The sequence below is a fragment of the Natronorubrum daqingense genome (assembly GCF_001971705.1).
In the GTDB taxonomy this organism is placed as follows: Archaea; Halobacteriota; Halobacteria; order Halobacteriales; family Natrialbaceae; genus Natronorubrum; species Natronorubrum daqingense.
This window is the reverse complement of record NZ_CP019328.1, coordinates 115,344-173,014: the sequence shown is the minus strand read 5'-3', so window position 1 is coordinate 173,014 and position 57,671 is coordinate 115,344. Positions and strand designations below refer to the sequence as shown.

48 protein-coding genes (1 of these 48 only partly in view) are annotated in these 57,671 nt (G+C 61.9%); 25 read left to right on the top strand and 23 right to left on the bottom strand.

The genetic code is table 11. The features are described 5' to 3' along the window. The 3 genes from BB347_RS17235 to BB347_RS17225 all read left to right on the top strand — a co-directional run. On the top strand, positions 1 to 805 hold the 3' portion of the coding sequence (locus BB347_RS17235) for a DegT/DnrJ/EryC1/StrS family aminotransferase (protein WP_076583643.1). The gene continues 326 nt to the left of window position 1, outside the view; only the last 805 of its 1,131 coding nucleotides appear in the window; its start codon lies off the left edge, out of view; it ends in the stop codon at positions 803 to 805. Between the two features lie 223 nt (positions 806 to 1,028). Then, positions 1,029 to 2,492, top strand: coding sequence for an NAD-dependent epimerase/dehydratase family protein (locus BB347_RS17230; protein WP_076583441.1), 1,464 nt, complete (start codon positions 1,029 to 1,031; stop codon positions 2,490 to 2,492). A 187-nt stretch (positions 2,493 to 2,679) separates the two neighbouring features. After that, positions 2,680 to 6,969, top strand: coding sequence for an Eco57I restriction-modification methylase domain-containing protein (locus BB347_RS17225; RefSeq protein ID WP_076583440.1), 4,290 nt, complete (start codon positions 2,680 to 2,682; stop codon positions 6,967 to 6,969). A gap of 81 nt (positions 6,970 to 7,050) precedes the next feature. Here the strand turns inward: BB347_RS17225 and BB347_RS17220 are convergent, their stop codons facing one another. Continuing rightward, positions 7,051 to 8,046: an arsenic resistance protein gene (locus BB347_RS17220; protein ID WP_076583438.1), complete on the bottom strand. Its 996-nt coding sequence runs from the start codon at positions 8,044 to 8,046 to the stop codon at positions 7,051 to 7,053. A 151-nt stretch (positions 8,047 to 8,197) separates the two neighbouring features. Between BB347_RS17220 and BB347_RS17215 the strand changes: the two genes are divergently transcribed. Then, a complete protein-coding gene (locus tag BB347_RS17215) occupies positions 8,198 to 8,575 on the top strand; it encodes a twitching motility protein PilT (RefSeq protein ID WP_076583437.1) in 378 nt (125 codons plus the stop codon). A gap of 18 nt (positions 8,576 to 8,593) precedes the next feature. Here BB347_RS17215 and BB347_RS17210 read toward each other — a convergent pair whose 3' ends face one another. Together BB347_RS17210 and BB347_RS17205 are read right to left on the bottom strand one after the other, a co-directional pair. Then, a complete protein-coding gene (locus BB347_RS17210) occupies positions 8,594 to 8,920 on the bottom strand; it encodes a chorismate mutase (protein ID WP_076583435.1) in 327 nt (108 codons plus the stop codon). Beyond that, positions 8,917 to 9,789: a shikimate kinase gene (locus BB347_RS17205; protein WP_076583433.1), complete on the bottom strand. Its 873-nt coding sequence runs from the start codon at positions 9,787 to 9,789 to the stop codon at positions 8,917 to 8,919. The genes BB347_RS17210 and BB347_RS17205 overlap by 4 nt, the downstream gene beginning before the upstream one ends. A 173-nt stretch (positions 9,790 to 9,962) precedes the next feature. Between BB347_RS17205 and BB347_RS17200 the strand changes: the two genes are divergently transcribed. Continuing rightward, the gene (locus BB347_RS17200; protein WP_076583431.1) at positions 9,963 to 10,475 is read left to right on the top strand and encodes a DUF5796 family protein; all 513 of its coding nucleotides are present in this window, start codon (positions 9,963 to 9,965) and stop codon (positions 10,473 to 10,475) included. Positions 10,476 to 10,478: 3 nt separating this feature from the next. Next, positions 10,479 to 10,724, top strand: coding sequence for a DUF7508 domain-containing protein (locus BB347_RS17195; RefSeq protein WP_076583430.1), 246 nt, complete (start codon positions 10,479 to 10,481; stop codon positions 10,722 to 10,724). A 23-nt stretch (positions 10,725 to 10,747) separates the two neighbouring features. Here the strand turns inward: BB347_RS17195 and BB347_RS19835 are convergent, their stop codons facing one another. From BB347_RS19835 to BB347_RS17185, 3 genes are all read right to left on the bottom strand, one after another. Then, complete coding sequence (locus BB347_RS19835; RefSeq protein ID WP_257787645.1) at positions 10,748 to 10,882, bottom strand: DUF7128 family protein; 135 nt, start codon at positions 10,880 to 10,882, stop codon at positions 10,748 to 10,750. Between the two features lie 88 nt (positions 10,883 to 10,970). Further along, positions 10,971 to 12,152, bottom strand: coding sequence for a Fic family protein (locus BB347_RS17190; protein WP_076583428.1), 1,182 nt, complete (start codon positions 12,150 to 12,152; stop codon positions 10,971 to 10,973). Positions 12,153 to 12,370: 218 nt separating this feature from the next. Then, positions 12,371 to 13,273 carry a ribonucleotide-diphosphate reductase subunit beta gene (locus tag BB347_RS17185; protein WP_076583427.1) on the bottom strand — a complete coding sequence of 301 codons (903 nt, stop codon included), beginning with the start codon at positions 13,271 to 13,273 and terminating at the stop codon, positions 12,371 to 12,373. 83 nt (positions 13,274 to 13,356) lie between these two features. Here BB347_RS17185 and BB347_RS17180 point away from each other — a divergent pair, with 83 nt between their 5' ends. From BB347_RS17180 to BB347_RS17170, 3 genes are all read left to right on the top strand, one after another. Further along, the gene (locus BB347_RS17180) at positions 13,357 to 13,992 is read left to right on the top strand and encodes a helix-turn-helix domain-containing protein (RefSeq protein WP_076583426.1); all 636 of its coding nucleotides are present in this window, start codon (positions 13,357 to 13,359) and stop codon (positions 13,990 to 13,992) included. Between the two features lie 94 nt (positions 13,993 to 14,086). Further along, a complete protein-coding gene (locus BB347_RS17175) occupies positions 14,087 to 16,312 on the top strand; it encodes an AAA family ATPase (protein WP_076583424.1) in 2,226 nt (741 codons plus the stop codon). A gap of 44 nt (positions 16,313 to 16,356) precedes the next feature. Beyond that, complete coding sequence (locus BB347_RS17170; protein ID WP_076583422.1) at positions 16,357 to 18,276, top strand: DEAD/DEAH box helicase; 1,920 nt, start codon at positions 16,357 to 16,359, stop codon at positions 18,274 to 18,276. A gap of 38 nt (positions 18,277 to 18,314) precedes the next feature. Here the strand turns inward: BB347_RS17170 and BB347_RS17165 are convergent, their stop codons facing one another. Then, positions 18,315 to 18,779 (bottom strand): hypothetical protein, encoded by a 465-nt coding sequence (locus BB347_RS17165; RefSeq protein ID WP_076583420.1) that lies wholly within the window; start codon positions 18,777 to 18,779, stop codon positions 18,315 to 18,317. Beyond that, positions 18,772 to 19,602, bottom strand: coding sequence for a ParA family protein (locus BB347_RS17160; protein ID WP_076583641.1), 831 nt, complete (start codon positions 19,600 to 19,602; stop codon positions 18,772 to 18,774). Before BB347_RS17160 ends, BB347_RS17165 begins: the two co-directional genes overlap by 8 nt. 1,243 nt (positions 19,603 to 20,845) lie before the next feature. On the opposite strand from BB347_RS17160, the gene BB347_RS17155 reads away from it, so the two are divergent. After that, a complete protein-coding gene (locus BB347_RS17155) occupies positions 20,846 to 22,549 on the top strand; it encodes an ATP-binding protein (protein WP_170872021.1) in 1,704 nt (567 codons plus the stop codon). A 17-nt stretch (positions 22,550 to 22,566) separates the two neighbouring features. Here BB347_RS17155 and BB347_RS17150 read toward each other — a convergent pair whose 3' ends face one another. Beyond that, complete coding sequence (locus BB347_RS17150) at positions 22,567 to 23,676, bottom strand: DegT/DnrJ/EryC1/StrS family aminotransferase (RefSeq protein WP_076583417.1); 1,110 nt, start codon at positions 23,674 to 23,676, stop codon at positions 22,567 to 22,569. Positions 23,677 to 23,903: 227 nt separating this feature from the next. On the opposite strand from BB347_RS17150, the gene BB347_RS17145 reads away from it, so the two are divergent. Both BB347_RS17145 and BB347_RS17140 read left to right on the top strand, forming a co-directional pair. Next, a complete protein-coding gene (locus tag BB347_RS17145; RefSeq protein WP_076583416.1) occupies positions 23,904 to 25,529 on the top strand; it encodes an alkaline phosphatase family protein in 1,626 nt (541 codons plus the stop codon). 2 nt (positions 25,530 to 25,531) lie between these two features. Beyond that, the gene (locus BB347_RS17140) at positions 25,532 to 26,545 is read left to right on the top strand and encodes a lipid II:glycine glycyltransferase FemX (protein WP_076583414.1); all 1,014 of its coding nucleotides are present in this window, start codon (positions 25,532 to 25,534) and stop codon (positions 26,543 to 26,545) included. 48 nt (positions 26,546 to 26,593) lie between these two features. Here the strand turns inward: BB347_RS17140 and BB347_RS17135 are convergent, their stop codons facing one another. The 5 genes from BB347_RS17135 to glmS all read right to left on the bottom strand — a co-directional run bounded on the left by BB347_RS17135 (position 26,594) and on the right by glmS (position 31,313). Continuing rightward, complete coding sequence (locus BB347_RS17135; RefSeq protein WP_076583413.1) at positions 26,594 to 27,022, bottom strand: hypothetical protein; 429 nt, start codon at positions 27,020 to 27,022, stop codon at positions 26,594 to 26,596. A 185-nt stretch (positions 27,023 to 27,207) separates the two neighbouring features. Then, positions 27,208 to 27,492, bottom strand: a complete 285-nt coding sequence (locus BB347_RS17130) for an ATP-binding protein (protein WP_076583411.1) — start codon at positions 27,490 to 27,492, stop codon at positions 27,208 to 27,210. Positions 27,493 to 27,781: 289 nt separating this feature from the next. Then, positions 27,782 to 28,033: a hypothetical protein gene (locus BB347_RS17125; RefSeq protein WP_076583409.1), complete on the bottom strand. Its 252-nt coding sequence runs from the start codon at positions 28,031 to 28,033 to the stop codon at positions 27,782 to 27,784. Between the two features lie 652 nt (positions 28,034 to 28,685). Next, positions 28,686 to 28,895 (bottom strand): DUF7563 family protein, encoded by a 210-nt coding sequence (locus tag BB347_RS19675; protein ID WP_076583640.1) that lies wholly within the window; start codon positions 28,893 to 28,895, stop codon positions 28,686 to 28,688. A 603-nt stretch (positions 28,896 to 29,498) separates the two neighbouring features. Then, a complete protein-coding gene (gene glmS, locus BB347_RS17115; RefSeq protein ID WP_076583407.1) occupies positions 29,499 to 31,313 on the bottom strand; it encodes a glutamine--fructose-6-phosphate transaminase (isomerizing) in 1,815 nt (604 codons plus the stop codon). 831 nt (positions 31,314 to 32,144) lie between these two features. Between glmS and BB347_RS17110 the strand changes: the two genes are divergently transcribed. The 4 genes from BB347_RS17110 to BB347_RS19670 all read left to right on the top strand — a co-directional run bounded on the left by BB347_RS17110 (position 32,145) and on the right by BB347_RS19670 (position 35,965). Next, positions 32,145 to 34,205, top strand: a complete 2,061-nt coding sequence (locus tag BB347_RS17110) for a cation:proton antiporter (protein ID WP_076583405.1) — start codon at positions 32,145 to 32,147, stop codon at positions 34,203 to 34,205. 301 nt (positions 34,206 to 34,506) lie between these two features. Continuing rightward, positions 34,507 to 34,689 carry a DUF5786 family protein gene (locus BB347_RS17105; RefSeq protein ID WP_076583403.1) on the top strand — a complete coding sequence of 61 codons (183 nt, stop codon included), beginning with the start codon at positions 34,507 to 34,509 and terminating at the stop codon, positions 34,687 to 34,689. A gap of 323 nt (positions 34,690 to 35,012) precedes the next feature. Continuing rightward, positions 35,013 to 35,531, top strand: coding sequence for a DUF7342 family protein (locus BB347_RS17100; protein WP_076583402.1), 519 nt, complete (start codon positions 35,013 to 35,015; stop codon positions 35,529 to 35,531). Positions 35,532 to 35,620: 89 nt separating this feature from the next. After that, the gene (locus BB347_RS19670; protein WP_338141542.1) at positions 35,621 to 35,965 is read left to right on the top strand and encodes a hypothetical protein; all 345 of its coding nucleotides are present in this window, start codon (positions 35,621 to 35,623) and stop codon (positions 35,963 to 35,965) included. Positions 35,966 to 36,067: 102 nt separating this feature from the next. On the opposite strand, the gene BB347_RS17090 is transcribed toward BB347_RS19670, so the two are convergent. From BB347_RS17090 to BB347_RS17080, 3 genes are all read right to left on the bottom strand, one after another. Beyond that, positions 36,068 to 36,772, bottom strand: coding sequence for a helix-turn-helix domain-containing protein (locus BB347_RS17090; RefSeq protein ID WP_076583398.1), 705 nt, complete (start codon positions 36,770 to 36,772; stop codon positions 36,068 to 36,070). 320 nt (positions 36,773 to 37,092) lie between these two features. Beyond that, entirely contained in the window at positions 37,093 to 40,422 is a 3,330-nt protein-coding gene (locus BB347_RS17085) for a bacterio-opsin activator domain-containing protein (RefSeq protein ID WP_076583396.1), read from the bottom strand. Between the two features lie 92 nt (positions 40,423 to 40,514). Next, a complete protein-coding gene (locus BB347_RS17080) occupies positions 40,515 to 40,937 on the bottom strand; it encodes a universal stress protein (protein WP_076583395.1) in 423 nt (140 codons plus the stop codon). Between the two features lie 233 nt (positions 40,938 to 41,170). On the opposite strand from BB347_RS17080, the gene BB347_RS17075 reads away from it, so the two are divergent. Further along, on the top strand, positions 41,171 to 41,614 hold the full coding sequence (locus BB347_RS17075) for a DUF4870 domain-containing protein (RefSeq protein WP_076583393.1): 444 nt from the start codon (positions 41,171 to 41,173) through the stop codon (positions 41,612 to 41,614). A 245-nt stretch (positions 41,615 to 41,859) separates the two neighbouring features. Here the strand turns inward: BB347_RS17075 and BB347_RS17070 are convergent, their stop codons facing one another. Beyond that, entirely contained in the window at positions 41,860 to 42,963 is a 1,104-nt protein-coding gene (locus BB347_RS17070) for a DUF354 domain-containing protein (protein WP_076583392.1), read from the bottom strand. A gap of 150 nt (positions 42,964 to 43,113) precedes the next feature. Here BB347_RS17070 and BB347_RS19070 point away from each other — a divergent pair, with 150 nt between their 5' ends. From BB347_RS19070 to BB347_RS17055, 4 genes are all read left to right on the top strand, one after another. After that, the gene (locus tag BB347_RS19070) at positions 43,114 to 43,266 is read left to right on the top strand and encodes a hypothetical protein (protein ID WP_157525010.1); all 153 of its coding nucleotides are present in this window, start codon (positions 43,114 to 43,116) and stop codon (positions 43,264 to 43,266) included. 150 nt (positions 43,267 to 43,416) lie between these two features. Next, complete coding sequence (locus BB347_RS17065; RefSeq protein WP_076583390.1) at positions 43,417 to 44,379, top strand: glycosyltransferase; 963 nt, start codon at positions 43,417 to 43,419, stop codon at positions 44,377 to 44,379. Positions 44,380 to 44,451: 72 nt separating this feature from the next. Next, positions 44,452 to 45,045: a DUF7342 family protein gene (locus BB347_RS17060; RefSeq protein ID WP_083687806.1), complete on the top strand. Its 594-nt coding sequence runs from the start codon at positions 44,452 to 44,454 to the stop codon at positions 45,043 to 45,045. Positions 45,046 to 45,136: 91 nt separating this feature from the next. Further along, entirely contained in the window at positions 45,137 to 45,475 is a 339-nt protein-coding gene (locus BB347_RS17055; protein ID WP_236996012.1) for a hypothetical protein, read from the top strand. Positions 45,476 to 45,530: 55 nt separating this feature from the next. Here the strand turns inward: BB347_RS17055 and BB347_RS17050 are convergent, their stop codons facing one another. The 4 genes from BB347_RS17050 to BB347_RS17035 form a co-directional block, all read right to left on the bottom strand. Further along, positions 45,531 to 46,499 carry an NAD-dependent epimerase/dehydratase family protein gene (locus tag BB347_RS17050; protein ID WP_076583387.1) on the bottom strand — a complete coding sequence of 323 codons (969 nt, stop codon included), beginning with the start codon at positions 46,497 to 46,499 and terminating at the stop codon, positions 45,531 to 45,533. Next, positions 46,496 to 47,434, bottom strand: coding sequence for a DUF362 domain-containing protein (locus BB347_RS17045; protein WP_076583385.1), 939 nt, complete (start codon positions 47,432 to 47,434; stop codon positions 46,496 to 46,498). The genes BB347_RS17050 and BB347_RS17045 overlap by 4 nt, the downstream gene beginning before the upstream one ends. Further along, positions 47,431 to 48,534, bottom strand: coding sequence for a Gfo/Idh/MocA family protein (locus BB347_RS17040; protein ID WP_076583383.1), 1,104 nt, complete (start codon positions 48,532 to 48,534; stop codon positions 47,431 to 47,433). Before BB347_RS17040 ends, BB347_RS17045 begins: the two co-directional genes overlap by 4 nt. A 126-nt stretch (positions 48,535 to 48,660) precedes the next feature. Next, positions 48,661 to 49,641 carry a polysaccharide deacetylase family protein gene (locus tag BB347_RS17035; RefSeq protein ID WP_076583382.1) on the bottom strand — a complete coding sequence of 327 codons (981 nt, stop codon included), beginning with the start codon at positions 49,639 to 49,641 and terminating at the stop codon, positions 48,661 to 48,663. A 287-nt stretch (positions 49,642 to 49,928) separates the two neighbouring features. On the opposite strand from BB347_RS17035, the gene BB347_RS17030 reads away from it, so the two are divergent. From BB347_RS17030 to BB347_RS17015, 3 genes are all read left to right on the top strand, one after another. Then, positions 49,929 to 51,518 carry an alkaline phosphatase family protein gene (locus BB347_RS17030; protein WP_076583380.1) on the top strand — a complete coding sequence of 530 codons (1,590 nt, stop codon included), beginning with the start codon at positions 49,929 to 49,931 and terminating at the stop codon, positions 51,516 to 51,518. A gap of 462 nt (positions 51,519 to 51,980) precedes the next feature. Beyond that, the gene (locus BB347_RS17020) at positions 51,981 to 53,186 is read left to right on the top strand and encodes a carboxylate--amine ligase (protein WP_076583377.1); all 1,206 of its coding nucleotides are present in this window, start codon (positions 51,981 to 51,983) and stop codon (positions 53,184 to 53,186) included. A gap of 140 nt (positions 53,187 to 53,326) precedes the next feature. After that, the gene (locus BB347_RS17015) at positions 53,327 to 53,650 is read left to right on the top strand and encodes a hypothetical protein (protein WP_076583376.1); all 324 of its coding nucleotides are present in this window, start codon (positions 53,327 to 53,329) and stop codon (positions 53,648 to 53,650) included. Positions 53,651 to 53,875: 225 nt separating this feature from the next. Here the strand turns inward: BB347_RS17015 and BB347_RS17010 are convergent, their stop codons facing one another. Further along, the gene (locus BB347_RS17010) at positions 53,876 to 55,180 is read right to left on the bottom strand and encodes a hypothetical protein (RefSeq protein ID WP_076583374.1); all 1,305 of its coding nucleotides are present in this window, start codon (positions 55,178 to 55,180) and stop codon (positions 53,876 to 53,878) included. Positions 55,181 to 55,645: 465 nt separating this feature from the next. Between BB347_RS17010 and BB347_RS17005 the strand changes: the two genes are divergently transcribed. After that, positions 55,646 to 57,436, top strand: coding sequence for a hypothetical protein (locus BB347_RS17005; protein WP_076583373.1), 1,791 nt, complete (start codon positions 55,646 to 55,648; stop codon positions 57,434 to 57,436). Positions 57,437 to 57,671: the final 235 nt, after the last annotated feature.

Here is a 57,671-nt window from a genome sequence, read left to right as displayed (position 1 = left end):
GCTCGATCCCGAGCACGTCGAGACGCAGGTAACGGACGACACGGCGGCGCTCTTACCGATTCATCCCTTCGGTGCAGCCTGCGACGTCGATCCGTTAGCGGACATTGCAGCGGGGCTCGAGGTTCCGTTGATCGAGGACGCTGCCGAGGCGTTCGGTGGCGACTATCACGGACGAACGCTGGGAACGATCGGCGACGCTGGGGCGTTTAGCTTCTGTCAGAACAAGGTGTTACCCACGGGTGAAGGCGGTGCCGTCGTTACCGACGACGATGCCGTCGCACGACGCCTCGAGCAGTTTCGGTCGCACGGTCGGTCGTCGTCGGATTACTTCGACTCGGCCAGCAGCGGCGAGTACACGGCGCTCGGGACGAACATCCGAATGTCCGATCTCGTCGCGAGTATCGGCTGTTCCCAACTCGAGCGAGTCGAGACGCACATTTCGAATCGGCGCACCGTCGCGACGCAACTCTCCGAACAGCTACGCGCGCTCGAGGGCGTCGAGCCACACACTGCCGACGGATACGGTCGGCACGTCTATCAGCTGTACACGGTGACACTCGATCCGGAAATCGACCGGAAATCCGTTATCGACGCCCTAGACCGTCGGGGAATCGCATCGAAGGTGTACTGGGATCCCGGCGTCCACCTCACCGAAACCTACCGCGAGGAATACGGGTCCGAGGTGGGAGCACTCCCGGTAACGGAGGAGATTACGAGTCGAGTACTCTCGCTTCCGATGCACCCGAACCTGAAGCCCCAGGAGATCGATCGCATCGTCGAGGGTGTCACGGACGGCCTCGAGTAAGCGCCGTACGAGAACCGAGTAGACACTGTCATCGGATTGATTTTCGCCGTCGTCAGTATGTGTACCACGTGTTCACCGCTGTCTCGAGCGTGTTCGGTCAGTGACCTTCCTCGAGTCGCCCAATCGATTCATAACAAAGGGGTGTCCGCCGGTTTGAGTGGGTAAGCCGCCCGTCGTCGGCTTCGGGTCGACGATACGGGGCAGTTGGAGCCGATTTGTAATCATGAAATGGCCAGTCACAGCCGATTCGAGTCTATCGATCCGTGAGGCGATCGGACGGATCGAACGATCTGAATCAGGGGGTATCGTACTCGTCGACGACGAACACCGACTCGTCGGGACCGCGACAGCGACCCGACTGAGACGGCAGTTGTTCGAGGGCGTTTCGCCAGACACCGGGGTGTCGACCGTCGTGGATACGTCTCCGGTCGTCGTCGAGTCGGACGGAACGACACGCCCGTACGGAGACGCCGACGACACCGACGAACGTGCGTATCAGACCCCCCCGACTGTCGCTCCCGTCATCGACGACGACGATCGAGTGGTCGACGTCACGACCGTTGGCGAGGCGAAGAATCGATCACAGCCGGTCGAACACGAATCCAACGGGGTCGAAACGGTACTCGTCGTCGGTGGCGCGGGCTACCTCGGCTCGGTTCTGTGCCGTCAACTTCTCGCGAACGGATTCCACGTCCGGATCCTCGATCCGATGATGTACGGCGACGCTGGCATCGTCGATCTCGTCGACTCCGAACAGTGTTCGGTCGTTCGAGACGATGCGCGATCGGTCGAGACGGTACTCTCGGCGATCGACGGCGTCGACGCCGTCGTACATCTCGGCGGAATCGTCGGCGATCCGGCCTCAGAAATTTCGCCGAAGAAGACCCTCGAGTACAACCTCCACTCGACACAACTGCTCGCGTCGCTGTGTAAGTACCACGGCATCGATCGATTCGTCTTCGCGTCGACGTGTAGCGTCTACGGACGCGCCGGCGCTGCCACGGGACGGTTGTCCGAGGAGTCAGCGCTGAACCCCGTCTCGTTGTACGCGCGCCTGAAGATCCAATCCGAACGCGTGCTCCGCGACCTCGCCGACGAGCACTTTTCGCCGACGATCCTCCGAATGGCCACGGTCTACGGACAGTCGCCGCGGATGCGATTCGACCTCGTCGGAAACATTCTGCCAGCAAAGGCCCACACCACGGAGACGATACCCGTCTTCGGCGGCGAGCAGTACCGCCCGAACGTCCACGTCGAAGACGCCGCTCGAGCGTACGTGACGTGCCTGAACGCTCCGCTCGACGCCGTGGCCGACACGGTGTACAACGTCGGCTCGAACCAGCAAAATTACCGCATCGACGAACTTGCGACCATCGTGGCCGACTGTTTCCCCGACGCGTCGATCGAGTACCACGACAACCACACCGACGAGCGAAGTTACCGCGTCGAGTTCGAGAAGATTCGGACCGAACTCGGCTTCGAACCCGAGCGCTCGATTCGCGATCACTGTCTCGAGTTGCGGCGATCGTTCGAGGCTGGTGCCTACGACGAGTACACGAGCACCCGGTACAGCAACTACGAAACGCTTGCTCGAGCGCCGAGCTACGAGGAGACGGCGGCCGTCCTCGAGCCCCCGTCCTCCGGACCCAGCCGTCCGGCCGAAGAGCTCCCGTCGAACGAGATCTGAGCGAAAGCGAGCGTAGGGCAGGGAATGTACGAAAGAGCCCCGTGAACGGAGAGTAGACGAGTCGTCGCGTCGGACGCGACGAAAGTAAGAGTCAACATTGCTATTCTGCGATGTGTGACGGTCTGGAGACGAGAAAGACTATGTGGGTACGTTGGCTTGACCGTGACAGTCCACCGTCTTGCGTAATATGCAGCCAACACGTCCCTACCGAACGAATCGTGATCTATTTTCGAATCACTACCTCGACGAGCAACTCCCCAAAACCGACGCGTGGCGTGACGTCGACGACGGCGAGTTGCGAGCGGCCTTCGACGCCGTCTCCGAGCTGTGGGAACGCGAGCAAGAGACGGCCCCGAAACGCAACGAATCGCAACTCGAGGAGACGTTCATCCGGCCGATCTTTCGAATGCTGGGGATTCCATTCGAGGTCGAAGCGACGACGGATCGGACCCGGAGACGACCCGATTACGCGTTCTTCGACGCCGCGGAAACCGCTCGAGATGCGTACGATCGACGTGGGGAGGGAGGCGAGTTCTACGCGAACGCGCTCGCGGTCGCGGACGCCAAACGCTGGGGTCGGCCACTCGACACCCGCGGCAGCGGCGAACACCGGCGCGACTTCGAGAATCCGAGCTACCAGATCCACGTCTACTTACAGGAGACGCCGGCCGAGTGGGCCGTCCTCACCGACGGGAAACGCTGGCGACTCTACTACGGGCCGACGAGCCACCGACTCGACTCCTACTACGAAATCGACCTCCCGGCGCTCCTCGAAGGCGGCGATCTTTCGGACTTCAAGTACTTCTACCTCTTCTTCCGTCACGAGGCGTTCCTCGCGGACGGCCGCGGCGAACGGTTTCTCGACGACGTCTACGCCGAGTCGAGCGTCTTCGCGCAGGAACTCGGCGCGGATCTTCAGGCCAACATCTACGAAGCGATCACGGTCCTCGCGGAGGGCTACCTCGAGTATCCCGAAAACGACCTCGGCGAGGCGGACCTCGAGCTCGTCCACGACAGTTCGCTCATCTACCTGTACCGCCTGATATTCGTCCTCTACGCGGAGAGCGACGGCCGCGACCTGCTCGATACGTCCAACGAGATCTACGAGCGATCGTACAGCCTCCACTCGCTCAAACAGACCGTTGCCGACGAACTCGACGGGCCGACGAACGCGTATCACGGCTGGCAAAATACGCTCGAGTCGCGGGTAGCCGACCTGTTCGCGCTCATCGATCAGGGGAGCGAATCCCTGGGAATTCCCCCTGAGAAACTCTCCGTGCCGGCGTACAACGGTGGCCTGTTTCGCACCGATCCGGACGAGACCGATAGTCCGGAAGCCCGATTCCTCGCGACGCACTCCATCGGCGACGAGCATCTCGCGACCGTCATCGACCTGCTCACGCGAAGCGAGGCGATCGAGGGCGACGGCAAGACCTTCGTCGACTACTCCTCGCTCGACGTCCGCCATCTCGGCAGCATCTACGAGGGGTTACTCGAGTACCAGCTTTCGATCGCCGACGAGCCGATGGCCCTCGAGGACGGCGAATACGTCGTCGTCGAGGAGGGCGAAGCGGGCGACGATATCGCGGTTGCGGACGGCGACGTCTACCTCTCGACCGACAGCGGCAAGCGCAAAGCGACGGGGTCGTACTACACCCCCGAACCGGTCGTCGAGTACATCGTCGAGGAGACGCTCGAGCCCCTCGTCGCGGAGATTCGCCAAGACCTCGTCGGCCAGAGCGCACACGGGACAGATCGAGGCTTTGCCGACGAGTTCGCCGAGCAAGTGTTCGAACTGAACGTCCTCGACCCCGCGATGGGCAGCGGGCACTTCCTGACGAACGCCGTCGACTACCTCGCGCGAGAGATCGTCGACGCCCAGGAGCGCCAGGCGGCCCAGGACGGCCTCGAGTCGGTCGACGACGACCACGACATCAACTGGGCGCGCCGGCAGGTCGCCCAGCGGTGTATCTACGGCGTCGATCTCAACCCGCTCGCCGTCGAGTTGGCGAAGGTGTCGCTGTGGCTCCGAACGCTCGCCGCGGAGCAGCCGCTTGCGTTTCTCGACCACCACCTGAAGGCGGGGAACTCGCTGGTCGGAAGCGACATCGAGTCGATCGAGGGACTGGAGTCCGCGGGCGCAAGTGGCGGTCAAAACGCCACGTTAGCCGACTTCGGCATCGCACGAAAGGGGACGATCGAACAGTTACTTCACATCTATCAGGACTTCATCGCCATCGAGAACCGCGACCTCGCCGACGTCAAGCAGATGGAAGCCAAGTACGACGAGTTCGAGCGGAACAAACTTCGCCGGCGACTCGAAGCGATGGCGCACGTCCAGACAGCGGCTGACGTCGGCCTGTCGGTCCCGGACGGGGCGTACGAGCGGATGGCCTGGTCGCTCGAGGACGACTCCCGGTGGGCCGACCTGGAGCAAACGGAGTGGTTCCGGACGGCACGGGAGTGGGCCGCTCGCGACCGGTACTTCCACTGGCGACTCGAGTACCCGGAGGTGTTCTACACGGACTCGGGAGCCGAACGCGAGTCCGGCGGCTTCGACGCCGTCATCGGTAATCCGCCGTGGGTCAGGAGCATCACCCTCAAGCGGGCCGACGCCGACCTCTGGAACTACTACGGGACGCAGTACGAGGCCGCCTCGAGCGGGGAGTTCGACAGCTACCTCTGCTTTATCGAACACGGACTCGAGTTGCTCGCCGACGACGGCGAGTTCGGGTACATCGTCCCGAACAAGTGGCTCACGTCTCAGGCGGGCGAATCCCTCCGATCGTACCTCGGCGAACGGGGCGACCTCGAGCGACTCGTCGACTTCGGCCCCCACCAGTTGTTCGACGGCATCACGACCTACTCCTGCGTGCTCTTAGCGAACGGGGACGAAACCCAAGACGTCGACATCTGGCAGTTAGTGGAGCCAGCGTCCGAGGGGGAGACGCCGCTCCCTGACGACGACAGCGAGTGGCGCAACGGCACGGTCGACCGCGAAACGCTCGGCGAATCCCCGTGGTCGTTCGATATCGGGCCCCTCGGCGAACTCTTCGACCGACTATCCGAGAACCCGACGCTCGGCGATATCGCGAGCGTCTTCAAGGGAATCGGCACGAACGCGGACCCAGTGTATCTGCTCGAGCGAACCGAGGGGGGCTACTACTCGAGCGAACTCGAGCGGGTCGTCGAACTCGAGGACGAACTGCTCGAACCGGCGCTCAAGGGGTCGGACATCGATCGGTACACCTTCGATCGGGACCGCGTACTGCTTTTCCCGTACGAGACGACCGACGCGGGCGTCGAACTCTACTCGAAGGAGACGCTCGAGACGGAGTTCCCGAAGACCTGGTCGTACCTGACCGAGGTGCGAGAGACGCTCGAGGACAGGGAGAGCGGCCGGTACCGCGACACGCCGGAGTGGTATCAGTTCGGCCGGCCACAGAATATGCGCCGGGCCCGGGAGGCCAAAGTCGTCGTCCCCGACGTGGTCGACGAGGGGACGGCGGCGGTCGACGCGGACGGCCGCGCGATTCTGGACACGGTCTATGGCATTCAATCCGAGGCGTACGACAAGCGGTTTCTCACCGCGTTGCTCAACTCGGATCTGTTGAGCGCGTTCTTGACCCACACCGGCACCGACCTTCGTGGCGGGTACGTCCGGATGAAGACGGCCTACCTCGATCCGTTCCCCGTGCCCTCACTCGAGTTCGACGGGGCCATCGACTCGCTTTCGGCCGACCGTCTCACCGATCTCGAGGCGTACGCGACGGGCGAAATAGAGACGCTGACAATCGAACGAACACGGCCGCGAGAGCTGTACGAAACCGTCTGTAGCGCGGTCGACCGTCGCCAGCAGTACACGGCGCGATTGGACGAACTGAACCTGCGCCTGCGCGACTACCTCGGTCGGTACGACGACGGAAACGCGCTCGAGGAACTCCCCGAGTACCAGCCGCCAGCCGGCGTCGCCGATTCGATACTCTCCGAAACGACGGCGACTCGAGACGGGCTTCGACTCGGCTCCGTCGACGTCGAGGCCGGCGGGTCGACGCTGACCGTTCGCGCGAGCGCGAGATACAAACCGGACGACGACGCGGCGTTCGACACCGACCGCTGGGGGTACGCGGAAACGGCTCTCGAGCCGGCGATCACGTTCGTCGACCTCGACGACGCGACCCGAGTGCTGGTCCGAGAGTTCGTCCCAGTGGCGCTCGAGGAAGCCGACGGATTTGCCAACGTCCGAGAAACGGCAACGAAGACGAACTCGCTGATCGACCGACTGAACGCGCTCACTCTCCCCGCTGTTGGGGACGTCGAAACCGGCCTCGAGCAGTTCCGGCAGACGAAGTCGGCCGCCGAAACGCTCGAGTTCCAAATCGAGCGAGTCGATCAAGTTATTGAAGAGAGTTTGTACGACCTGTACGGCCTTACGGACGAGGAAGTCGCGGCCCTCGAGCAGGTCATCGGTGAGTGACGGTCACTACACGGATAATAGTATTCGCAACATCTGCTAGTTTTCTCTCTCCGATCAGTGAGTGCGGATAGTGAGAGCGCGTCAGCCTCTGCTACACAAGATAGCGGGATCGAACGGCCACCACCCCCGATTTTTGATCCCGATGTGAATTTGAGCGATGATTCCTAACAGCGGGAGTTCTAGCAGCGGCCCGATGACTAGAGCCAGTGGAATGAGCGGTTCGTGTGGAAACGCGACAACCGCAATCGCAAGCGCTGTCGGGGAGTTTCGTGAGAGGATGGTGTTGTTGAAGCAGACCATTTCTTCGTAGGAGAACGACAGCAAGCGACCCACGCCGAAACCGATCCCGAGGGTAATTGCATAGAAGGCGATCACGGGAACAGCAAGCAGTGCGAGCAGTCCGGGGTTTTCACGGATAACTTCCCCCTGTGAGGCGAACATCGCCCCGATAGCGAGGCTCAAGAAGACGATCTGTATCGGACTGAGTTTTGGAAGAAACCGCTGTGTGAACCACTGTTGACCCTTTGTCCGAACCAATCCAATACGGGCAGTCCCACCGAAAACGAGTGGAACGACGAGGACGAGTAAGACGCTCTCTAGTAAGACATCCAACGGTAACGCAATCAGTTCTCCTGCGAATGCGTACAGGTAGATCGGAAGCAGAATCAGTTGGAGGACGAGGTTATACGGGAGAACGGAGGTCGCTAGCGGAACGTCCCCGTCGGCGATATCGGTGAAGATGAGATACCAGTCCGTACATGGCGTGACCATCAACATGATGAGACCAACCCACAGTGCCGGATGATCGCGAAGGAAAAGGGCTCCCAAACCAACGGCTAACAATGGACTCCAGATGAAGTTAATCAGGAGGCTCGACCCGACGACACGCCGGTTTCTGAACGCCGACCAGAGTCGTGAAAGTGGGATTCCAGTGAACGCTGCAAACAGCATTACCATCAAAAACGGCAGAATCAGTTGATCTGCAACGGCAGGGACACCAGTCACTTGTCCGAGCACCAATCCACCAACGATGGCAACCAGAACAAATACCGACTGGTATTTTTCGACGTACTTCATCTGATCAGAGATACCGTCTCTTGTGGCTTATGGGCTGTGTCTCCCGGAAAATCCGCTCTTCGGTGAATAACTGTAGCCACGTGAAGACGAAGATGGATAGGGACATCAAGGCGGAGGCGAAAGACGAGGCTGAGGAAGCCGGCGGTGACAGATGACGGTGTCCGTCGAGACGGATTTCCTACTCGCACTCGCCAAAGACACTGATTGGTTGCAGGGCTCCGCTGAGGACGCCCTCGGCGAGTACGACGTCAAAACTCATCTCGTATCTCGACTCCTTCTCGCTCGAGAACGCTACGAGTTCGACTACGTTCCGCTGGTGGCGAACCTGCTCGAGCTCGTCCCTGTGCGAGACGAGGAAGAGACACAGGTGGTTCTGAACGGTGTCAACTACTACGACGAGGGAATGACGCCGTTCGACGCCTTCCACGCGGCGACTACGGAAACGCGAGAGATGGACGTACTCTCCTCTGAGAAGGACTCCGAAGACATCGAGGTGGAACGAGTCCCGCTAGAACCTACTGATGAATGACAATATCTCTATCTCGTGCTACCGATTCTCACGCTGCTCTACTTTGTTCAATTCGATCAACAGTCGGAAAATCGCCTTGACGAGGTTCGCATCGACGTCGAATTGTTCCGCGTTCGTCCCTGCCCGATCCATCACCTGTTGTTCTTGGGACTCGTCGGTCGTCGGGAGTCCCTGCTCGTCTTTGACCTGTGCTATCGTGTCCGCAACGTACGTTCGCTGGGCGATGAGTTCGACGATCTCGCGATCGATCGATTGAATTTCCTCGCGCAGTTCGTCGAGGGTCATCTCGTCGGGCGTTCGGGCATCCGTTCCACCGTCAGTTGCTGTCTCAGATTCTCGAGTCATCGTACCTGTGTTCCATCGGTTCGTGTTTGCAGTAACCGTGTCGTTCCGTCACGCTCGGCCCAGTCCGTCTGAACCGCCTCGAGCGTCTCTCTGTCACCGACGGCGACGTAACTCGGGCCCGTCCCCGAAAGAGAGACGCCCGCAACGTCGGGGAGCGCGTCGATCATGGGTGCCGTCGAGAACTCGAGTGCGCCACAGAACGCGAAGCCGTTGACGGTCATCGCCTCGCCGTAGCGGCCGTCGAGCGCCAGTTCGGCGACGAGATCGGCCATCGGCGCGATCCGTTTGCACGCGGTGACGTCGGCGTCGGCGCTAAACGACTGAACCGGCGGGGTGTACACCAGTGCGTGCCAGTCGATTTCTTCGTGGGCGAGGAGTTTCTCGGCCGAGTTGTCAGTGACCGTCACGCCGCCGAGCATGCTCGCGCTGGCGTCGTCGAACGCGCCCGTAACCGTCACACCCGCGTCGCGTGCGGCCTGAACACCGACTCGACACGCCGAAATCCGCTCGACCGCGTCCGCAATCTCGAGCGCGTCGAGCGTCGCGAGCACGGTCGCGTTCGCCGCGGCGCTCGAGCTTTTCAGTCCCGATGCCATCGGGACCTCGCTGTCCGTCTCGACGCGGGCACCGACGGTCGATGGCTCGAGGCCCGCAGTTTCTGCGTACTCGCTGAGCGTCAGTTCGACGCAGCGCTCGATGAGCGTCGTGTCGGCTTCGGGTTCGCCCGCGATGGCCGCATCGATGTCTCCATCGTCGGCGAGGTCGACGGTAGCTGTCGTCTCGAGGTCGATCGCAAAGGCAGAGCCCGTTCCGGTCGCGAGTGCGTTCAGAACCGTTCCGGCTGCCGGAGCGACGGCGCGGCCGTCCATACTCGCACACTCTCAAAGCGTCTATTTACGGCTGACGGTCTCGACAACGCTGTGCAGTCGTATTCAAATTCGGGCACGAGCGGCTGCGGACGGTCGATGAGTGACAGCAGTCACTCTCCGTGCCGGACGACAGAACGGACCGTTTTTCCGAGAACCGACCGAATAGCCACCCAATGAGTGCACGCAACAACGTCGCGCCGAGTACGATCGGTGTCGATTTCGTCGAGGGCGGCGTCGTGGTCGAGTACCTCGACGGGCGAGACGTCTTCTATCATGGCCCGCCAAAACCCGTCGAGAACGCGATTAAAACGCCTCCCGGCAAGGAAGTGCACGTGCTCGTCACCGATCCCGACGGCATCGAGGGCGTGATGACCTACGTCAACGACAGAAACACCCACGACGACATCCTCGAGGCGACGGGCGTCGGCCGCGTCATGCTCGAGGAAGACGACGAGGAGGAACTGTTTCCGGGCGTGGCAGTCTCGACTGAGGCGTACTCAATTCGCGTGGAGGCCGACCTCTCGCTCGTCGACGGCCGGGTGTTCGTCTTCGCCGAGGACGAGTTGAGCGAGCACGCGTACGAACTCGTCGAAGACGTCGAGGATGAACGAAACGACGCGAGCACCGAGGCGAGAAGCACGAAGGCCGGTGAGCACGCCGACGCAGAGACACCGGACGGTGACTAACCGATGCCGCTACAGAAACCGTGGCGCGACCTCGAGCGCGGGACTCTCTCGAGCGTTCCCGATCGACCGGGAATCTACGAACTGGGCGATGGCTCGGGGACGGTGCAGTCAGTGGGTCACGGCGTCCTTCGTGACGAAGTGAAGACGGCCCTGGCCTACGGCGACGCCGAGTCCGTTCGCTGGGAAGAGACGCACACGCTCGAGCAGGCTGAATCGCTCGCCGACGAGCACCGCGAGCGACTCGAGTAGCGGTCGACGGAGTGAATTTGCCCTCACTGAATGTACGTGGGTTCGGAAGCGTCACACCGTTTTTCGTGCTCCGATGCGTCCGATTTATCGTCGAAGAGGAGTCCGCAGTCCTCACACTCCCACCAGATACCGTCGTCGCGCTGGCTTTGAGCGACCATATGATAGCATACACCACGAAGGACAAAATGCGTTTCTCCGATCGTGAACACACCACAGCGAGGGCAACGTAACCACGGAAAGTCCGACTCAGTACGTTTGTGGCGGCCGCTCGAGAATCTCGAAGATCTCCGTCGCACGAAACTCCTTGTTGCGCTCGTTCCCCGTGACTTCTTCTAAGACGCCGTCATCCTCGAGTGCGTCGACCGCACGGTAGGCTGTCGAGCGCTCGATATCGAGTGCGTCCGCAACTGTTTTCGTCGTTACGTAGGGTCGTTCGAAGAGTCTACACGCTAAGCGGTTTTTCGCGTACTGGACGCCGCCGTACTCGTCCTCGTAACGACGCCGCAGCCGAGCGAGTGCGAGCGTACGATCGACAGACTCCTCGGCTTGTTGGGCAACCCCTTCGACGAAAAACGAGAGCCACGCTTCCCAGTCGCCACGGACTCGAACCGCCTCCATTCGATCGACGTACGCGGCTTTGTTCCGATTGAAGTACTCGCTGAGGTAGAGATTCGGTAACTCGAGCAGACCGTTGTCGTACAACTGGAGAGTGATGAGGAGGCGACCGAGACGGCCATTCCCATCGCCATACGGATGGACTGTCTCGAATTGGTAGTGAAAGAGGGCGATATCGACGAGTGGGTGATAGCTGCCGCCAGTTCGGTAGTACGTTACCAGCGCGTCCATTAGCCCGTTCACTTCACCTGGTACCGGAGGGAGAAAGCTTCCGAGATTGTTTGGAACGGTCTTGTATGCACCAATCGTCTCCGTATCGACGCGGTCATCCGGGACACCCGTGAGCAGCGTCTCGTGAAGATCGTGAAGAAGCGAAACAGAAATATTGTTACCGTCGTTGAGTGCCTCAATACCGTCTCTGACGGCCTGCTCGTAATTGAGGACCTCCCGTGTATCCTTCGTCTCGGCTCGGCTAGAGGGGGATTCGGAATGATTTTCGACCGCAGTTTCGTCGAGGGTGTGCGTTTCGAGGCTGTAGAGGGCGTTGTAGTCGATATCTGCACCCTCAATTTCGGCTGATTCCATCGCTTCCTTCCGAAGGAGCGAAGTGTAGAGGACAGGTGGGAAGTCGAGTTCGAGGCTGATGCCGCTTAGTTTCCCGAGCCAGAACGTAGCGTCGGCCAGCAGGTCGTACACGTCTGCATCGACGGCAAGTTCTCGAGAGGGTGGGAGCGGATCTGGTCGATAATATGGCTTTCTCCCATAAGAGACCAATTTCCCCGGCGCAGTATCTTCGATTTCGATGTCCCTCATGCACGTGTTTACCCCATATACACCCAGTTAGATGAATCTGACGCACCGAATGCAAACATAGCCACTAAAGGGGACTGTGCTGTGTATCAGTAGCTTCGTACGCAACAGTAGTCAAAATCGACCGCCCAATTCTCACACCGCTGCGTGAATACCACTCCCTCTCCCGAACGAGAATAGCCGGAGAAGTGACTTTCACGAGATTGACTCGAGGAGACGACTCAATCCTCGAGTTCAGTTAGCTCCTCGACGTCGGGAATCTTCTCGCTGGCGGTCGTGATCTGCTTCATTCGCTGTTCGTGCTTGTTGTAGGCGTACTCCGAGAGGTCCGTCGGGCTCGGACCCGGCCCTCCCGAGGAGCTCGCGCCGTCGTCGGTCACGAGACTCTTCTGAACCAGGGGGACCAGCTCGCCGACCGTTTCGCGCAGGAGGTCGGCTTCAACCTCGCCGTCGATGACGAGTGACTTGAGCTGTGCCATGCCGAACCCGACGTGGCGACCCTCGTCGCTGCGGATCAGCTTGAGTCCCTCGACCAATCCCGGGAGGTCGGGCAGTTCGGGCTCGTTTGTGCCGTAGGCGAGCGTGAGGCCGTAGTATCCGGTCTGGGCGAGAATGCCCTCGATCGTCAGGTGGTAGTGACAGTGTGCCTTCGCCCGATTTTCGGCCGAATCGTCCTCGAGCAGGCGCGCCATCGCTCGTTCGTTTCGCTCGAAGAGTTCGTCGTAGGGTTCGTTGAACCACTTCTCGTCGCTCGGCGAGGAGAGCGACTGGCCGCGACGCTCTTCTTCGGCGTGGATGACCTCGCGCCAGTATCGATCGAAGAAGTCCGTGTGTTTGGACTCCTCGTAGAGTTGCGTCGTGATGAACATCTGGTCGCCGATATCGTCGAGCGCGACCGCGAGCGGCGCGAGGTCTTCGGTCACCGACTCTTCGCCGGCACCGAAGAGCGCGAGCGACTCCTTGAGCGCCTCGAACGCGACGTCGTGAAGTTCGGTGATCTCCTCGCGGTCCGTCTCGAGGTCGATCTCGTGGGGATCCCAGTGTTTCTCGACGGCGTTTCGGTAGTACCGGTGGGGTCGAACGGTGTGATCGAGTTGCATCTCGGGGCGGCTGTCAGTTGCCATCGAGTCACAGGTACGGCCGACGCGCCGTTGAGGATATCTCTCATACAGTAGGGTGTTTAAGTAAGGAGTGCGACGGGTGTCGTATGGGGCTCATCGCGGAGTTTCGCTTGACGTCGCTGGAACTCCCTCTGACGAATGCTGTCGCCGCGGTACCGGCAGTGACGGTCTACATCGAACGACTCCTCGTCGTCGATCCCGACCGTCCCGTCGCCGTCTGTCGCGTCGTCGACGACCCTGACGACGAATTTCGGGACGCAGTGACAGCCGATCCCACAGTCGCCGACGCCGTTGCCATCGACGATGCGGACGAACACGCCCGTTATCGAATCGAACTCCGCGACCCGCCGGTTCCAATCTACCGCAAGTACATCGAACTCGGCACCATTCCGCTTGGCGGCATCGTCACCGTCGACGGCTGGTGGGCTCGCGCCCGATTCCCCGACCGGGACGCGCTCGCCGCCTACCGAGAGTTCTGTCTCGAGCGAGGCGCGACGTTCCACCTCGAGCGACTGACTCGAGAGTCCGCTGCCGACGATCCGCCGTTTTCGCTCACGAACGAGCAGTACGATGCACTCGTCGCAGCTCGGGATATCGGCTATTTCGAAGTCCCTCGCGCAGCGTCGACGGAAGCTGTCGGCGAGCAACTGGGGATATCCGGCCCGTCAGCGTCCGAACGCATCCGGCGTGGAATCGACCGGTTGCTCGAGAACGCGTTGTAACTCGCGAGGGAGACGCCCGGTCACCGAACAGCCCCTCGAGCGAGAGTGCGCTGACAGGACAATTCTCAAGGTGGCTCACACGAAAGGAACGCGTATGAGTCAGGCGGATTCGGACGGCGTGTCGCTGACTGTTCGTGCTGCTGAAAAGCGAGACGCCGGGCGAGGTGTCGCGCGAATCCCGGAGTTAGCACGTCGACAGCTCGGGGTGTTGAGCGGCGATACGGTCGTCATCGACGGCGAAAAGGCGACCGTCGCGAAGATGTGGCCCGCGGATTCCGCCGTCCCTGAAAACGTCATCCAGATCGACGGCGACACGCGGGCGAACGCCGGCGCACACGTCGGCGACACGGTCACCGTCCGCACGAAGGATACGTCGACCATCGCCGAAGCGCGTCGAGTCACACTCGTCCCGCCGCCGACGTTCACCGCGAATCAACAGCAGATCGCCGAGCGAAAAGCCGCCAAAACCCTCCGAAATCGGCCGGTTCGTGCCGGCGAGCAGATCCGTCTCGAGGGGCTCGGACAGGAACCGTTCAAGGTCACCGACACCGACCCGGACGGCGACGTTCGGATTACCAGCACGACGACGATCAGAATCGCCGGCACCGGCTCGAGAGGGGGCCGGAAGTCGGAAACCGGAAGCGCGTCGGCGAACCAGTCCTCGAGCGACACCGACTCGGGCACGACGACGTCCGATTCGCGTTCGTCGACGACCACCGAAACGGAACCCGCCTCCGGCGTCACGTACGAGGATATCGGCGGCCTCGACGAGGAGCTCGAACTCGTCCGGGAGATGATCGAACTCCCGCTTTCGGAGCCCGAACTCTTCCAGCGACTCGGCGTCGAGCCGCCCTCCGGCGTCTTGTTGTACGGCCCGCCCGGAACCGGAAAGACCCTGATCGCTCGCGCGGTCGCCAACGAGGTCGACGCCCACTTCGAGACGATCTCCGGCCCGGAGATCATGTCGAAGTACAAGGGAGAGTCCGAAGAACGCCTGCGAGAGGTCTTCGAGACGGCCGAAGAGAACGCTCCGACGATCGTCTTCTTCGACGAGATCGACTCCATCGCAGGCGCTCGCAACGACGAGGGCGACGCCGAGAACCGAATCGTCGGCCAGTTGCTGACGCTGATGGACGGCCTCGACGCTCGTGGCGAGGTGATCGTCATCGGCGCGACGAACCGCGTCGACTCGATCGATCCGGCACTCCGGCGGGGCGGGCGCTTCGACCGCGAGATTCAGATCGGCGTCCCCGACGTCGACGGGCGAACGGAGATTCTCGAGGTGCACACGCGTGGGATGCCACTCGCGGACGACGTCAGCACCGAGAAAATCGCGCGCCGAACGCACGGCTTCGTCGGCGCGGACTTAGACGCCGTCGCGAGCGAGGCCGCGATGGCCGCGATCCGCGACCGGCCGACCGACGCGGACGAGCGCGACGAGTGGAACCGAGATCCGACGGTGACGAAACGCCACTTCGACAGCGCGCTCGCGTCCGTCGAACCCTCGGCGATGCGCGAGTACGTCGCCGAATCGCCGAACACCGATTTCGACGCCGTCGGTGGACTCGAGGACGCGAAGCAGATCCTCCGCGAGTCCGTCGAGTGGCCCCTCACGTACGATCGGCTCTTCGAGGAGACGAACACCGAACCGCCCTCCGGCGTGTTGTTGCACGGCCCGCCCGGAACCGGGAAGACGCTCCTCGCGAGGGCGCTCGCGGGTGAGACCGACGTCAACTTCGTTCGCGTCGATGGCCCCGAAATCATCGATCGATACGTCGGCGAGAGCGAGAAGGCGATCCGAGAGGTGTTCGAACGGGCACGGCAGGCCGCCCCCTCCATCGTCTTCTTCGACGAAATCGACGCCATCACGTCCGCACGCGGCGACGGCAACGAGGTCACCGAACGCGTCGTCTCACAGCTCCTGACCGAACTCGACGGCATGCGAGAGAACCCGAATCTGGTGGTGCTCGCCGCGACGAATCGCAAGGACCAGATCGACCCCGCTCTGCTCCGGCCGGGTCGACTCGACACCCACGTGCTCGTCCCCGAACCCGGACAGGCGGCTCGAGAGAAGATCCTCGAGGTCCACACCCGCGGGAAGCCACTCGCCGACGAGATCGACATCGAAGAACTGGCGAGCGAACTCGAGGGCTACACCGGCGCGGACCTCGAGGCGCTGGTGCGAACCGCCTCGATGAAGGCGATTCGGGAAGTCGCGGACCAGTACGATCCCGAAACGGCGAACGAGAAGGCCGGGGAAGTGGTCGTCGAACGCCGGCACCTCGAGGCGGCTCGAGAGAACGGGAAACCGACGCAGTAGGACGAACGAAATCGGTTTACCCACACCGCCGTTAGCCTCGAGCAGTGACCGACGAGAGTGCCGACGAGTCCCCGAAGCAGCCGCTGAGTGAGTCACAGGAGCAGCCGACCGACGAGAGTGCCGACGACGAAAGCGCAGCCGAAACGTTCTCGCTCGCGGATTTTCACGACGCCTCCCAGGAAGCCGGGCGGCCCGTCCTCACCGCCGCGGCCGCCGCTCGAGCGCTCGAGATCACGCAGGACGAAGCCCGCGAAGGACTCGAGGCGTTGACAGCGCACGGAGACGTCGAGCGACTGTCCGTCGAACCCGATCCGGTCGTCTGGTACCCGAGCGAACTCGAGGACCTGACCGACCGAGAGCGCGTCGTCGTCTTCCCGAAGCGACGCGAGGTGATCGTGGATCGGCCCGACCAGTTCACCCGCGCACAGTTAGCGCAGTTCGCACACCTCGCGGACGGCAACGGCGAGCAGGGCTATCGATACGTTTTGCGTGCCGAAGACATCTGGCAGGCACCCCACGACACGTTCGAGGGGCTCTGTCGAACGATGCGCCAGGCGCTGGGCCAGCGATCCGAACCGCTCGAGGAGTGGGTCGAGAGCCAGTGGGATCGCGCCCACCAGTTCCGGCTGACGACGCACGAGGACGGCTACACCGTGCTCGAGGCCAAAAGCCCCGAAGTGATGGGCAACGTCGCACGCCAAAAGCTGGACGAAGAGCACGTTCACGCACCGATTTCGGACACCGAGGACTGGGTTCGAGAGGGGGCCGAAGCCGCGATCAAACGGCTGCTCTACGAAGCCGGCTATCCGGTGCAAGACCACCGGGAACTCGAGTCCGGCGAGGACCTCTCGATCGACCTCGAAATCGAGTTACGAGGGTACCAGCAAACGTGGATCGATCGATTCGCGGAGAGCGGCGAAGGCGTCTTCGTCGGCCCGCCCGGCAGCGGCAAGACGGTCGCCGCGATGGGAGCCATGGCCCACGTCGGTGGCGAGACGCTCGTCCTCGTCCCCAGTCGCGACCTGGTCCGTCAGTGGGCCGACGCCGTCGTCGAGTACACCTCGCTTAAGCCCGAACAGGTCGGGCAGTACCACGGCGGCCGGAAGGAAGTTCGTCCGGTGACGATCGCGACGTACCAAATCGCCGGCATGGACCGCCACCGCTCGCTGTTCGACGACCGACAGTGGGGCCTCGTCGTCTTCGACGAGTGCCAGCACGTGCCCTCGGACATCTACCGGCGGAGTACCCACCTGCAGTCGCGCCACCGTCTCGGCCTCTCGGCCAGCCCGATTCGCGAAGACGACCGACAGACCGAGATCTTCACGCTCGTCGGGCCGCCGATCGGCACCGACTGGGAGGCCCTCTTCGAGGCCGGGTTCGTCGCCGAACCCGAACTCGAGATTCGCTACGTCCCGTGGGGCGACGACGAACAGCGAAACGCCTACGCCTCCGCCGACGGCCGAGAACGGTACCGGATCGCCGCGAAAAATCGCGGAAAGGTCGACGACGTTCGCTACCTTCTGTCGGCGCACCCCGACGCCAAGGCGCTCGTCTTCGTCGACTACCTCGAGCAAGGTCGCGACCTCGCGGCTGCACTTGACGTTCCGTTTCTCAGCGGCGAAACGCCACACCACGAGCGCCGACGCCGACTCGAGGAGTTCCGGACGAACGAACGCGACGTGCTCGTACTCTCGCGAATCGGTGACGAAGGGATCGACCTCCCGACGGCCGACCTCGCCATCGTCGCCTCCGGACTCGGCGGCTCTCGACGGCAGGGAACCCAGCGCGCCGGACGAACGATGCGCCCCGCCGGTGGTGCACTCGTGTACGTGCTCGCGACGCGAGGGACGCGAGAAGAGGACTTCGCCCGCAAGCAACTCCAGCACCTCGGTCGCAAGGGCTTGACGGTCCGCGAGCAAACGCTCGAGCAAACGGAATCCGAATCGGAGGAAAAAGGGGAGTAACCGTCGCGTAAGGCTAGCCGTCGACGACGCGTATCCACCTACTCGTCTCGAGCCTCGAGAATCTCCTCGATCAGCCCGTCCGTATCCGCGGCTGCGTACCGGAATACGGCATCGTAGAACTCCCGGCCAGTCAGGTTCCGAACGTCGTGTTGGGTTCGCAGTTGCGCGTCGACGAGCGCGCGGGCGTCCTCGAGTTCCTCGAGCGTTTCCGGGCGCACGTAGACGGTCTTCTTCTTGGTCGCGTCGAAGGGGAACGCGCTCGGATCGTTCGAGTCGCTCGAATTCGCACCCTCGTCTGCAGTGTCGGTGTCATCAGCGGAATCGTCCACCTCGGTATCAGTGTCGGCGTCGTCAGCGGAATCGTACTCGACCGTTTCCGAAGTAGATTCACTGCTCGAGTCGTCAGCCGACGGTTCGGTTTCCGATTCCGCTTCGGGTTCCGCACTCGAGCCCTCGTCGTCGACCGCCTCGCCTAATCCGGCGAAGCGGTTGTCCTCAGGCATCGTCGACACCTCCGCATTCGACGACCGCCGCCAGTTCGTCGAGGCGGTCCAGCATATCGCTCTCCGGGTCGTGTGCGGCGAGTGGAACGCCTTCACGCCACGCGCGTCGGAACGCGATTCGTTCGCGTATCCCCGGCCCGGGTGAGTCCGGGTCGTCGAAGTGCGCCGAGCGAGCGAACTGTGGCAGGAACTCGCCGAACTGTGAACCCTCGAGGTCACCGATGATCCGCTTTTCCTCGTTGTCGCCGGCCAGCGAGTTCGGAACGATCGCGAGGATATCGAGATCGATCTCCTTGCGAATCGGGCCGATCTGTTGGGTGTACATCCGTTCGAAGCCGCTGACGCTCGGTTCGCTCATCCGCAGGGGGACGATGACGTTTTGCGTCGAAATCAACGACGCGTCAGCCAGCGGCCCGAGGTTCGGTGGCGAGTCGACGACGACGTAATCGTACTCGTCGCCGAGAACGGGATCGATGATCTCGTTTCTGATCCACAACTCGCCGAACGTCGCACTCCGGATGCTGTTCTCGACGCTATCGAGATCCTCGTGGGCCGGCAGGACGTCGAACGAGTCGACGGAGTAGATAACGTCCTCGAGCGCCGTCTCGGTTCCGTCCTCGAGCACGTCGCCGATGTGCTGGGAGGCGGTGTACGCATCGCTCAGGCCGACGCCCTCGGTTGCGTTACCCTGTTGGTCGAGATCGACGAGCAGGACGTCGTTCGATCGGTTGGCGAGTCGTTCGGCGAGATTGATCGCGAGCGTCGTTTTGCCAACGCCGCCTTTCTGGAGGGCGACGCTGACGGCACGTGGGGTCGTTGTCATTGCTGAGAGCACCTCTGTCGCCGTCTCCACTGGCGCGACCGGCGCGGGCGAAACTGCGTACACGTCCGAGACGGTTTCAAACGTGTTCGAAGTCCACACTGTCCGAGACGTCTACACTGTGTACGCCGTTTCACTGGCCCACACCGTGTGCACGGTTTGAGCGGTGTGGACGGCTCAGACGGTCCGCAAGCAGGCCGGGGTCCGACCAACGGTAGATGGACAGGCGAGTTGGAACGTCCGGCTCGTGTGGACGGTTCGAACTTCGCACACTGTTCGAGCGGCGTACACAGTGGACAAGTTCCACACAGTGTAGAATGTGTGTAACGATTCCAACGACGATCCGAGTTGGATCTGATCGTCCAAATACGGTGGCGTGAGCCCGTATACCATCTTCGCTGTGTACACAGTGTGAACATCGTTCGGTGGTCGCTAGATTGTGGGCGCGTGGACACGGCGAGTGTCACGTCTATCATCCGACCATCGTGACTTAACAGTAGCGGAACGTTTACACGTTTCACACATTCTACACAGTTCACCGGTGAGTGAGACGAGGGAGTGTTTAGACAGTGTACAATGTGTGAACTGTTTGGACTTCGTCCGTATGGAGGAGAGTGAGTGTCGAGAGAATCGAAGACAGTCCACAGCGTTCAGAATGTTTGAACTGTTTACACAGTGTGGACCGTTTTCGAGGTTGACAACGTCCAAAGAGTGGAGACAGTGAAAACGGTTCGGTGTTCGGGCTCACACCAATCAATGCGTTGCCCAGCCGATCCAACTATACAGCGTACACCGTCCAAACAGTGTAGACATTTCTCGAGGTGTACACTCCGTAGACGGTGTAGACGGTATCCACTGTACACGAATCGTACAATATCGGGACACGGTGGGCGAACTAAGTCGCGTACACAGCAACAGTGGCGGACACAGTTCACACAGTTTACACAGTGTGGATAATGGACACCGTGTGAACAGTCTACTCGAACGAACGAGGGGCGAGACGAGAAAAGTACTCGAGTCGAGCGACTCACGATCAACAGCTGTGGAACCGTCTAGAATGTAGTGGTGATGTGGACAGTGCAAACGGTATGAACATTCTACACAGTGTGTTTGGTGACGTTGGAACGCACCGCAATTCGAGTGCAGACACCCGAAATCAATCGCGACTCGAGGCCAATATTCAAGGCCCAGTATTCAAAGTGTACGTGTATATGATTATATCGCACACGAGACGAGAGGTGAGTCGGTGAGCGACCAGCGGGAAATCCTCGTCGGCGAAACGGCCGACAGTTCGGATCTCCAACTCCCGGTCGTCGAACTTCTGACTGGCCGTGGATTCGTCACCGGAAAATCGGGTTCCGGAAAGTCCAATACGGCGTCGGTGATCGCCGAAGAGTTACTCGAGGCGGGATTTCCACTTCTCATCGTCGACACGGACGGCGAGTACTACGGGCTCAAAGAGGAGTACGAGATGCTCCACGCGGGAGCCGACGAAGAGTGTGACATCCAGATCGGCCCGGAACACGCCGAACAGATGGCGACGCTGGCACTCGAGGAGAACGTTCCCGTCATCCTCGACGTGTCGGGGTACCTCGACGAAGACGTCGCGGACGAACTGCTCCGAAAGATCGCTCGGCAGTTGTTCGTCAAAGAGAAGAAGATGAAAAAGCCGTTTCTCCTGGTCGTCGAGGAAGTCCACGAGTACATTCCGGAGGGTGGGGGCGTCGGCGAAACGGGGAATTTGCTGATCAAAATCAGTAAGCGAGGACGCAAACACGGGCTGGGAATTCTCGGCATCAGTCAGCGTCCGGCGGACGTCAAGAAGGATTTCATCACGCAGGCGAACTGGCTCGTCTGGCACCGGCTGACGTGGGACAACGACACGAAAGTCGTCGGCCGGATCATCGACACCGAGTACTCCGAACTCGTTTCGGATCTCAACGACGGACAAGCGTTCGTCCAGACGGACTGGACCGAGCGGGACGTGCGAAAGGTCCAGTTCCGACGCAAGCGGACGTTCGACGCCGGTGCGACACCCGGGCTCGACGACTTCGAGCGGCCGGAACTCAAGTCGGTCTCCGATGCACTCGTCGGTGACCTTCAGCACATCTCCGAACGAAAGGAACGCGAGGAAAATCGGGTCGTCGAACTCGAGAATGAACTCGAGAAGAAAGAAAAACGGATCGAGACCCTCGAGGACGAACTCGAGTCGGCACGCGACGTCTCGAGTGCGGCGAAGCAGATGGCAGACGCGCTGACGCGAAAGGAGACGATGCAGACCCAACTCGGTGGTGGTGGGAACGACGAAGAGATGCGTCGGTTGCACGAGGAGATCGTCGACCTCGAGACCGAGCGAGACGAGCTCGCGGAGACGGTCGAAGCGCGCGAGGAGCGAATCGAAACGCTCGAGCAGACGCTCGAGTCTCGAACGGACGCGGTGGAACGACTCCGCGAGGCGAACGACCACTTACAAGATCGCGTGCGCGACCTCACGCACAAACGCGAGCGCAGCGAGCAGGTGGCGAACGCCGAGACGGACGAGGCCGAATCGGAGATCGTGTTGGCAGACGGCGACGACATCGAATTCGGGTACACGTCGGTCGAGCCCCAATCGAGCGCAGAGGACCCCGAGGAGATCACCACCGCGACACCACCGGAACCACCCGAAGCGGTTTTCGAAGGCGAGTGGATCGACGAGACGCTCGAGCGAGTGGCCGATCAATCGCAGTGTTCGGTGACGACGGCTCGCCGGGCGCTCGTCGTGTTGGCTCGAGCGGATCCACTCGAGTCGAAAGCAGTCGCCGGTGCGGTCGGTCGATCGACGGTTGCAGTCCAGGGGATGCTTTCTGAGTTGCGAACCGAGGGGCTGCTCGATCGGCCGGCGGAACGAACCTACACGCTCAGTGCGGACGTTCGATCGAAACTGCACACGATGGCGAGCGAGGAGTAACGCTGGGACGCGAACGACTAGTGCAACTGCTCACCGACGACGTCGATCGACGTCGGGTCGATGTGTTGGTGGACGGGAAGGACCACGACCTCACTGGCGAGTCGAGAAGACAGTTCGTAGGTAGGGTCGTTTTCGACGGTACTCGAGAGCCGCGGCCAGGTGTGTGCGCCACCGACGCCGGCTTGCTCGAGCGTGTCGAGGAGTTGCGCTGGGTTCGGCGTTCGAACCGGGAACACCTGCGGGCAGAGCCCATTGGGAAGTGACTCGAAGAGGACGTCGACGTCGGATCGGTGATCGAACAGTCGGAGCCAGGCCCGGTAGTTCGCCCGCCGAGAAGCGCGGATCGAGTCGGGGTTCGCCTTCTCGATAACGCGCGCTGAGAGTTTCGACATGGTCGTTTTGCTGGCTTCGTAGCGGGCGCTCGGATCCGGACTGACCGACGAGTGACCCGCGACGAGCGTATCGACCGACTGTCGCACGACGGTGCTCTTATTGAGCAAATCGAGTGCGAACGATTTGGCGATGAACTGGTAGTCGGACAACCGAAACGTCTCTGAAACGCCGGCGAGCGAGGACGGTTCGAGCGCGTCGGCGACGGCGTCGGTGTTACAGTAGAGCACCGAGCCGTTCGGGATCGGGAGGATCTTCCAGAGACTCGTGATGCCGAGGTCGCCGCGAGTACCGAGTAACGTCCCATTGTCGACGCTCAGCGGCGCGTGGGCGTTGTCGTCGATGTGGTAGCAGTCGTACTCCTCGAGCAACGCGGTGAACTCCTCGAGTCCCGGTTGTGGGAACCCGAAGTAGTTGACCGACATGACTGCGGCCGTCTCGTCGTCGAGGCGTCGTTCGACGTCGGCCAGATTCGGTGCGAGGGTCTCCTCGAGGCGGTAGTATCTGATCTCGAGGCCGAGTTCCTGAAACGGCTCGCAAACGGCGTCTGGAAGGTACGCCGGAATGAGCACGTTTTCGCCGGGCTCGACGAGTCCGGCGAGTCCGTCGCGGAGGGCAGATTTGCCGGAGCCGTAGGGCGTCATCGCGTTCGCGTGGTGATCGAGGAAGGACTCGATACCGGCCGGTCGGGGCTCGGAAAGCGACCAGACGAACAACGATGGACTCTCACTGATCATCTGTGTACCATCCACGAGAGTATGTGTCTACCAACACAGTTTCCGGATCGAGAACTAGACGAAGAGAGGTTTAGTGATTTGGACGTTACTGGTGGTTGGACGGGCGAAAGGCACTGATTACTGATAACGGGTAGGAGTCGCTTTTGTTCGGTAACACAACGACAGTCACGGCTTACATGAAAACAACAGTCAAATAACAAAAACGGGGTGGGATGTCATAGACGTGTATGGACGATTCGACGGACGACAGAGACATGCAATTACTGGTAATTGGACTCGATGCTGGCTGCCGGTCGATTCTCGGCCCGCTGTGTGAAGACGGGAAGATTCCAACGCTGGCGGACCTCATCGACCGAGGGACCAGCGGCCCGCTCGAGTCACAGATCCCACCCTGGACGGCCAGCGCCTGGCCGTCGATGTACACGGGGAAAAATCCCGGCAAACACGGCGTGTACGACTTTCTCTCGTTCGACGGCTACGAGTGGGACGTAGTGAACGCGACCTACGTCCGAGAACGACCAGTCTGGGAGTTGTTGAGCGAGCACGGCCGCTCGAGCGTCGTCGTCAACGTGCCGGTGACGCACCCGCCCCGGGAGTTCGACGGGGCGCTCATTCCGGGAATGACCGCGCCGGAAGACCCGCCGTGTCACCCAGAGGGGATTCTGGAGGACGTTAAACTCGCGTGCGACGACTACCACGTCTATCCACAGAGCACGGACGCGCCGGAGCAATCCATCGAGGGCTACGAACGGACGATCGAGTGCCGAGGTGAGGCGTTTCAGTACCTCTGCCGGCGGGAGAACCCCGACTTCGGCTTCGTCCAGTTCCAGCAGACGGACACCGTTTTCCACGAGCGACCGGGTGACAAAGCAGCGATCGAAGCCGTCTATCAGGCCGTCGACGAACAGGTGGCGGACATCCTCGAGACGACCGATCCGAAGAACGTGCTCGTGGTCAGCGACCACGGAATGGGCAAAATTACGGGAACGGAGTTCCGCGTCAACGAATTCCTGCGAGATCACGGCTACCTCGAGGCCAAGAAAGGCGGCGACGGGATGCCCAACTGGTCGAAAGCCTGGGAGAACGACCTTCTCGAGGGGGAAGACGCCGGCAAGCACGACGATGGTTCCCTCGCGACCGTCATGAACGTTGCCGCGAAGGCCGGGATCACGACTCAGCGAATCGCGAACGCACTCGATACGGTCGGCCTCAAGGAACCGATCGGGAGACGAGTTCCCAACGAGATGATTCGTGCGGCGAGCGAGCAGGTCGACTTCCCCGAATCGAAAGCCTACGTTCGCTCGAAGAGCGAACTCGGTATCAGGATCAATCTCGAGGGACGAGAGCCAAACGGGCAGGTGGCGCCCGACGAGTACGACGAGGTTCGCCAGGAGCTCATCGACTTACTCTCGGACGTGAGGACGCCCGACGGCGAGGCGATGTTCGAGGTGGTCGCACCACGAGAACTGTACTTCGACGGACCGCATTTCGAGGACGCACCCGATATTCTCACCGTCCCGGACGACTTCGACAACGCGATCGTCGCCGACGTCGGGATGGACCACTTCGGCGAGCCGATGGAACCCTGGAACCACAAGCAAACCGGATTCGTCGCGGCGACCGGTGAGGACTTCAAGGACGGAGCCTCGCTCGAGGAGGCGACGATTTTCGACGTCGCGCCGACGATCTGTACGCTGTTCGACGTGCCGATCGACGTCGAAATGGACGGCGTTCCACTGCCGGTCGTTGAGGGGAGCACGGAGGAATCGTATCCTGAGTACGAACCCGACCCGATCAGCGCGACCGACGACGCCGCGGTCGAAGACCGACTCTCCGATCTGGGGTATCTCTAACGATGGCTATCGAAGTGACGACACTCGACCCACGAACCGACGCGGACGAGTGGAACCGCTACGTCGAGCGATCGGCGGGGACGAATCCGTTCTTTCGGGCGGAAGCGCTCCGACTACAGGCGGATGACACGGGATCCGACGTCCACCTGCTGGCCGGATTCAAAGGCCAGGAATCCGTCGGACTGTTTCCGGTCTTCGAATACGCGAAGGGGCCGATTACCGGCGTCTTCTCGCCAGCACCGCACTCGTGGTCGTGTTATCTCGGCCCGGCGATGGTCAACGTCGACAAGCTCAAACAGCGAAAGGCCGACCGACGAACGAAACGGTTTCTCGACGGCTGTCTCGAGTGGATCGATCGCGAGATTTCACCGCTGTACACGAAGTTCGTCGCCTCGGCGGAGTTCGACGACGTTCGGCCGTTCATCTGGAACGGCTACGACGTGAAACCGGGGTACACGTACATCGTCGACCTCGAGGGATCCGAGGAGGACCTGTTGAATCGCTTCAGCAGTGACGCGCGAAGCAACGTGCGCAACGCCGACGAAGACGCCTACGTGATCGAGGAAGGAACGAACGACGACGTCGAGCGGATCGTCGAACAGGTTGCGAATCGGTACGAAAGCCAGGGCCAGTCGTTCAGACTCACCCCGGAGTTCGCCCGCTCGGTTCACGAGCAACTCCCCGACGGCGCGATTCGGCCCTACGTCTGTCGCGTCGACGGCGAGTTCCTCGGCGGGATTCTCATCGCCGAATCGAAGACGACCCGCTATCGCTGGCAAGGGGGCGTCAAGCCCGACACCGAGGTCGACTTGCCGATCAACGACCTCCTGGATTGGCACGCGATGCGAGACGGCCTTCGGGACGGCCTCGAGACGTACGATCTCGTCGGGGCCGGCGTTCCGAGCATCAATCGCTACAAGGCGAAGTTCAACCCACGACTCGAGACGCACTACGAAATTACGTCGGGAGCGTTCGGGGTGGACTTCCTCGTCGATCAGTATCAAAAACACCGCTAACGTCGAACCGCACTCGAACAATCCAACCAAGCCCGTAAATCAGAGGTGCTAGCATTCGCTTCCCGAGAACTCCATACCCGTTCCGGTCGGGGTAGAGACGTCTGGATGTCGTATTCGGAAGAAGAGATTATTGTCGGCGTTATCACTTTTGTTGCACGTTACCTCGAAGGCTTCTTCGAACGTCTCACCTGCGACCTCCACCTCAGCAGTAATCACGTCACCGTTGGTAACTTCTGCGACGTTTTCGAAGTCTAACGCGGTATATTCGTCGTCGCCACGAGGGGCAATATCTACCGCACCGTCAGTGAGGAGCGTATCGGAGTCATCCCAGACAGCAAATTCGACGTAATAGTGCTGATCACGCAGATTGACAATAGCAAAATGGAACGGGCCCGGATTTTCACCGATGGAACTGCAGCCAGCCGTTAGAAGGACACTCGACCCCGCTATTTGTTGGAGGATTTGGCGGCGGTTCATATATTTGCATTCTATCAAATAAGGAAACTTTACATTCCCGATTTCAATCCTATTTGAACTACGAAATTACGTCGGGAGCGTTCGGGGTGGACTTCCTCGTCGATCAGTATCAAAAACACCGCTAACCGCGGTTTCTGTTCGTGCAACCAGGAGAACGCAGTGTCGCGACCGCATCCGTCGCCGTCTTACTCGTCGATTCGATACTTCGACTGGCGAGCGTCAGCGAGCGAGACGCGACTGGTGACGAGGGCTTCGTCCTCGAGTTTGCCGAGTGCGTAACGGACAGTCCGCGGGCAGAGGCGGGATTCGGTTGCGATCTCCTCCTGAGTCATCGAACCCTCGTACTCGAGGACCTTGTAGACCAGTTTCGAACTGGGCGGGAGCTCGGATAACGGGGTTGGGTCGGCTGCGTCGGTAGCCTCACCATCCGCGTCTGTCTCGAGTTCGGGGTCGGATCCGGTTGCGCTCATCGGCCACCTCCGCGACTCCCACCGTCGATACGTGACGGTGGAGAACGGGTCGGTAGACGCCGCGTCGATGCTGGTGACCGTCGGTGCTGCTCGCTCGAAGACGGATCGCGTTGGGACGACGTCGCTTTGAGCATTCTCGCGGGTGACTATGTGAGCGGTTCGTATATACGATGTCGACAGTTCAACGAAATAGGACGTGACTAACGCGGCTTCACCACCCGTAGACGGGTGGGTAGCGTGGAGGGATCACAACTGAAGGGGTACGGAGCGAGCTCGAGGTGTCCGGTGCTCAATCTTCTTCCTCAACGAAGGCGGTTACTTCTCCATCGGATTCTAGTCGAACGGCGGCGTACGAGGTGCGATTCTCACCGGGTGTTGGAACGTCGTGGGTATCGTCCAAGACGGATTCGTCATCCACGGAAACCTGAAGGGTGAGTTCTCCCGTGGAAGTGATTTGTTCGACATCCCACTGGCTGTTGGCCACTACCGTTTTTGGCCCATATTCGCGTTCATCACCGGTAATTTCGAGTTCAACGACCACTTCGTGGCTCGTCGCTCTTTGATTCGAAAGCTGAACGAGATGATTGGGAGAAGTCGTCGAGGAGAGGGAATTAGAACAGCCCCCGATAAGTGTCGCCGCTCCGGTACCCAATCCAGTGAGGAATGATCGACGTTCCATGGGAAGCCTCTGAGAACGAGAAGTAAGTGTCTTCTGCCAAGCTGATGGACAATACGTAATCTACTGAGCGAGTGATTCACAGGTCCTGGCGAGCAACAAACCCACCACACTACAGCTATCCTCTCGGTTCAGCACCTTCCTCCTATCACCCTTCAAGAGTTCCAGTGAGGCCGATAATTAGTATCGGTTAGACCGGTTGGCCTCGAGTGACAAGTAGGTGACCAACGAGAGAACCAAGTGGGGACTGGCGAGTGGACTCGCACGGATCCCCGATTAGTTCACCGGTGAGAGTAGTCACCGGGGAAGCGACGGAGTGGAGGTGACGACGCTGGCAAACGGAGTTGCTATCGTCCGAACGACCGCGAGGGGACGGGGACGAGCGGTCGCCGGCATGGGAGAGCAGCGTCGTCGTAATCGCGAAGCGGGATCGACGACGCGTATTCGCGGATTGCCAGCGTCGGCGGGATCGATCACAGCGGTGTCACGTCAGGGACTCTGTACTGTCAGAGAGACGTTATCGGGATTCCTTCGGGATGAAATCGGACGTTTTCATCTCTCGATACGTCGCACAGTCGGGGCAGGCGTGGACCACGTCACGATTGTCGCCGAACACGCGGGAAAATTGTCGGGTGACCTGGTTCCCACAGTTGACACAGCGTGGGGAGGTCGTTTGTTGGCCAGACATCATCGGCGTCCACTTCGCGTCGGTTGGTTCCGTCGACATCATCAATTCGTAACCACAGAAGGGTATTTACTATAGACCGCATAATCTGCTTCCGACCGGATTCGTTCTTGCCTCGAGTGTGAGTAGCAGGTGATAAAAACGAAAGAGAGAATGACCGCGTTACCCCTTCGATCTGCGGAAATTCAATATTTCTATCCAGTAATGGTTCGTTTGAGTCCGTATAGATACCGAAGGCTGAGCGAACACCCCACCACTCTGGGCTCGGCAGCGAAGACGCATTTCACACTCGAGTCCGAGGCGAGAACCCGTGGCGATTGCAAGTGTCGTTCTTACGTTCATGACTATTGTTAGCACGCTTGGAGAGGGTCGACTGGACGATTGACACACCACGCGACACTCTCCGGAACAACTTCCGACACGAACGGTCGAGTCACGGTCGGGACCCGACGCGACCAACGGATCCGAAGCCATGGGGGTAGTTTCGGTTCCGACGGCGTCGGTGACTCCTTCCCGGCGGAATCAACGAGCAAACGATCCGTGTAAAACAGTTGTACGCGATCCGAACGTCCTGCGAAACAGTAGCGATAGGCGTGTTACCGTTTCACTCGTTCCACCCTCTCCCATATTCGTGCTGGCGGCCCCTCACTCGACGGTCACGCTCTTCGCGAGATTACGCGGTTTGTCGATCGGCCGGTCGAGCGCGTCCGCCGCGTAGTAGGAGACGAGTTGGAGTTGTACGTTCGCGAGCAAGCCGGCGAGATCCGGAACCGTCTCGGGAATCTCGAGGTGGGCGTCCGCCACGTCGACGGCGCGGTGGCCCTCCGGACAGACGGCGACGAGGGGAGCCCCGCGGGTCTGGGCCTCCGACGCGTTTTTCAGCGTCTTTTCGTCTTCCTCGCCGGTGAACACCGCGAACACGGGAGTTTCCGGCGTGACCAGTGCGAGCGGCCCGTGTTTGAGTTCGCCCGAGGCGAACCCCTCCGCGTGCTCGTAGGTGATCTCCTTGAACTTGAGCGCCCCCTCGAGTGCGACCGGGAAGCCGAGCCCGCGGCCGATGAAGAAGTACGACTGGCTGTCCTCGTATCGGTTCGCGATCGCCTCGGCGTCCGAGCGAACGAGGATGTCGTCGAGTGCGCTCGGCATCGTCGCGAGTTCGGGAAGGAACGTCTCGAAGTCGACTGCGGGTTCGCCGAATTGATCCTCCACGATTCGTTGGCCGAGCAGCGTGAGCATGACGGCCTGCGATGAGAACGTCTTCGTCGCGGCGACGCCGATTTCGGGGCCGGCCCGGATGAACAACGCCTCGTCGGCCGCTCGAGCAGCGGTCGAGCCGACGACGTTCGTCACGGTCACGGTGGTCGCCCCCTCGGCGGCGGCGTGGCGCAGCGCGTTCAGCGTGTCCGCCGTTTCGCCGCTCTGCGTCACTGCGACGACGAGCGTCTCCTCGTCGATCGGTGGGGCAGAAACGCTGTACTCGTTTGCGAGGAGTGCATCGGATTGGATTCCAGCCTGTTTCAACGTCAGCGAGCCGTACAACGCGGCGTGGTAGGACGTGCCACAGGCGACGAACTGGACGCTCGAGACGTCCTCGAACGTACCCGGTTCGAAATCGCCGAGCGAGATGCGGGCGTTCTCGGGGTCGATACGACCCTCGAGTGCCTGCGCTAACGCGGTTGGCTGTTCGTGAATCTCCTTGAGCATGAAATGGTCGTACTCACCCTTCCCCGCCTGCTCGGGATCCCACTCGACGGTTTCGGACTCTCGAGTGACCGGGTTGCCAGCGAGATCAGAAAAGGTCGCACCCTCGTCGTCGACGATGACGACGTCGCCGTCCTCGAGGTAGACGACGCTGTCGGTGTACTCGAGGAACGCGGGGACGTCGCTCGCGAGGAAGTACTCGCCGTCTTCGATACCGACGACGAGCGGCGAGCCCTGTCGGGCGGCGTAGAGGACGTGCTCGCCCGACAGCATGGCCGTGACGGCGTAACTTCCCTCGAGGTCGTCGATAGCCCGTCGAAATGCCGCTTCGTTGTCGAGTCCGTCGTCGAGGTAGTACTGAATGAGGTGCGGAATTACCTCGGTGTCCGTATCGCTCGTGAACGTATGGCCGTACTCGGCGAGTTCCGACTTGAGGTCGGCGTAGTTCTCGATGATGCCGTTGTGAACGACCGCCACGTCTTTCGTTTCGTCCGTATGCGGGTGGGCGTTCTCGTCGGTCGGTGGCCCGTGGGTACTCCAGCGAGTGTGGCCGATGCCGACCTCGCCTTCGATCGGAGTATCACCGATCGAGCGCTTCAGTTCGTCCACCTTTCCCGAACGCTTCTGGACGTCGATACCAGTACCATTTTGAACGGCGATACCAGCCGAATCGTAGCCGCGGTATTCGAGATTCTCGAGTCCGGTTAACAACGGCTCGAGAGCGTTTCCATCACCGACGCGGCCGATTATTCCACACATGAATAGCTCACTCTCCGAACGACTGTCCGAACACAGACGGTTCTCCAGGTGTCAGGTTGGGTTCTGCACACGGCCTCGAACGAACGCGCGTATGACACCGCAGAGCGTCTCGTGACGGTCGTGATCGTGTCATCAGTAGTCGTTCGTCCGTGGCGACTGTTCGAGTCGGCGAACGGTGCACGGACATGATACAGTGGTGCCCACCGGCACCCATTACTATAGACGGACTACTACCTGCGGTAGTTAGCCGGTAACAACCCCGTACGGGCGCTGTCTACCCCCCGTTAGCAAAGGCGACGGTAATCGGGAATACGATGATTTTGGGAAGACCCCCCATATTTCGAACTCGAAGTGTGAATTGAGCGCCCATCAGCTGGTATTAGTTCCAGTATGTAAAGCAAACAAGCGTTCAGGCAACTGATGAAAATAGCGCACGAGGGATACCACGAGCGGGACGGTCGGCGAACGCCAGCGACCACCCAGACATGCCACGATAGGTGGTGATTTTCAGGGACGTCCGAACGCGACGACGACCGAAGAACGATCTCGAGACGAACAAACGTGAACATATTTTTCCAAATGCTGTGGAAATACGCTATTTCTGCATTATTGGCAGTCGATACGAAACCAAATTGAACGCGTATCCGAATCCGCCGTTCCGAATCAGACATTTTATTACCTTTCCAGCCATTTTTTCGCGACGATTACGCTGTTACGAGCCGAAACCGCACGAAAGCTGCATCGTTTGCCGGAACTGTCGTTCGGTCCACCGGCCAAGCGATTTCGCCGCCGATGGGCCGATTACCGCACCTGTAGGCACTCACAACACCGATGAACACCCCTCTCGTCATCAATAGCTTCGACGTCCCACTCGAGGACCCAGTACTGGTCTTTACGATCGCCATGGCCGTGTTCCTCGTCGGGCCGTTACTGGTCAAGCGACTCGGTCAGCCGGGAATCGTCGGCATCGTCCTCTTCGGTGCGGCGATTGGCCCGGGTGCACTCGAGGTCGTCGAACACTCGGACGCGATCGAACTCCTCGGCGAGGTTGGTTTGATCTATCTCCTGTTCACGGTTGGACTCGAACTCGACATTCAAGGGTTCAAGGAGGCACCGGAGAACGCGGCGCTGTTCGGCTTGGCGAGTTTCTTCATCCCGTTTACGATCGGGACGGCCGCGACGCACGTTATTCTCGGCCTCGATATCTGGGCGGCACTGTTGCTCTCGTCGGTGTTCGCCTCGCACACGCTGCTCGCGTACCCGATCGTCAATCGATTAGGCGTCACGAAAAACCGCGCCGTCACGGCGGTTTTCGGTGGGATTCTCTTTACGGATACGCTCGCGCTCGTCGTACTCGCGATCGTGACCGGTGCCGTCGACGGCGGCCTCACCGTCTGGTTGTTCGTGCAGGTCATCGGCTCGCTCGCCATCCTCTTTGGGAGCGCATTGTTCGTGTTGCCGCCGGTGTCTCGGTGGTTCTTCCAGAGTTTCAGCGAGGAGAGTTACTTCGAGTTCCTGTTCGTGATGGTCGGCATCTTCGCCGCTGCGAGTCTCGCCGAACTACTCGACCTCTCTGGCATTCTGGGGGCGTTCATCGCCGGGATCGCACTCAATCAGATGATCCCACAGGGTGGCACGCTGATGAACCGAATCGAGTTCGTGGGCAACGCCTTCTTCATTCCGTTCTTCCTCTTGCACGTCGGCATGCTCGTCGATCCGAGCGTGATCCTCGACGGGCCAGAAACGCTGCAGATCACCGCGCTCATCGTCGTCGTGATGGTCCTCGGCAAAGGGGCCGCAGCGTGGCTCGTCGCCGAGATTCAGGGATACACGGCCAACGAGCGCAACGTCATCTTCGGCCTCTCCGTCGGACAGGCCGCCGCCGCACTGGCGATTACGCTCATCGGTTTCGATGCCGGACTCTTCGGTGCCGAAGTGCTCAACGCCGTCGTCCTCATGTTGCTCGTCACGGCGCTCTTGAGTCCGTGGGTGACTGAACGCGCGGCCAGAAGCGTCGCACTCGAGCGAGAGGTCGGCGACGGAGACGACAGCGCGAAAGACCCCAACATCCTGTTGCCGCTGTCACACAACGCCGAGTTACAACAGCGCCTCCTCGAGTTGTCCTTTATCCTCAAGGGCGAGCAGGGCGGTGAACCCGTCCACGTGATGACGGTCATCCAGCCAAACGGCGACCGGGCGACCGAGACGGAAGTCGCCTCCGTCTCCGAGGATCTCGAGGGGCTCGCGGCGGCAGGCAGCGCCGCCGAGGTCCCAATCGAAACCGAGACGCGCGTGAATCACAACATCGCGTCCGGGATCGTCCAGGGAGCGGTCGAGGTGCAGTCGAACCAGATCATCATGGGCTGGGACGCGAGTTCGACGTTCCGCCATCGGATCTTCGGGAGCACGATCGATCAGGTGCTCGAACAGACGACGCTTCCCGTGATGATTTCCCGACTCGGCCACCCGATCAACACGACCAAGCGGATCTTCGTGGTCGTCCCGATCGGGGCCGATCACCACGAAGGGTTCTACGAGGCCGTCCACAGCGTCAAGCGAATCGCCGCGAGCCTCGGGGCGGAGTTGAACGTGATCGTCGTCGACGGCTCGGCCCACCAGTTCGAGCAACTGTTCAGCCTCGTCGAAGAGGACGTGCCGGCGGATTTCGACGAGATATCCGACTGGAGCCAGCTCATGACGACCCTCGAGGCCGAAACCGAAGACGACGACCTGGTCGTGACGATCTCACCCCGTCGCGGCGACGTCGGCTGGCACGAGGAACTCGAGGATCTGCCGGCGCGATTGAGCGAGTTGCCACCGGAGTCGTTTATCACGATTCACCCGCGACAGGGCGAACCGGAGTACGACCGACAGTACCTGCGCCTGAAATAAGCCGAGAGGTGTCGGATTCGGCGGTCGGTCTGTAGCGCCGGATCCCCGGGCGGCCTGTGGCGTCGGGTGGGTCGGGTCGGTTAGGTGGCGTCGGTGGGTCAGGTCTGTTAGGTTGCGTCGCCACCTGGTGAACACACCTCGGTTCCGGTCCAGACCCCACGCAGGGACGGTGTCGGGGTGGGTGCGGAAACGACGTCCCGTCGTGTGCGTTCGCGAGTCTTGCACTCGAGTGAGTGCCCCGGCGACGCAGAAATTGAGAACGAATCGCCACACCTTTGGCAGTCCCGATGGAGTATAAGATATGGGTTTTGGTAGCTACGATGAATCCGAGCAGCAGCAACAAACTGCCGACGACGAGGACGACGTCGAAGCAGTGAACATTCACGAGAACGATCACGACGGGAAATTGTCGTTCGAATCCGACGCGACGACCGACGAACTCGTCTCGCAACTCGGCTCGATGAAAGACAGCGACGAAGAGTAATCGGCGACGCGGTGGCGAGTGTTTTCTGCGTGTCCTCGAGTGCGTGTCGACTGACTGTGTTACAATCCTTGGCACGTGATATAGCTCGGAAATCCCGGTGAATACAAGGCGCGAGTGTGATATGACAGGGGGCAACTAATAGCGGGGAGAATGCGCAGTATAGGTGGCGCACCGGCCGAACCAGGACAGTTCGTATCCAGTAGCCGAATGTACTTTTCCGTAACGCAGTATATACGAGAAAACCGTCTCAAAGGAATAATCGAACTCGCCAATATATTTTGGGTGAGGGAAGGAATATATGCTCCGATCCCGTTGTACGGGGTATGACAGACGATGAATACTGCGATGGCCCACCCCCGTTCGAGAGGCCCTTCGAGGGAGAAGATACGAAGCAACGCGTGTACGGCGCGGTTCTGCATGCCCGAGATCCGATGACCGTCGCCGAAATTGCCGAGCGGGCAGACTGCTCGGAAGAGTCGGCGCGGTCTCACCTGTCTTTTTACGCCGACCTCGGTATTGTCATTCGCCACGAAGGCCGGCCAGTCCGATACCAGCGTAATACTGACTACTTCGAATGGCGACGAGTGAACGGGCTGGCACAGGAGAATACAGTCGATGAGTTGCAGGTCTCCGTATCAGAATTGACCGATCGAATTGAAGCGTATCGTGACGAATACAACGCTGACTCACCTGCCGAAGTCAACGTCCTCGAATTCGACGCGGAACAGGTTGACGACGTATATGTGGACCTCGGTGACTGGGCCACCGCTATCGAAGAGCGCCGCCTTCACGAACGTGCTCGGAGAAAGGCCGCTGGTTCCACAGCACCGTCACACGGCTAACGATGGTACCGGTGGATGACGGCGCGAGTCCCGCGCCGATAGACCGGTCGGTGTTAGAGCGAATGCAGTCCCGATTCGTCGCCAGCCGTATGAATAAGTCCGCGGAATTAGTCGAAGAAGGAAACCTGCACCTCCGTGTTGAATTGTCCCAAGAGTACTACCCGGGTGAGGTATCCGCTCGCTTTGAGATTCGCTGGTACCGCAATGATGACTTCAACGTCCACTACCAAGAAGAGCGGCGAGATACTTCGTGGAAGTGTCGGTGGGACCGGCATCCGAACGCGCACAACTCACGGGACCACTTCCATCCGCCGCCGGCCGACAGCCACAACGATGCGGAGGACGCTCAGTGGCCGCCGGATCATCGGGACGTGAGCCGCCTCGTCTTTGATCGCATTGAGAAACGCATAGAGACACTGTGGGAGCGGCGATAGAGAGACGAACACTTTTCGTCGTTCTCAACCGGCACGCGGTAGTATGCTGTATTACGCAGGTACCGTCTCTCAGCTAGTGAATATTTCAACAGGACCCGTCGACTACATTCGACGCAGCGTCGACGTACAAAGTTGCCCGATGGCCCGACGTAACCGCTGTGAGACGGCGGATTTCGAGACGCCGAGTCGCTCGGCCAGTTCGTCCTGTGAGATGCCACGAGGCACCTCGAAGTAGCCCTCCTCGTAGGCGACGGCGAGGAGTTGTTGTTGTTTGTCCGTCAGTGCGACGACGCCGTCGTCGTCGTCGTCCGACACCCGAAGATGATCGACAGAGACCGAAATCTCTCGCTCTCGGCAGCACTCGTTGAACGAAATCAGTCGGTCTCGGCTGGGGAAATGAAACTGCGCGAGCCAGCCGTCGCGCGAACTCGAGAGGTCGAGCAGGCGGCCGCCAACCGACGCGGCTCGAGCGATGATCGGGATCGTCTCGTCGGTTCGAACGACGCGATAGATTCGTCGGTCGGGATAGCGATCGACGAGCACCGGTTCGGTAACCGTGGGATCGACCTCGAGGGCCGTCTCGAAGGCGTCGAACGACTCGCCGGAGACGGAACAGAACACGAGCGTGCGACCGGTCTCGACGGTCGTCCAGTACTCCGGGGTGACCGTCACGGTCGGCACGCGACGCAGCGTCGGTCCGAGCAACAGCGACGGGTGCTCGAGGCGGAGTTGGGTGACGATGCCGCCGTCGGCCTGCGACTCGAGAACCGTCCCGTCTCGGTCGTATTCTTGGTGTTCGGTGCTCACAGAGAGATCTCCCGTCCGGAGAGGCGGGTGCTGTAAGTGCTCGTTACCGTAGACTCACTCATCGAGCGTCACATTCGACGCCGCGCACATGGTGGTAGACGCTATACAGCAAATCGTATCGGCTTTCGATGCTATACCTATTCAGCCGTCGTTCCTGCTGAGTGTTCGCCCCCGAGAGAAACAGTCGATTACCGCAGCCAGACGCTGTCGTTCGCGAAAGTAAGACGATGATACCAGGAAGAGAGGCGAGTCCTCGAGCCCGACGGCGGCGATCCGTCGGTTCGGACGCGCCAACGACGACCGTAGTAGAGAGACCGTGCTCACGCCCGGTCGTCGAAGAGCGACGAGAACACCTTCCCCTGTGCGACCCGGAGGTGACGGCTGAACGTCGGTTGGGAGACGCCCAGCGAATCGGCCACTTCCTCGCCGGTGCTCTCCCGGGGCCACGCGAAGAAGCCGCTGTAGTAGGCCGCCTCGAGCGTTCGGAGCTGTCGTTCGGAAAGCGCCCGGCGAAGGTCGGCGTCGAACGGTTGGCCGGAGTGAATCGAGCGGTCGCGGTCCCGACGAGCCAGTAAGTCGACGTCGCCGTTGCTTCGCTCGAGCACCTCGAGGATCGATCTCACGTCGGTCGAGCTGGGCACCTCGAGCACGAATCGGGTTCGATCGCCAGCGGGTGCGACCGACCGAACCGTGGCCCCGTGAGTTGCGAGTGACTCCGCGACGGTGGATTCGGCGAGGACGAACTCGTACAGCGAATCGGACTCGTCGCCGACGCGCCGACCGGTCTCGACCGATTCGACGGCGTCGACGACGGACTGGGCGGTACCGCCCTCGTCATCCCGGACGGCACAGTACACCGTCGACGCGCCCGTCGCTCGCGGAACGATGGCCTGCACGGTGAGTTCCCCGCCGACCTCGTGAGCGATGGCCGAGAGCGCGTCACCGTCGCCGTCGTCATCGCGTCGAACGGACACCTCGAGTTCGGTGATCCGATCCGCGAGGAGCGCTCGTTTGCGTTCGTCCGCGGCGAGCGCGTAGCTCGTGACCGTCGCGAGCTCCAGATAGCGCTCGCGAATGGAGTCGTCGAACGCCGACGGCGTGTCTGCGAACGCGGTGAGCGTGCCATAACAGCGTCCGTCGACGACGAGTGGGACGGCCAGCGCGGATCGTCGACCCTCCTCGAGCGCTCGTCGCCGCCACCCCTGATCCGGTTGCGTTCCGTCGGCGTCGATGGCGTCGATGGCGTCGACGACGACCGGTTCGAGCGTCGTCGCAGCGAGCGCGGCCGGGTGCGTGTCCTCCTGGTTCGCGTCGTCGGTCTTCGAGCGGCGGGGATCGATGGCGTCGGACGGGATCGCCACCGGCACGAGGTCGTCGCCGTCGTCCCCCGCCCATGCCTCCGGCACGATTCGTTCGGACCCGGTGTCGACGCGACCGATCCACGCCAACTCGATCGCTCCGGCGGACTCCTCGAGGGGGATCGAAGTCGCGGCCTCACAGCACGTTCGTTCGATCTCGCTGCGAGAATCACAGGCCAGGATGTCCCGTTCGTGCTCGCGGAGACGCTGGCAGCGCTCGAGGGCCGTCTCGAGTCGGCGGTTCTCAGCACGGTCCGTCCGGCGAGCTGCCGCGGATTCGAGGGCGTCGAGCGCAGTTGCACCCACTCGGCCGATGGTGACGAGTGGGTCTCGGTCGATTCGCTCGAACGCCAATGGATCGGAACTGGCCACGAGAGCGATCCCGTGTGGGGGTGCAGAGACGACGAGCAGGCGCTCCGCACGGAGTCCCATCTGTGTGAGCAGCGACTCGCACTCCGCGCGGTCGAAGACGGTTGCGGTGATTTCAGGTGGCTCGGCTATCTCTGACTCACCTCGCACGCTCGAGTCGAACCCGTCCGCCTCGTGCTCGAGCAATTGCGTAAGGGGAGGCGTGTCGCGGTCGATCGACGCGAGTTCGCCGGGAGAACGCGAGGTCGGAGTGACGACAGTTTCCGGTCGAAGAGCGTCGTCCTCGAGTCGGTACCAGACACCGAGGTCGCCCCCGCTGTACGCGAGGACGGCCTCGAGAACGGCCGCCGTGACGCCTGAGAAACTCCCGGCCCCCCGGATTTCGTCGGTCGCCGACTCGAGCGTGGCGAGCGTGCCGGCTGCCGATCGAGTTCTATCCCGGACGACGCAGAGCGTTCGGTCGTCAGTCGAGAGTGGGGTGACGAATACGTCGACTGGCAGCGAATCGTCGCTAGCGGTGAGCGTGCCCGTGAGTGGGTCCATCCACCGGACGAGCGGCGAACTCGCGCGGTCGTGAATCGCGGCTGCGAGCGCGTCGTCGAACACGGTCTCGAGTCGGCGATTGACGAGCGTGTCAGTTCCAGTCCACTCGAGCGTCGTGGCGTTCGCGAACGAAATCGTCTCCCCCTCGAGGACGAGAACGCCGTCGCCGAGCGCGTCGACGACGGACTCGAGCAGATCGAATCGGGATCTGTCGACGGTCGTGGCACCGTCGGGCGGGACCGCCCGTGCGTACACGGTGAACCTGTTTCCGCTGCCCGCATCCTCCGTACTGTCGTCTCCGCTGTCCGCGTCGTCCCCGGCGTCCGCGTCGGGGTAGACCGTAACTGCGAGTCGGCTCTCGAGGGACGGATACGGCGTCTCGAACTCGACGACCGAGTTCGTCCGGGCGGCCTCGAGCGCTCGCTCGTAAAACACCGACCTGACGCGTTCGTCGAGAAGGTCCCAGACGACGGTCCCCGCGAGCGACGACGCCGTCGTCTCGAACAGGTCGCGGGCCGCGGCGTTCGCCAACCGGATCTCCCACTGCGGACCGAGGGTGAACAGGGGGTCCCCAATCCGCTCGAGAACGGCTCGAGCCGAGTCAACGGACCCAGTTGATGGAGTCGGAACGGGTAAGAGCGTGAGGACGACGCCCGTGACCTGCGGATCGGCGAGCCGGTTTCGATACGAGAGGGCGAACGCGTTCCAAGTGCCGTCGCCGTGGCTGATCCGTGCCGAGACGCGCTCGTTTGCACCGAGTGGGCCCGTCGAGACGCGTTCGAAGGCAGTCTGGACCCGCTCGCGGTCGTCCGGGTGGACGAGTTGGGTGAATTCCTCCCCCTCGAGTTCCGCGGGCGTGTAGTCCAGTCGCTCGTCGACGGCACCGCTCGCGGAGCTGATCGTCGCCGACTCGTCGAGGACGCAGACGAGGGCGTCGGATCGCTCGAGAATCGACTCCGTGGAGCCGTCGGATTCCATCGCGTGTTGATACTGTCGCGCAGCAGTTTTCACACGCGTCCCGACGAGCGACGCGGGAACCTCGGAATCGACGACGACGCTCGCTCCGGCCTCGAGCGCCCGCACTTCCGTCCTCGCATCCGCCGCGCGTCCGGTGACGGCGACGATCGGAACGCTGTCGCTTCGCGTGCGAATCCCTGCGATCGGAGGTGGCTCACTCGAGTCGGGGTCGAACTGACAGACGACGCAGTGAATATCGAGGCGAGCGAGTCGCTCGAGGGCGCTCGAGAGTGAGCGTTCGCGAACGAGCGAGATCGAATCGAACTGCGAAGTGAGCGTGGACATCGTCGCGTCGATCGAGTTCGAGTCGCCGACGACGAGAACGCGGAGCACGTCACCAGTAGGAATGGGGGCGTCACTCACCGACGGCCCCTCCGAAATCGAGTGCGAATCGCGGGAGTAGAGTGCCAGAATCGACCGCGTGGAATCGTGGATTGTGAACGGTCGGCGGCCGATTACGTCCGCTCACGGACGGTGACGACCGGCACGGGTGCGTTTCGAACGACCTCTTCTGCGACGCTTCCCACCACCAGGTGATCGAGTCCGGTCCGACCCGCGGTGCCGAGGACGACCATGTCGATCGCGTTCGTCTCGGCGACGTCGACGATCTCTTCCTGTGGCACGCCGTGGCGAACCGTCGTCGTCACCTCGAGGTCGCGCTCGAGGGCCGCTCGCTCGGCGTCCTCGAGTGCATTCGCAGCGTCGCTCTCCGGATCGGAGCGCATCTCGTCTTGTTTTTCCGTGCTGTGGGGGCCGTCTTCGGAGACCGAGACGATGTGGAGGCTCGCGCCGAGTTGCTCGGCGAGCGTAATTGCGTGATTCGTCGCCTGTCGTGCGCCGTCCGTCCCGTCGGTCGCGAGCAAAAGTGAGCGATACATGGATGTAACTATCGTCAGACTGACTGATACATCTCGCACTTGCTCGTGCCGGGTGTGGATAGTGGACTCGAGCGAGGGATGAACGTAACCGAGTGAATAGAAGACCTGTCGGAAAAGAATGCGTTGAAGAATGTTAGGCCGGTTGGATACGGTTTTGATTCAGTAATCGTAGTGTAGAAACAATATATTTATAGTTCCGATTGGATACTGTTCTCCCAGACCCTCCACAGATCATGAGTTCGCCATCCACTCCATCTAACCCCGAACGGTTCGACGACCGATCCCTCGGCGGCATCCTCGTCCATCCGCTCGCGATGGTTACCGCCTTCATCGGCCCCGCCGTCGTGTACGCCGTTTCGGACCACGAATTTACACGGGAGAACGCCCGTCACGCTTTCAACTGGCACGCTACCGTGGTCACGCTAGCGGTCGTCGCGTTTGTAACGGGCTTCCTCAGCGCCGACGAAGTCACCGTCGGCGGGGAGTCGATCGATCCGCTGTCGATTCCGGCACCGATCGATACGGTGCTTATGTTCGTCGGTGTCCTCCTGTTGCTCGCGACGATGGTCGCTGTAGTCGCCACGTTCGCGTACGCCATCATCGCCACCGTCAAGGCAGTGTCCGGGACAGCGTGGTCGTACCCCGGCGCGGTTGACATCGTCGAGCGATTCCTGTAATCTCACCGAGTCGCGAAGAACACGCAAAAACGGAGTCCCCGCATCGACGGTTGGAACGAATCTGCTCGAGGAACTGTCCCGTGACGGGAGTTTCGTCCCCGTCTCCCGTGCGGTCGCGTGAATGGGGCCCTGCCTCCATTTCAGAAGATCAGTTTTGAGGGAATCTGCGCTAGTAGCTGGGACAGTTTCTTCAACAACAGTCCCCCGCTTCAACGTCGTCGATGTATCGACTCCACCCGACGCAGCTACTGATTTAGCGCAGCCTTCGATTGGAGGGAGCTACGCGTCGACGAACTGAGTCGATCGATGGAACCACGAGATTCGGCGACGTCGACCAACAGTTCGGAGAGGTTCACGAGGTCCGCGACGTACTCCTCGCGGCGTCGTCGCCAACGTTCGGCGGTGCCGTCGTCCGCGAGCAACTCGAGGGAGTGCTCACGGAGCGAGTCGTAGTCGTCGAACTGTTTGGCCAGGTCGGCGCGCTCGAGTTCCACGAACTCGCCGTACTCGTGGTCGTCGGTGCCCCGGTAGCGGATGGCAGGCGTGCCGAGCAACGCCGCCTCGTTGACCATCGTTCCCGTGTCCGCGACGAGCAGCGACGCTTCGGCCATCGCGTCGTGGATCAGGGCCGGGTGGAGGTCGTACCACTGTGCGGGGAGGTCCTCGAGGTCCATGTCGTTGCCCTCGTCGGAGACGAAGACGGTCGCGTGCTCGCTCAGTCGCTGGATCAGGTCGCGACGCTGCTCCGGCTCGAACCCCTCGAGGCCGGTGTCGTGCAGCGCGTCGAGGGCGTTGAACCGAACGATGGCGAAGGGTTCGTCCGGGTCGACGCCGAGTAAGTCCCGGACCGGTTCGTCCCGTTCGAAGACGGCGGGGTGGAGGTACGCGCACTCCTTGAAGCCCTCGAAGGTGTAGTGGGCGTCCCCGAGGTTCCGGCGGGTGACCGCCGGCGAGAGGATACAGTCGGCGAACGGCCGGGAGACGGCGTAGTTGAAGTCTCCCGGTTCGTCGTCGAGGACGAGGACGACCGGCGTTCGAGTGAGCGTTCCCGCGAACGCCGCGTACGGGCCGCGACCGAAGACGACGTCGGGGCCGAATCGGCGGGCTTCGCGCGCGATCGTTCGAATCTGTCCCCCCAACTCTCGAGCGAAGCGAAGCTTCGAGTAGCGATCGGTGCCGTGGCCGCCGTAGACCCGATACGGCAACTCGAAGTAGTCGAGTAACGCCGTCGTACAGGCGTACTCCCGAGTCAACACGAGGACGTCGTGACCCTCCCCCTGGAGGCGGTCGACGACGTGTCGATACAGGTGAACGTGTGCAGGCGTGTTTGCAAAGACGAGGATCCGCATCGACAGACCGTACGCCTGAGTGATCCTTTGTAATCACGCAGCTACCTGATACACCAGGTCGGGAAGAATTTCACGCCGAGCACGAACGAGCGCGGCGACGGAGAAACGGGCGCGAAACCCGCCCTAACGCTCGGCTACCGTCTCGAGTCGGTGGCGTTCCTCGAGCCTGCCGGCGAACGACCGAACGCGACGCGACGACGGAACGAGGCTGCCGTCACCGACGACGACCGTGTCGTGACGGCGACCGTCACGCTCACAGCGACGGGCGAGCAGAACCGCACGCGGGGCCGCGTCGATCTATAAGAGTACGTGAAGAAAACCGCAGTCGTGGCGACGACGAGCGTCGTTCTCGAGGAGTGATAACGCGGAAGTACCCGGTTTCGGCCAGTCGGCCGAACGCAGTTCTGTTTATAACAAAACGACGGGTGCTGGTAGCACGCAGATAGTCGGCTAATGCACGTCCTCACGATCACGAACAGCGCCGACGCACCGTTTATGAATCAGCAGATGGCCGCTCTCGAGCGCCACGGAGTCACGTTCGAAATTGTGACAGTCGAGGGATCCGACGACGACGAGACCGATCGGACGCCGTTCGACTACCTTCGCACGGTCCCGTCGGCGGTCGCCGAGGCGAGCAACGGCTACGATCTGATTCACGCCCACTACGGACTGACGGCACCGATCGCGCTCGCACAGCTTCGAACGCCGGTCGTCCTCTCGCTGTGGGGATCGGACGTACACGGCCCCGTCAAACCACTCAGTCAACTGTGTGCGCCGCTGTGTGAGGAAGTCGTCGTCATGTCGGATCGAATGCGCGAGGCGCTCGGACAGGACGCACACGTCATCCCCGACGGCGTCGATCTGACGAAGTTTCAACCGGAGTCGCGAGAGCGCGCTCGAGCGAAAATCGACTGGGAGACCGGCGACGCCTACCAGGTCCTCTTTCCGTACTCGCCGACGCGTGAGGTCAAGGATTTCCCCCGAGCGCGCCGAATCGTCGCCGCAGCCAGCAACTTTCTCGAGCGACCGATCGACCTGCGGACGGTCTCCGACGTGCCCCACGAGACGATTCCGAATTACATGAACGCCGCAGACGCCCTCCTGTTGACCTCGAAGAGCGAAGGGTCTCCGAACTCGGTCAAGGAGGCGATGGCCTGTGACCTCCCCGTCGTCGCAACCGACGTCGGCGACGTCCGAGAACGACTGGCCGGCGTCAGCCCCTCCTGCGTCGGGCGCACCGACACAGAGCTAATCGAAGGACTGATCGGCGTCCTCGAGCGCGAGGAGCGCTCGAACGGCCGCGAGGTCGTCCGCGAGGTGAGCCTCGAGGAAACGACGAGTCAATTACTCGAGATTTACGAACGCGTCGCCGGAACGTCGACGCGGCGGATCGAAACCGTCGCACGCCAAGAGTGAGAGACGAAATCTGTTGAGGGAAAGCATCGTTTTGTGGGGAGAATTTATCTTTCCCCAGTGAGAAATGTGTGTATGGGCCGAGACGACTCGGTGAGAGCCGGGATCGAGCCGTTTCCGGACACGGATGAGACCGGTAGTGTCGACGCCGTCGCCGAACGGGCGTGGAAATCGGAAACCACCGCGTTCGAACGGGTCGAGTCGATCCTCTCGCGAACGACCGAGTGGCATCATGCGAGCGAAATCGCCGCCCGTGCCTGCGTTTCTGAGCCGACTGCACGGAAACACCTCCGTGCACTCGTCGAATCCCGTCACGCGTCAGCGAACGAAACCGCCTCCGGAACGCAGTTCAAACGAAATCCCGATCGAAAGCGACTCGAGCGCGTCCAACAACTCGCCGACGAACACTCGCGAAGCGAACTGGAACACGCCATTCGAGAGATGAAGCAGCGGATTCGAGCGTTCGAAGACGAATACGGGGTCACGAGCCCAGAATCACTCGTCGAGGACATCGAACCCGACGACGAACGGGGATGGGACGACCGCTCGCGATGGAAGACGACGCGTCGGAACCTCACGTTCGCGAAGACGGCACTTTCGTTCAAAGAAACGCGCCACGTCGATTCGATGAGCACCGGCGAAGGTCGCCCGCTCGAAGAAAATGCCTAGCGAGCGAGGCCCGGTCGATTGGGACGCTTTGCGTACGACAGAACGCGTCTTTCGGAATCGGCTGAACGGGCTGGTAGCGGAGACTGAATACGTGCCAAACTCGATCGATCCCGTCGAGTTACGGGTGTCCCTCGATATCGGATTCGAAGCATCGATGGGTCAATTCGACGTCCAATGGTGGACCAACCACGGCTACAAGTATCACTACAGCGAGTCCGATCTCGAGTTTCGCTTCGGGTGGGAACTCCGTCCAGAAACGACGTACCCAGCAAAACACTTCCATCCTCCGGGGAATCCGTCGTCTCACCTCGAGTCGTGTATTACGCACGAGGAACCGGAACTGGTCACACTGGCAGTCATCAGCTGTTGGTGGGACGCGCTTCGAGCCGACGATCCCGCGAGGCTCAACGAGTTCGACGATCCACCATAGAACCCGTTTCGACGGTCAGCACGATTGTGCTGCCATCAGTTGTGGACTGTGGAGGTCAGACCTCCTCGCGGTACCAGGTCATCGTCTCAGGGAGGTGATCCTCGAGCGGGCGATACTCGTAGCCGAGTTCCCGCTCGGCCTTTCTCGAGGTGTAAAAGAGTCGCTGCGTGGCGAGGGACGCCATCTGTCGGTCGAAGGGAAACATCCGAACGCCGGCGACGGCGCTGGCGGCTTCGGCGACCGGGCCGGCGGCCTGAATCGCCAGCGACGGCACCTGAATTCGGGCCGGCGAGCCGTCTGCGGCGTGTGCGATTCGCCTGACGGCCTGATTGTAAGTCAGATTCTCCCCGCCGAGGACGTAGTGCTCGCCGTTCGTCCCCCGCTCGCCGGCCAACAGTAGCCCATCGACGACGTCGGAGACGCCGACGATGCTCAGCCCGCCGGGCAGGTACGCCGGCATAGTCGGCTCGAGACCCATCGCGAGCAACTGGGCGGTGAACTCCTCGTCGCCGGGGCCGAAAATCGACGTTGGGTGAACGGTGACGGCGTCACCACCGGTAGCGGCGTACTCGTCGACCATGCGCTCTGCTTCGGCCTTGGAGGCCTGGTACGCACCGATCGGTTCGGCGACGTCGGTCTCGTCCGCAACCTCCGCCCCGTCCGGTGGACGACGCGTCCCGGAGGTACTGGTGAAGACGAGTCGGCCGACGTCGCCCTGCCGGCAGGCCTCGAGCACGCGCGCCGTGCCGTCGGCGTTGACCCGGTGGACAGTTTCGGGACCGGCGCTCCAGAGGCCGATCCCGGCGAGGTGGAAGACGGTATCGACGCCGTCGACGAGGTCCGCGAGCGTCTCATCGTCGAAGAGGTCCCCGACGTACCACTCCACGCCCTCGAGGTCGCCGCGATCCGACGTAGGACGGCTCAGTCCGCGAACGTCCCAGCCGTCCGCGAGCAGGCGTTCACAAAGGGCAGACCCGAGGAATCCCGTCGCGCCGGTGACGGCGGCGGTAGTCGACCCGGTCATGGTCCTTGCTCGAGTTGTGGCGGGACGGCGTCGCCGGAAACCGTCGCGTAGAGTCTGTAGGCGGCCGTCACGGCGGGGTGCATCTCGTCCGGCGGCGGCAACTCGCCTTTCGGCAGTCGGCGGCGAAGCGAGTCAACGTCGACGCTGACCCCGTCGTTCGGCGTCTCGACGGTGATCGAGGGCACCGACACGCCGAAGGCGTTCTCGAGGGCCGAATCGTCGGCGATCGAACGCTCGAGCAGCGACGAGGCGAGCGCGTCGACTTGCGGCGTCGGTCCGGCCAGCAGGGTGTCAGCAGCGACCGGGTCGCCGCCGTAGGCGGTCGTCGCGTCGAGAACGGTGAGCACGGGTTCGGCGGCCCGCGTCGCCGCGAGCGCGGTCAGTTCGGAGTCGTCGACGCTCGAGACGAATCGCTCGAGCGTGCGCATCCCGCCCGCCACCGGGCCGTCCTCGGTCGGTCGGAGCGTCGGCACGACGACGACGGTGCTCTCGAGAAGTCGTTCGGGGACGGTGAGCGATACCCGCTCCCCGTCGATGGAAACGACGCGATTTCGACGGGATTCGTCCGCCAGGTCGACGAGTGTCGCGTCGGTGGACTCGAGGATGGTCGGATAGCCGAGGTAGTCAGCCGTTCGATCGAAGCCGATTCGATCGTCGCTGATTCCCGCGACGGCGATATCGGCACTCGTTCGCCCCTCGAGGTGGTCGACGAGGGCGGCGACGACGGCGGGGTCGGTGACCATCCCAGAGGAGGGATGGAACGGATAGTGGGTATCCGGAACGAGCGTGAGTCGATCGGCAGCGGTGAGCGAACTCGTGTGGGACTCGAGTACGGTCCGAATCGGCGACTCGAGTCCCGCCCGTCGACCGTCGGCGTCGGGGTCCCAGCCGCCGCGTCGCTCCGACGCGTCGACGCCGGCGAGACAGACGCTCACGAGACCACCTCCGGAATTTCGAGGGCGGCATCGTCTTCGCCCGCTGCGAGTTCGTAGGCCTGTTCGGCCAACTCGAGCGTTCGCAAGCCGACGTCGCCGCCAACGGGCGGGGCCTCGTCGTTTCGGATGGCATCACAGAAGTCCTCGAGCGCGTCGTAGTGGGCCTGCAAGTAGAACGTCGGCCCGAACACGTCGGGATCGCTTCGGCGCAGTCGACTCGTCGCGTTCGTCAGTGCGGAGTGGGCGGCGTCGGCGTAGAAGTTCGCCGGCAGGTGATCCTGATTCGTGATCGTGCCCGTGATCCCCTCGAGGCGCAGTCGCGTGTTGACCTCGGGGAGTTGCTCCCACTGGTAGGAGCCACAGTGGAGCGTGATCGTCGTCTCCGTCTCCCGCGCGCGCAAGAGGACCGTCGCGGCGTCCTCGACGGGCACGTCGAGCGTCTGCCCCATCGAGGCGCTCTGAACCTCGAGGTCGCCGAAGAGCCACTCGAGGACGTCCAGACAGTGGACGCCTAACTCGAGCAAGGAGCCGCCGCCGACGGCCTCCGGATCGAGGGGCCACGCTGGCGGCGCTTCGGAGGCGGGCGGCCGACCGAGCGGCCCGTCGTTGAGCCGCGTGATCGAGGCGTAGGGGACGTGTCCGACCCGCCCCTCGTCGAACTCGTCTTTGACGCCGACCATGTCGGGCTGGTAGCGAAGCGTGTGATCGACGCCGAGGGCGATATCGGCTTCGCGAGCGGTTTCGATCATCTCCTCGGCCTCCTCGGCCGTTCGCGCGAGGGGTTTTTCGACGAAGACGTCGACGCCGGCCTCGGCGGCGCGTTCGACCGCGTCCGCGTGAAGAAACGGCGGCAACGCGACGACCACCGCGTCGAGGTCTTCGTGCTCGAGGAGCGTCGTGTAGTCGTCGTACGTTCGGGCTACACCGGCAGACTCGGCTCGGTCGCGATTCGACGGCACCGCGTCGGCGGCCGCGACGGGAGTGACCCCCGGCATCGCGCTGGCCGATTTCAGGTGTACCATGCCGATGTTTCCGACGCCGAGGATGCCGAGCGAAAGGGCACCCGAGTCGGACCACCGGCCAAGAAGTGTTGCAGGCATCTGCTCGCAACCCGACTGCCAGCGGGCTTTGTTATCGCCGCCCTACCTGTCTCACTCGAATCGTAGCGGGGGCATTCGGTCGTCTCGGATGCAGCATCGAAAACGCTCTAAGAGGGAGGTCAACGATCAGTTCCCGCCGGCGCTACTCGCCCCACCCGCAGTCGCCTGCCCGTCGACGTGTGTCGACACGCTGTCGAGGCCGTCGAGGCCGTGTGATCGATGCAGTCGGTTCGCGACGTCAGCCATCGTTTCGACCGTGAGGTCCGTCTCCTCGCGACGACGAGCGAGGTGGGCGAGGATCGCACGCATCCGCTGGTCGTCTCGTTTCGACGTCAGATTGTTCGGATGAAGCCACATGTGGAACACGCCATCGGTCTGGACCGCCTCGTCGATCCCGCGACGGGCTAACTCGAGCATCGGATCCGCCCAGACGGACTCAGCGACGGTCCGTGCGGGGCCCTCGAACCCGAAGAGGAACAGCGAGGCCGGAACGTTGACCAGCCCGAACTCGTCGATTTCGGGCTCGACGAGCATCGACTGGTCTCGTAGCGTCGAATCGAAGAGGCCTCGAACGCCGTCTCTCGTCGGGGATTTGCCGCGGTAGGCGCTCACGCCGTGCTCTGCGAGTACGTCCCGGTGCCCGACGTCGTTTCGGGGATAGATGAACGAATCGACGGTCTGGCCCCACTCGGCGGCAATCTCGGTCGCTCGCTCGAGTTCGGCCGTGGCGAGGTCGTGATCCGTCGCGGAGTCGCCGAAGAGAACGTGCGAGAAGGAGTGGCTGGCGAACTCGTGATCGACATCCGACTCGAGGACGCGTCTAACGAGGTCGGGGCCGAATCGGAGGTCCTCGCGATCCGCCCAGCTGTTGCGTTCGCGCTCGAACCAGCCGGGAGGTGCCGGGTGGTCGGCGTGCGTTCCGTCACAGGACTCGAGCATGAGGTGGCCGACGACGGCCCAGGTCGCTTCCACGTCGAACTCCTCGAGCAGATCGCACATGACGCTCCAGCCACGGCGACCGGCTTCCACGCGGTCCGTCGGCGGATCCTCGAGGTCGTGAAAGCCCCAGCCGAGTTCGGCATCGAGAGAGAGGACGACGCTACCCACGCAGGCCACCACCAGCGACTACCCAATAATTCCATGCCATACCTCAGTACCTGCGGGAGACATCGTTTTGTTATGGATTGCCTGTCGGCGGAGACAGCCAGTGGCCGCATCTATAGTGACATGATACGATCGGCACAAATCGTGTGATGAGAACCCACGACATTCCTCACTAGCACAATCAGATTGGCGGGTTACCATCCCGAACAGCCGTGAAATCTCCCCATAACAAAGCCGCCATCCCGGTACCACCGAGACAGCAGACGTCCCCGACGTCTCAAATACCAATCATGAGCAGGTCTTCCCCAGCCGAGCGCGCATTCGTGCTCGGATTCGACGGCGTTCCGTGGAGACTCATCGAACAATGGAGCGAAGAGGGGGAACTCCCCAACTTCGCTCGGATGCGCGAGGACGGTGCCTCGGGCACTCTCGAGAGCACGCAACCGGCGACGACGCCGCTCGCGTGGCCCTCCATCGCGACCGGCGTCTGGCCGGACAAACACGGTCTCTACGGCTTTCAGAATCTCTCGTCGGGGTACTCCCACGAGATGTACACAAGCTACGACATGCAACAGCCGGCGCTCTGGGATCTCCTCTCGCCAGCCCACGTCGGCAACGTCCCGATGACGTACCCGCCCCAGGAGATCGACGGCTCGATGGTCACCGGCATGATGACGCCGTCGACCGACAAGGAGTACACCCATCCGCCGGAACTGAAAGCCGACATCGAGTCGCAGATCCCCGACTACACGATCAGCCTCGACTATCCGGAGTACGCCGATCGCCTCGAGGAATTCGAGGTCGCCGTCAACGACATGCTCGAGAACCGAAAGACGGTGATGAACCTCCAGATGGACGAAGCCGGCGACGACTGGCGGCTGTTTTTCTTCGTCTTCACCGCACCCGATCGATTCCAGCACCTCATCTGGGACATGGACCGGCTGCTCGCCCACTACAAGAAACTCGACGAGATCCTCGGCGAAGTGATGGACTACACCGAGGAACACGACGCCGACCTCTACGTCACCTCCGACCACGGCTTCGGGCCGATCGAGGAACTCGTCTACGTCAATCACATCCTCGAGGAGGAAGGCTACCTCTTCAGGGAGGAAGACGACGGCACGCGCGGCGCGCTCGCGAGCCTCGGTATCTCCCGAGACCGGATTACGGACGCCCTCGAGCGTGTCGGGATCTCCGAGGAGTTGATCGTCTCGACGCTGCCGCGTTCGCTCGTCGATTCTGTCGCCGAGCAGATTCCGGGGGATCACGCCCTCTACGACGTCGATTACGAGCGAACGGCCGCGTTCGTCCACGGCGCCGGCTGTCTGTACATCAACGACACCGAACGATTCGATAGCGGCGTCGTCGAGCCACGGCAGGTACCGGCGCTCAAAGCGGAACTTACCGATCTCTTCGAGTCGGTCACGAACGACGAGGGAGAGCCGATGCTCAACGTCCTCGACGGCGACGAGTTGTTCCCGACCGACGACGGTTCGCCGGACCTCATCGTCAACGGCCACGACGTCTACGAGGCCCGCAACGCGATCACCGACGAAGCGACGGGCCCGACCGGCACGTACGCGGCGAGCCATCGGAAAGAGGGAATCGTCCTCTGTCGCGGCCCGTCGATCGAGGCCGGAGCGACGCTGCGCGGGGCCCGAGTCGTCGACATCGCCCCGACGCTCTTACACGGCATCGGCGAACCCGTCCCGAAAAACGCCGACGGCCGCGTCCTCTTCGACGCCTTCGACACGGAAACTGAGCCCGCGTCGACGAAAGTCGAACGGACGGGCGTCTCGCAATCTGACACCGACGGAAGCGTCGAGGACGACTTCACGGACGTCGAGGATCGTCTGAAGGGGCTCGGTTACATGGAATAGGTACCCGCGCTCGCTCTGCTCCGCCACGGACGCACGCACAGCGGAACCCACGACAGTCTCTCCACGCAGTCGACGTCGTCGATGCATCACTTCCATCCCGCTCGTTCTCGGCGGCTACCTCGCGACGGACGTCGTTCCGACAGTGGCCGACTAACCTAGCAGTGACCAATCAACCAGCGCCTAGTCGAGATAGTAACAAATTGTCACACCGAAACGATACTCGAGTCTTCGCCAGATCGGCGCGCTGATCACGCCAACAGCCTCGTTTCCGTCGGTAGTGGTGACTTCCGAGACGATCAGGAGACGCGAACTCGAGTGCCACGTTCGAACGGGCGTCGACTGACGGGCCGGACTGGGACGGAATCGAACGGAGCACTCGCGAGCCGAGCGGGATCGTTGCACGTCGACGGCGCTCACTGTAGACACGTCATAACATTTCTACCCGATACGAGAACGAGAGGTATGGATACTGCCGCCCGGGGTGGACGAGCGTCCGTCGTTATTCCCGGCGTCGCCGCACCCAGTAGCGTCGCTTGCGTCCGATCGTTTGGTCGTCGCGGCATCCGACCCATCGTCGTCTCGAGCGACGAGACGACCCCCGCGTTTCACTCGAAGTACTGTGCGGAAGCGATTCGCGTGCCCTCGCCACACGACGACCTCGTCGCGTACAAGGACGCGCTCCGTGCGCTCGCCGAGCGGCCGGACGTCCGAACGATCGTTCCGGTTCGGGAGCCGGATATCTACGTGCTCTCGAAGTACCGTGAGGAGTTTGCCGAGTTCGTCGCCACTCCCTGGCCGGATTTCGGGACGCTTTCGCGAACGCAAGATCGCATTCGACTCTTTTCGGCCGCCGAGACGGCGGGCGTCGACGCGCCCGAGACGACCCTGTTCACGGCACCTCCCGACGGCGACCGCCAGTGGATCATGAAGCCACGGTACACGATTCTCGGCGACGAGTACCTCGAGGAGTACACCCCCGAGACGTGCGTCGCCCCGCCGTCGACGACGTACCTCGAGTCGACGCACGCGACGAGCGCCGAGTCCGCCCAACTCGAGATGCACCACGTGCCGTTAGTCCAGGAGTACGTCTCGACGACCGAGGAGTACGGCTTCTTCGCCCTCTACGACGAGGGGGAGGCGGTCGCGACGTTCCAGCACCGACAGCGACGGGGCTACAGCTACGCCGGCGGGCCCAGTTCGTTTCGCGAATCGGTCGACATTCCGGCCCTGAAAGCCGCCGGCCTCGCGTTGCTCGACGAACTCGAGTGGCACGGCCTGGCGATGGTCGAGTTTCTGCGCGACGAAAAAACCGGCCAGTTCAAACTGATGGAAGTCAACCCGCGGTTCTGGTCGTCGCTTCCCTTCACGGTCCGCGCGGGCGCAGACTTTCCGTACTACTACTGGCTGCAAGCCGCCGGACGAACGGACGAGATCGACGACGCCTACGAGAGCGACATTGGTGGCCACCTCCTCCGCGGAGAGGCCCTGTACCTCTACTCGATTCTCACCGACGACATCGGACTGGTCGAAAAGCCCGGGCTCTCGAGCGCCGTCGTCGACGTTGCGCGATCGTTGCTCACGCAGCCGCGATTCGATTACCTCACTCGAGACGACCCGCGTCCGTTCGTTCGGGACGCCCTAAACACGATTTCGGCGATACGCTCCTAACTGACACCGTCTGGTGACGACCAACCGTGTCTTCTCAACAGTGTGAGCACGCACAACAGTAATCACAGAGACGTATGTCTCAAATTGCTACCATTGGATCGACAAGAAAGCTTATAGCGGAATACTCGGGTTACCAGCGTATGGCACGTGACCCTCCTGAACAGACCGCAGGTACAGACACACAATCGCTCCCGAATTGCGTCACGATCGTCGGACGCGGCGTTCCCTCGAGTTTCGAACTCACCGTCGACGGTGAACTCGAGGTGGACGACGAGCAATCGGACGAGAACCTTCCGGTCGTCTCCGGCAGCGTAGCGGAGGGGACGATTGACGTCGGCGTTCAGCGGTTTCGATTCGACGGACAGGTGACGAACATTCACCTCGTCGACTGGAACGGCGTCCCGGCACCGGAGTCCGCGAGCGTCCCGACCGTTCACGTCGACTACGGCGCAGCCAAGAGATAACCCGCCACGCCGAATAGCCGTTATCGATTCAGGATTTGCCCACTGCACAGCCACAGCACTACCCACGTGGTACGGGTCGGTGTACCGTGTTACCGGTGATCGCTACCCCGGTGAGCGATCACCGTGGAAAATTACAACAGCCCGTCTGAGCCCCCATCGTCACCTCCTCACTCGTTGCCAGTTGGCGTCGAATCGTCACCTCCTGCGCCGAATCGCCACCTCCCGTTATTTCGCCTGTTCCCGCCGAAAACTCCCTTTCGCACTCTTCCAGGCCGGATAGACGGTGTTGTAGACGCGAGCGGGAGTATTTCTCGCGCCCGCGCGGAGCAATCGGTGAGACAGCGGCGGCTCCGCATCGGCGACGAGCGCGTCGAGGTCGGCTTCCTCGAGCCACGCGAAGAAGGCCGCCTCTGCGACTGACGACGGGTCCGCCTCGAGCGTTCGCTCGCGAATGTCCTCCCACATGTAGCGTTCGTCCTGGCCGAGCACCCACCGACCCTCCTCCAGTGCGGTTCGAATCTCGCGGTAATCGTCGTGCTCGAAGTCGTAACCGTGGTCGGTCGGCTCGAGTCCCGAGAGGCGAAGGCCGACGGCCGTCCGGTAGCACTTCTCGCACTCGCCGCAGTTGCCGTCCATGCGGACGTTACAGGTCTGCAACTGGAGGGAGGGTGCCTCGTCGTCGACGTACTCCGCGATGGCGTCGAGTCGCTCCTGTCTGGTGAGGTCGTAGGAGTCGTGGTGACACTGGGTGCCGGCCCAACGGACGTGGTCGTCGATATCCGGCCGGGAGCCCCACTCGAGGTCGATTCCCTCCCAGTGGGTCGCTGCGACGTAGAGGTCGTCCATTCCGCGCGCGTAGGCCATCGGTGCACAGAGGCCGAGCAGGCCGAGGCCGTGGCCGACGGAGCTGTACCACGCGCCGTCGACGTGGCGTTTGTAGTGAGCCAGCAACATCGGGTGGGCGAGAAACGAGAGCATGTTCGACTCGACGAACGACGTCTCGAGGCCGTGCTCCTGGGCGAACGAGGTGGTCCGCGAGCGGAGGTGATCCCACTTCTCGTCGTCGGCCGAGTCGGGCGTGATCGTCCATCCCCGAATGCTGATCAACGTCGGTTCCTCCTCGCGGTGGCGGACGTACGAACACGTCGAGTCGACGCCGCCGGTAAAGAGCAGGCCGCTCTCCCCGCTCGCATCAGGTTGGACGTCTACGGTCTCTTTCGCGTAGAGCGTTCCGCCCTCGAGAAAGTCGTGCATCGAGCACAGCGACTCCTGGACCGCCGAGAGGGCCGAGGCGAACGTTTCGTCGACCTCGTCGACGTAGACGTCGGCACCATTCGCCCACGCGACGGGACAGACCTGTGCGAGGACCGGAATGACGAGGATGCCCTCGGGCACGTCCTCGATCGAAACGTCGTACTCGGTTCGAAACGATTCCGTCGAGAAGAACCGCTCGAGGTCTCGTGACGTGGTAACGTCACACTCGAGGGTCGTCTCGTCGGCGTCGACATAGTCGATGATAATCTTTGACATAGGTTGCACTCAACTGGCGTCACAGTGACGGATAGACACTGTCCGCGCTCGCCTCGAGCGATCACGACCGGCTACAAAAATCATCAGAATCGTTGATCGTTCTGAAATGGAGAATGCAATCCATATCGATACGTGAGAGGTAGTAGTCCGACCATACTGTCGCCGTCGAAGCCACGAGCCGAGCGAATTAGCCCGTCACCAGCCGCCGAGAACACTGTGTACGCTGTGTCCGGCGGCCCAGAGACACCGACTCGAGTGGTATCGGGACGGCCCAGTCGACGAACGAGCGCGAATCGGCTTCCGGTATCGTCGATAGTCGACCTTCCACAGTCGGGACGCGCACAATCCCGTCGTTCTCCGAAATCGTTCCGGATAGGAGCCCTATAACAAACGTCGCTATCGGTGACCCTCCGGCCAACACATGCGTATCGCTACTGGACCGGACAGCGCCCATTCTGAGAAAGCATGAAACGGTCGACACTCAACGTCACGTTTGCTGTTGGATTTCTCGCGGTTGCGATGGGGATTCTCGTCGCGAGAGCGAACCCCGCAACGACGTACGAATCATCGGTCTACATGGCAACGCCGGCGGTCGTCTGGGTCGGATTCGCCCTCGCCTTAGCCATCGCCGTCAGTACCGCACTGACCTGTCGCGGGCGCGAACAGGGATACGGGATCGCACTCGGCGCGACGACGGTAACGGCCATCGTCAGCCTGCCGTCGATCAGAAACTATCGCTTCTCCGGGATGGGCGATGCGCTGAGTCACCTCGGCTGGACTCGAGACATCGTCAACGGCGAAATGGGAGCCCACGAGTTGTTCTATCCGGGCTTTCACGCCATCGCGTCGGTGCTCTATCACGTGGGCGGCATTCCGATCGAACGGGGGTTGATGCTCACCGTCGCCATCGTCTTCGTTCCGTTCTTGGTGTTCATCCCGCTCGTCGTTCGCGAAATCGCCGGTGACGGGATGGCGATCGGAATCGCCGCCATCGTCTCCTGGATGGTGTTGCCGATCAACAACATCGCGACGCACATGGGGATCCACACCAACTCGAACGCGCTCTTTCTGGTGCCCGTCGTCGTCTTCGCGTTCGTCGCCTACCTCAATCGCCGGGCGACGATCGAACGACTGCCGTTCGGTCTGTCGCCGTTTAGCCTGCTCATCTACCTCACGGGGATCGCGCTCCTGTTGGTCCACCCACAGCAGATGGTCAACGTCGTCGTCCTCCTGGGCGCGATCAGCGTCGCCCAGTATCTCGCGCGAACGCGCTACGACGACCACCCGATGCTCGATCACCCGACCACCTACGCGCACACGGCCGTACTCGGAATCATCTTCTCCGTCTGGGCGGTGAGCAACGAACGGTTCAGAAACGCCGCCGAAGGACTCATCGCCGGCATCTTCGAGGAAGACGTCGGCGGCGGCGCCGAAGTCGACCAGCGCGAGTCCTCCCTCGAGGAAGTCGGGGGTAGCCTCGGCGAGTTGTTCGTCACGATGTTTCTCGATCTCGCGGTCGTCTCGCTGATCGTCGGGCTCTTTATTTTGCTCGTCTGGCTCGGTCGCTCCACGGTCGACTCGGAGACGAAGTCGTTCGTCAACTACCTCTCGATCGCGTTGATCCCGCTGACGGGCATGTTCGTCCTGTACTTCGTCGGAACCCCGACGATGGCGTTCCGCCAGATCGGCTTCATCGCCGTAATTCTCACCATCCTCGCCGGCGTCGCACTCGCCCGCGCGATCGGCGCGCTCTCGAACGTGATCACGCTTCCGGCTGGAACGGCCGTCGCAGCCCTCCTCCTCGGGGCCTGTCTCATCCTCGGATTGATGACGGTGTACGCCTCGCCGATCATCTACAGTCCCAGCCAGCACGTCACCGACCACCAATTCAGCGGCTACGAATCCGCCCTCGAGTACGGTGAGGAAGACACCCCACTCGTCGGCTACGGGACCGACCCGTACCGCTACGACCACGCGATCAACGGTGTCGAAGGTGAGGAGAACCTCGGCGCGGCGACGACCGCCAGCGGCTCGGTCGAGCCAGACGAGTTCGAATCGGGGAACTATAGCGGCGCGTACAACGGGGTGGGGTACAACTTCGTCGTCACGGAGTACGACACCACCCGCGAACTCGACGTCTACCAGGAACTCCACCACAGCGAGGCCGCACTCGAGGCCATCGAGTACGACGACGACGCGGACAAGGTCATCTCGAACGACGAGTTCCGGATGTACGACGTCTCCGGAGAACAATAAGGGTCGAGCGGAGTGCTGCGGTTCGAGCCCCGAGAGCGAGGCGGCGTTCGCGCGATCTGGGGTAGTGGCCGGCATCGCGTAGTGAGCGATCGTAAACAGCATTCGCGAGCGGTCGCGTAGTGTACGCGCGAGTGATTAGCGGGGCGGGTAACACCCAGCAGGGGATACCGTTCTCGCAACGTGAGGCAGTGACTCGAGTACGTAAACGAGCAGTGGTGACTCGAGTACGTAAACG

Bases quoted from the DNA above. Each gene is read 5' to 3' on its own strand.
- BB347_RS17230 (WP_076583441.1), top strand. From the start codon at position 1,029: ATGAAATGGCCAGTCACAGCCGATTCGAGTCTATCGATCCGTGAGGCG.
- BB347_RS17225 (WP_076583440.1), top strand. From the start codon at position 2,680: ATGCAGCCAACACGTCCCTACCGAACGAATCGTGATCTATTTTCGAAT.
- BB347_RS17220 (WP_076583438.1), bottom strand. From the start codon at position 8,046: ATGAAGTACGTCGAAAAATACCAGTCGGTATTTGTTCTGGTTGCCATC.
- BB347_RS17215 (WP_076583437.1), top strand. From the start codon at position 8,198: ATGACGGTGTCCGTCGAGACGGATTTCCTACTCGCACTCGCCAAAGAC.
- BB347_RS17210 (WP_076583435.1), bottom strand. From the start codon at position 8,920: ATGACTCGAGAATCTGAGACAGCAACTGACGGTGGAACGGATGCCCGA.
- BB347_RS17205 (WP_076583433.1), bottom strand. From the start codon at position 9,789: ATGGACGGCCGCGCCGTCGCTCCGGCAGCCGGAACGGTTCTGAACGCA.
- BB347_RS17200 (WP_076583431.1), top strand. From the start codon at position 9,963: ATGAGTGCACGCAACAACGTCGCGCCGAGTACGATCGGTGTCGATTTC.
- BB347_RS17195 (WP_076583430.1), top strand. From the start codon at position 10,479: ATGCCGCTACAGAAACCGTGGCGCGACCTCGAGCGCGGGACTCTCTCG.
- BB347_RS19835 (WP_257787645.1), bottom strand. From the start codon at position 10,882: ATGGTCGCTCAAAGCCAGCGCGACGACGGTATCTGGTGGGAGTGTGAG.
- BB347_RS17190 (WP_076583428.1), bottom strand. From the start codon at position 12,152: ATGAGGGACATCGAAATCGAAGATACTGCGCCGGGGAAATTGGTCTCT.
- BB347_RS17185 (WP_076583427.1), bottom strand. From the start codon at position 13,273: ATGGCAACTGACAGCCGCCCCGAGATGCAACTCGATCACACCGTTCGA.
- BB347_RS17180 (WP_076583426.1), top strand. From the start codon at position 13,357: ATGGGGCTCATCGCGGAGTTTCGCTTGACGTCGCTGGAACTCCCTCTG.
- BB347_RS17175 (WP_076583424.1), top strand. From the start codon at position 14,087: ATGAGTCAGGCGGATTCGGACGGCGTGTCGCTGACTGTTCGTGCTGCT.
- BB347_RS17165 (WP_076583420.1), bottom strand. From the start codon at position 18,779: ATGCCTGAGGACAACCGCTTCGCCGGATTAGGCGAGGCGGTCGACGAC.
- BB347_RS17160 (WP_076583641.1), bottom strand. From the start codon at position 19,602: ATGACAACGACCCCACGTGCCGTCAGCGTCGCCCTCCAGAAAGGCGGC.
- BB347_RS17150 (WP_076583417.1), bottom strand. From the start codon at position 23,676: ATGATCAGTGAGAGTCCATCGTTGTTCGTCTGGTCGCTTTCCGAGCCC.
- BB347_RS17145 (WP_076583416.1), top strand. From the start codon at position 23,904: ATGGACGATTCGACGGACGACAGAGACATGCAATTACTGGTAATTGGA.
- BB347_RS17140 (WP_076583414.1), top strand. From the start codon at position 25,532: ATGGCTATCGAAGTGACGACACTCGACCCACGAACCGACGCGGACGAG.
- BB347_RS17135 (WP_076583413.1), bottom strand. From the start codon at position 27,022: ATGAACCGCCGCCAAATCCTCCAACAAATAGCGGGGTCGAGTGTCCTT.
- BB347_RS17130 (WP_076583411.1), bottom strand. From the start codon at position 27,492: ATGAGCGCAACCGGATCCGACCCCGAACTCGAGACAGACGCGGATGGT.
- BB347_RS19675 (WP_076583640.1), bottom strand. From the start codon at position 28,895: ATGTCGACGGAACCAACCGACGCGAAGTGGACGCCGATGATGTCTGGC.
- glmS (WP_076583407.1), bottom strand. From the start codon at position 31,313: ATGTGTGGAATAATCGGCCGCGTCGGTGATGGAAACGCTCTCGAGCCG.
- BB347_RS17110 (WP_076583405.1), top strand. From the start codon at position 32,145: ATGAACACCCCTCTCGTCATCAATAGCTTCGACGTCCCACTCGAGGAC.
- BB347_RS17105 (WP_076583403.1), top strand. From the start codon at position 34,507: ATGGGTTTTGGTAGCTACGATGAATCCGAGCAGCAGCAACAAACTGCC.
- BB347_RS17100 (WP_076583402.1), top strand. From the start codon at position 35,013: ATGACAGACGATGAATACTGCGATGGCCCACCCCCGTTCGAGAGGCCC.
- BB347_RS19670 (WP_338141542.1), top strand. From the start codon at position 35,621: ATGAATAAGTCCGCGGAATTAGTCGAAGAAGGAAACCTGCACCTCCGT.
- BB347_RS17080 (WP_076583395.1), bottom strand. From the start codon at position 40,937: ATGTATCGCTCACTTTTGCTCGCGACCGACGGGACGGACGGCGCACGA.
- BB347_RS17075 (WP_076583393.1), top strand. From the start codon at position 41,171: ATGAGTTCGCCATCCACTCCATCTAACCCCGAACGGTTCGACGACCGA.
- BB347_RS17070 (WP_076583392.1), bottom strand. From the start codon at position 42,963: ATGCGGATCCTCGTCTTTGCAAACACGCCTGCACACGTTCACCTGTAT.
- BB347_RS17065 (WP_076583390.1), top strand. From the start codon at position 43,417: ATGCACGTCCTCACGATCACGAACAGCGCCGACGCACCGTTTATGAAT.
- BB347_RS17060 (WP_083687806.1), top strand. From the start codon at position 44,452: ATGGGCCGAGACGACTCGGTGAGAGCCGGGATCGAGCCGTTTCCGGAC.
- BB347_RS17050 (WP_076583387.1), bottom strand. From the start codon at position 46,499: ATGACCGGGTCGACTACCGCCGCCGTCACCGGCGCGACGGGATTCCTC.
- BB347_RS17040 (WP_076583383.1), bottom strand. From the start codon at position 48,534: ATGCCTGCAACACTTCTTGGCCGGTGGTCCGACTCGGGTGCCCTTTCG.
- BB347_RS17030 (WP_076583380.1), top strand. From the start codon at position 49,929: ATGAGCAGGTCTTCCCCAGCCGAGCGCGCATTCGTGCTCGGATTCGAC.
- BB347_RS17020 (WP_076583377.1), top strand. From the start codon at position 51,981: ATGGATACTGCCGCCCGGGGTGGACGAGCGTCCGTCGTTATTCCCGGC.
- BB347_RS17015 (WP_076583376.1), top strand. From the start codon at position 53,327: ATGGCACGTGACCCTCCTGAACAGACCGCAGGTACAGACACACAATCG.
- BB347_RS17010 (WP_076583374.1), bottom strand. From the start codon at position 55,180: ATGTCAAAGATTATCATCGACTATGTCGACGCCGACGAGACGACCCTC.
- BB347_RS17005 (WP_076583373.1), top strand. From the start codon at position 55,646: ATGAAACGGTCGACACTCAACGTCACGTTTGCTGTTGGATTTCTCGCG.